Below are 56844 nucleotides of genomic sequence, written 5' to 3'. Positions count from 1 at the left end.
CCGCCCATCGTCAGCTGGGAGGCGCCCGCCCGGGACGCGAGCGACGCGGCGTCGAGCCCGTCGGCCTTCCAGCGGAAGGTCATCCGCAGGCGGTCGAGGCTGCCGAGGAGATGGGCCGGTTCGTCACCGGTCAGGGGCGGCTCCCACGGCGGGTCGTCGCTCGTGCGCCCGTCGTCAGGAGCTCGTCGGTCGTCGCTCATCGGTGCGTCGTCGCTCATCGTCCAGCCTCCGTTGGCGCCAGTGCTCGACCACGACCTCCCGTGGCACGGGCCTGGTCCAGTCTGCTCCGAGGACGAGCGGTTGGGAACCCCTCGCGGCGAGCCGGGTGGCCGAGACGGTGACGGGGCCCGCGCCGTCGCCCGGCACCGCGCCGTCGGCCGGCACCGTCCGGACCCCGGGAGCTCCTGCGGGGCCCGCCCCGCCCCCCGCCGTCCCGGCCACCACCGACGTCAGCTCGTCCGGCCAGGGGTCCCACGGCAGCCGCAGCACCTCGACCGGCTCGTGCACGACGACGGTCGCGCGCGCCCGCGACAGCACGTCGTGCCCCGGCAGACCCGCGTGCACCCGCGGGTCGGCCGGCCGGTGGTCTCTCCACCACGCACCCACACCCCCACGTCCCCGTGGTCGAGCAGCGTCTCGACCACGACCTCCACCTGGCCGGGGGTCCAGCCGGCGGCGTCGACGAGGGCGACCACGTCGGGACACGGGTGCGTCCAGCCGCGGCCGCGGACCAGGGGGTGCGGCAGGAGGGGCGCGAGCCGGGTGGTCTCGGCGTTCTTGGTGCGGGCCAGCTGCTCGGCCTCCTCGCCCTCCCGCCCCTTGAGGTCGGGTCCGTCGTGCCAGGCCACCGCGTCCGGCACGTGGGCGAGGTCGGCCCCGGCGAGCCAGGCGCGCCAGGCCAGCTCCCAGTCCTCGCCGCCGTAGCCCTTCAGCCGCTCGTCGAAGCCCCCCAGGACCCCCCAGGACGTCCCACAGCGCCCGGTCGACCGCCATCACCGCCGAGATGATCCACCGGAAGGCGCCGTCGTCGGCCTCGGCCAGGTCGGCGGTGGCGGCGAACCCCTGCGCGAGCCACTCCGGCTCGGGCAGCTCGTCCTGCGGCGGCCAGGTCACCGTGCCGTCCGGGCGGGTCAGGGTGGCGTGCCGCCGGTGCCCCACCGCGAGCGTCGACCCCGGTGTGCGACAGGCCTCCTGGAGCGCCGCCACGGTTCCGGCGCCCGGCACGGTGTCGCCGTCGACGAAGACGACCACCCTCCCCGCCCCGTGCCGGGCCCCCAGGTTGCGCGCCGCCCCCGCGCGGAACCCGTCGCGCCCCTGCCGGACCACCCGCACCGGCCAGCGACCAGCGGTCACGAGCGTGCCCTCCCCGCCGACCTCGGCCCCGGACCTCGCCCCGTGCACCGTCGGGGGCTCGGGCGACCCGTCGTCGGCGACGACCACCTCGAGCCCGCCCACGACCCCCTCCTGGGTGTCCACCTGGGCCAGGATGACGTCCAGCAAGGCCTGACCGCGGTAGTAGGGGACCACGACCGACACCGCCGGCCGGTCGGCGACCGCGTGCAGCATCGCGGCCGCCTCGTCCTCGTCCGGTCCGAGCTCGACGTCGTCGGCCAACCACGTCGACGCCGGGTCGTCGGCCGCCTCGCGCAGGGCCGCGACGAGCGCCTCGTGCGTCGGCTCCACCAGCCGCACGGCGCCGGGCAGCCGGTCGGCCAGCTCACGGGTGTACCGCGACGTCACGACGATCGGCCGCCGCCCCGCGGCCAGCCAGCTGTTGATCGACCCGGACGCGGACAGGTGCCGGTGGGCGGCGACCGGGATCCCGGCGCCGGCGAGCGCGACGGGCAGGTCGGCGTCCTCGACCCACCCGGTGGCCGACCACCGCGTGCCGGCCGCGGCCGCCCGGCCGGTCAGCTGCTCGACGAGGTCGTCGTGGCCGGCGGACACGCCGCCGACGTTGACCGCGTCCAGCCCGGCCTCGGCCGCCGCGTCGACGACCTCCTCGACCCCCTTGCCGGGGTAGAGGAACCCCAGCGTGGCCACGGTCGGACGGGGACGCCCCGCCCCGGAGGACCCCTCCCCGGGCACGGGTCCCCCGACGCCGGGCCCGCCGTGCGCGGCACCACCCGGCGCGGCGGGCGACCGCACCACCGGCAGGGGTATGACGTGGGTCCGGTCGAGCAGGGCCCGCGCCCTCGGCCCGGGGAAGGCGTGGCGCAGGACGGCCGCGAGCAGCAGCTTCTCGTGCCGGCTGGCCACGACGACGTCGTCGGCGTCGGTGCAGAGCGCGGCGTACAGCTCGCTCCGGGGCCCCTGGTGCCGCCCGTCGGAGGCCTGCGGCAGGTCGTGCAGGACGACGGTGGTCCGGACGACACCGGCGGTCGCCCGGCGCCAGGCCGCCAGGGCCTCGTCGCGGGTCGGTGCCAGCACCCGGTCGGTGACCTGGACGACGACCCGCCGGTCCCGCAGCAGCCCGGGGTCGACCTCGGACAGCAGGTCGGCGCGGACGAGCACGGGCGCCCCCGACCCCAGGACCGGGCCCGACCGGCCGGCGAGACTGCCGTCGCGCGGTCCGCCCGAGGTCGCCCCGTGGATCCGCACCCCGTGCAGCACCACGCCGTGGGCGTCCGGCCCCGGAACGACGTGGACGACGGGCGGGACGTCAGCGGGTCTCCCCGGCCCGGGCGCGGACCTCGCTCCCCGTGCCGACGTGGGCGAGGAGGACCCCGCGCTCACTCCCTCCAGCCCCACGCGGTGAGCAGCTCGGCGTACTTGCGCATCCCGACCTCCACGACCTTCGGGTTCTCCGCGTAGAACGCCGTGTGCGCCTCGTCCACCTCCTCGTCGGGCACGGTCCGCCCGTCCACGACCCACGCGGACCGCGCGCCGGAGGCGTCCAGGCCCAGCGCGTCGAGGACCACCGGGGAGACCGGCGTCTGCACCGACGCGAGCAGGGTCCTGCCCGGGTGGGACACCTGCGGCACCTCGCCGTCCCGCCGGTCCAGGACATCAGCGTCGACCAGGTGGTCCAGCACCCGCTGGGCCAGGGCCACCAGGACCGGGTTGCCCGGGTGGTCGACCGTCCAGCCCGCGTCGGCCCCGGCCGACTCCACGACGTCGCTGATCACCAGGGAGCCCTGCTCCCGCTCGCGCCGCCGCAGCTCCTCCTGCCCCGCCGCGGCACGCTCCACGACCAGCTCGTGCGGCGGCTCCCAGGGGCCGTCCCAGCCCGCGGCCCGCCCGATCCGCCGCACGTCCTGGTAGGGCACGAGCGGGGGGTCCCCGATCCCCTCGCCGCGGACGAGCACCTGCTGGGGAAAGAGCCGGCGCGAGAAGTAGTTCGGCAGCGCCACCAGCCGGGCCCCGCCCGAGCGGGACACGACCTGGGCGGTGCCCAGCGGCATACCCCGGTAGTCGTCCTGGACCGCCTGGGCGAGCACGACGTCGGCCCAGTCCAGCACCCCCTGGAGGGAGGGCAGGTCGTCCTGCTCCAGCTCGTGGACGGGGGGCACGCGGACCGTGTCGAGCGCGTCGGCCGTGGCGAGCGCCACCCGCAGCGCCTCGGCCTGGCAGTTCCCGTGGACGAGCACGCGCGGGCGGTCCGAACGGGGCAGGTCCTCCAGCCCGTAGAACCCGCCGTAGTGCTGCCGGCGTCCGTCGTCCATCAGCGTCTCCTCGGTTCGTCCTCCCGGGCGGTCCCGGCCTCCTGCGGCGCCACGTCCACGTCCGCCCCGCGCAGGCTGCCGGTGCGCTCCTGGAGAACCCGACGGTAGACCTCGGCGTGCCGGGCCGCCAGCAGCCGCCGCTGGTCGTACCGGTCCTGGGATGAGATCGCCTGCGGCCGACGGTCCTTGGCCACCTCGAGCAGGTCGTGCAACCGGTCCACGGAGGGCGGCTCGTCGGGCCGGCCCCACGCCAGCACCCCGCCCTGCTCGAGCAGGTGGCCGACCTCCGGGACCAGCACCCAGGTGCCGACGTCGCGGCAGGCCTCGACCCAGCCGGAGTGGGTGGCCCAGGCGTAGGCCAGCACCGAGACGTCCACGCAGCGCAGGTAGTCCCACAGCTGGGGGTCGCTCATCCGCGGCTGCACGTGGACCTCGGCGACCGGGTCGTCCTCGAGGGTCCGCAGCGCCCGGGCCACGCGCGGGTCGTAGCGGCCGAAGTCCTCGTCCAGCAGCTCGGGGTGGGCGTGCACGTGCAGCTTCCCGCCCTCGACCCGGCGCACCGCCTCCCGCAGCGGGTCGATCACCGGCACCGGGTCCAGGTTGGTGCGCAGGCTCTTCAGGTGCAGCCCGACCCGGAAGCCCTCGTGCCGGGGGCGCGGCGCACCGACCAGCGGCAGCGGCACGACGTGCGGGTGGCGGACCACCTCGGGCCGCACGCCCCACCGCTCCTCGACGACGTCCGCGGCCCCCTCGGTGAGCGTCAGCAGCGCGTCCGCGGCGGGCACGAGGACGGCGAGCTGCTCGTGGTAGCTCGACTGGTCGCGCAGGTGCGGGTGGGCGATGTCGTGCACGGTCAGCACCAGCGGCACGCGGGCCCGCCGCAGCGCGGCCAGCCACTCCACCAGCTCCTCGACGGTCTTGGACTCGGTGCCGAAGTGCACGTGGACGACGTCGAGGTCGCCGGCGTGCTCGAGCACCCAGTCGGCGTCCAGGCCGGGGTGCGGCCACCAGACGCCGGGCGCGGCCCCGGGCACGGGCGGGTCGGGCAGCAGGACGAAGCCCTGCTCGGCCTCCGGGTCGGGGTCCAGCAGGTGCTGGACGTAGCTGTGGTCCGACGGCACCGACAGCACGCGCACGGGGCGTCCGCCGTCGTGGCCGCCGTTCGCGGAGCCGCCGTTCGCGGGGCCACCGGCGCGGCCCACCGCAGCCACCGGCCCCAGCGTCGCCCGGGTCCGGCGGGGGGTCATCGGGCGACCTCCCAGCGACCGCCGGCGCCCACGCGCGCCATCCCGCGCTCCTCGAACGCCGCCAGCCACCCCTCCATCGGCCACCAGCCCCACCGCTCGTGGAAGACCCCGGCGTTGCGCACGATCGCCTCCAGGTGCTGCACGGGCGGGGAGGTGCTCTCGTGGTGCTGGTGGTATGCCGTCGCGCCCCCCACCCAGGTCAGGCTCCCCCCGGCGTGGGCGACGGCCTGGGCGAAGTCGGTGTCCTCCCCGCCGTAGCCGACGTAGTCCGCGCAGAACCCGCCCGCGAGCCGGAAGTCCTGGGGGGTCATCGCGAAGGACAGCGACCAGAACTTCCGCAGGTCGCACTCGCGGACCGTGTCGCCCGGCTCGAGGCGCACCCGGTCGTCCCGGTGCCGGCCGCGCTCCTCCAACCGGTCCAGGTCGAGCTGCTCGCCGGGGGCCAGCGGCGGCAGGTAGGCCACGTCCCCGCACCAGATCGCCGGGGCCGGGGGCCGCTGCTGCCCGAGCGCGGAGGTGGCGTAGGTGCCGACCAGGTCCGGCCCGGGCACGCAGTCCACGTCGAGGAAGACCAGCAGGTCGGCGCCCAGCTCCTCGGCCCGGGCGGCCGCGGCGTTGCGGGCCTGCGCGAGGGGCAGGCCGAGGTCGCCGACGGGCACCGGGACGACCTCGGTGGTCCAGGGGCCGGCCAGGCCCTCGACCCGGCCGGCGGTGAGGTCGTCGTCACCCATCGAGGCGACGACGTGCAGGTCGGGCATACGGTGCGAACGGGCCAGGCCGGCGACCTGCCCGCGCAGGTGGTCGTGCCGTCCGGCGGCGATGGTGAGCACGGCGGCGCGTGCCGGGGGAGATGGCGTCATGCAGGTCCTTCCGTCGACCCCTGCGGTGCTGCTGGGGTCTCGACCGAGAAGCGGTCGGCGAGATCGTCCAGGTGGGCGGCCGCGGCGACGGCCCCCTCGCCGCCCCACCTCTCCCAGCCGTCGCCGCCGGTCGTCAGCGCCTGCTCCAGGAGAGCGGGCCACTCCTCGGCCGACGGCCAGCCGACGGCGTCGCGGCCAGGCCCATCCGGCCGACGGCCCTGACGGTCGCCTCCTGCTCGCCGTGCGGACGCGGCTGGGCGAGCACGACCGCCGGCCGGCGCAGCAGGGCGACGTCGGCGACCGACCCCCCTGCCCGGCGTGACAGACGACGACGTCGGCGGCGCGCAGCTCGGCGGCAAGGACCGCGCCGTCGGCCGCGGGCAGCCGGCCGCCCCGGAAGGTCCAGCGCCAGCCGGGCGTGGCCCGCTGCGCCTGCGCGTACTCGCCCTGGTCGGGGTCGTCCCCCCCGGTGCCCCAGAGGACGAGGACGTCGCGGACCCCGGTGCGTGACGGCATACCCGCGGGGTCGTCGCCGGACCCCGGCACTTCGGTCCCCGGGTCGAGCGCGCTGATCCCCCCGACGTGCCACGTCTTGTCCGTCCACGCCTGCGGCCACCCGTTGTCCGGGTGCGCCTGCGCCGGCCACGGGGCGAGCAGCGCCTCGGCCAGGTCGTAGGCGAGCCGGTGCGGCCGGTCGGTGCGGTCACCGGGCATCGCGCCGCCGACGACCGGGACGCCGCAGAGGCGGACCAGCAGGCTGATCTCGACGGAGACGTCGACGACGACCAGCGCCGGACGCTCCTCCTCGATCCAGTCCGCGACCACCCGGTGCCGGGCCCGCAGCCCGGGATGGTGCCGCGGGACCCAGTGCAGGACGCCGCCAGCCGTCACGTCGGCCGCCTCCGGGTCGACCACCGGCGGGTCGTCGTCGCGGGGCAGGGAGACCCATGCCCCGGCCCACCCGTCGGGGCGCGGGGCGGAGCCCAGGCCCACGACGTCGTGCTGCATGCGGCGGGCCACCGCGGCCGCCCGGCGGACGTGGCCGGAGCCCTGGTGGTGGACGTAGTAGCCGATCACGCGATCTCCGCCACCCGGCGGGCCCGCTCGTAGACACCCAGGTAGCCGTCGACCATCGCCGCCATGCCCAGGTGGTCCTCGGCGTAGCGGCGGCAGCGCTCGCGCGGGATCTCCAGGACGCGCGGAAGGGCGGCGGCGGCCCGGTCGACGAGCCGGTCGTCGGGCACGACGAGCGCCCCGACCTCCTCGCGGACGATCTCCCGCAGCCCGCCGCGGGCCAGGGCCAGCACCGGGGTGCCGCAGGCGAGCGCCTCGGCGGCGACCAGGCCGTAGGGCTCGTCCCAGTCGGGGGTCACGAGCGCGGCCGCGCTGCCGCCGACGAGGGCGGTCAGCTCGGCGGTGCCGAGGTGGCCGGCGTATTCGACGCCGTCGCCGAGCAGGGGGAAGAGGCGCTCCCTGGCGTAGCGCCGGTCGGAGACCGGCCCCGCCAGGACCAGCGGCATGCCCGCCCTGCGGGCGATCGCGACGGCGGTGTGCGGTGCCTTCTCGGGGGTGATCCGGCCGCTCCACACGAGCCGGTCGCCGCCCGGCCCCGGGGTCCACTCGTCGGTGTCGACGCCGTTGCGCACGACCTCGGCGTCGACGGCGTGCCGCCACGCCCGGGCGGTGTGCGCGCTGACCGCGGTGACGTGCGGCATCCGGCCGACCCCGCGCGCGGCGGACCGCCCGGCGATGTCCAGGGCCGACTCCAGCCAGGGCGTCGGCGGGGTGTGCAGCGTGAGCACGGTCGGCACGCGCAGGGTCGGCGCCATCGCGGTCGGCAGGTAGTGCAGCGCGTGGACGTGCACGACGTCGACGTCGGTCCGCGCCGCCAGGTCCAGCATGAGCGCGAGGTAGGCGTGGTGCCGCTGCAGGTTGCCCTCGTCGGGCATGGACACGTCGGCCCGGGCCGCCTCGCTCAGCTCGAGGGTCGCCGGCTCGAGGTAGTCCACGCCGTCGATCGGCTCGCTGCCGGGTGCCGCGAAGACGCTGACCCGGTGCCCGCGCGCCGTCAGCGCCCGCACGAGGTGCCAGGTCACCGACTCCAGCCCGCCGGCGAACGGCCGGGCGAGCGCGAACCGCGTGTGCGCCACGACGACGACGTGCACGGCACCTCCTGTCCGTGCCCCTGGGCGTTTCCTCCCGTGACCGCCCCCGGCACGTCGATGAGGTGGTCGTCCTCGCACCCTAGGCGGGGGAGGGGGGGTCCGCCACCCCTGAAGGGGTGAGGGGGGTATGACGTGCGCCACCGCTCCCGGTCGCGTGACCGCGGGCGGCCTCCTACCGTCGAGACATGGAACCCACGTCAGCACGTCCTGTCGCCCTGGTCGTCGGCGCCTCGCGCGGGCTGGGGCTGCTCATCGCCGAGAACCTCGCCGAGCAGGGGCACGACGTCGCCGTCTGCGCGCGCAACCTGCAGGAGACGGAGCGGGGCGCCCGGCAGGCGGAGTCCGAGGCCCGGTCGGCCGAGGGAGAGGCGGCCGGGCGGGTCGTCCCCTACGCCTGCGACGTCTCCGACCGTGACGGGGTCCAGGCGCTGGTCCGGCAGGTCGAGGAGGACCTCGGACCGGTCGAGGTGCTGGTCCACGTCGCCGGGATCATCCAGGTCGGGCCGGCCGAGACGATGACCCTCGAGCACTTCGACGACGCCATCGGCGTCATGCTCATGGGCCCGGTCAACACGGTCTGGTCGGTGCTGCCCGGGATGCGCGAGCGCGGGCACGGCCGGATCGGCGTCGTGACGAGCATCGGCGGGAAGGTCTCGCCGCCGCACCTGCTGCCCTACGCCACGGCCAAGTTCGGTGCGGTGGGGTTCACCGAGGGGTTGTCCTCCGAGCTCATGGGCACCGGGGTCACCGCCACCACGATCGTGCCGGGGCTGATGCGGACGGGGTCGCACGAGAACGCGCTCTTCACCGGCGACCGGGCGGCGGAGTTCGCGTGGTTCGGGCCAGCGGCGTCGCTGCCGCTGCTGTCGATGGACGCCCGCCGGGCCGCCCGCACGATGGTCGACGGCGTCCTGGCCGGAAAGCCGCTCGTCGTGCTCACCCCGATGGCCAAGGTCGGCATCCGGGTCCACGGCCTCATGCCCTCGACGACCGTCCGGGTGATGGGACTGGCCAACCGGCTCCTGCCGTCGGCCCCGCCCGGGAAGGACGCGTCGCGGCCGGTCAAGGGGCGGGTGGCCGCCCGCCAGCTGAGCACCGGCGTCGTCGACAAGCTCACCGTCCTCGGACAGCGCGCCGCCGAACGGCTCAACCAGCGCGGCCCCGGCGCCTCGACCACCTGATTCCGCACCGGGTCTCGACCGTGCCGGCTGCCCCGGCCGGGGCACCGCCCCGGTCCGCTCAGGCCGCACCCCGCCTGGTCCGCGCCCCACCGCTTCGGGTCCGGTTCAGCTGATCCGGAACCCCTCGAGCAGGGTGAGGACGGCGAGCACGAGGGCCGCCGCCGCCCCGACCCAGAACGCCGGCCTGCCTCCCCGTGCCCAGAACCACGCGAACGGCAGGAGGACCAGGGCGACGGGGACGAGCGCAAGACCGCCCAGCGCCAGCCCCAGGCCGTCGAACTTCTCGCCGGTCGACCCCAGGTCGTCGGCGATGAGCGTCAGCGCGAAGACCAGCACGGGAAGGGTCGCCAGCGCCCCCACGACCGAGACCACCACGGCCCACCGCGGCGACCAGCCCCGCGCCCGCGGGCTGCCGCCTCCTCGCCCGGGGCGGTCCACGGGTCAGACCGTTCGCCGGGACGGGTCGGGGCCGGTGACCTTCTTGACGATCAGCACGACGGCCAGGGCGGCGACGCCCACGGCGGCCACCGCCGCGGCGAGACCGACGGTCGTCGAGTCCGGCTCCGCGGTGAGCCGCCCCGCCGAGACCCAGGCCAGGCCCCAGACGACCGCGGCCGCGATGCCGCCGGCGAAGATGCTCTGGCCCGTCCGGTGGAGCAGCCAGGCGGCGATGACGACCACCACCGCGAGGACCGCCGCGGTGACGAGCTCGGCGGTGGTGCCGGTCTCCGGAGCGCCCAGGTCCACGAGGAAGAGCGCGACGTTGGCGCAGGTGGCCACGCAGATCCAGCCCAGGTAGAGCCCGTGGGTGGCCGACACCGTCAGGTCCGCGCCCCACCCCTCGCGCGGCAGGTCGGCCGTGTTCCGCAGGACCAGGCCGAGGCTGACGGCGATGCCGGCGATGACGACCACCGACAGCCAGACGAGGTCGGCCTGGACGACGAGCAGCCACACGCCGTTGAGCGCGATCGCCACGCCGGCGGGGATGCGGGTGCGGGCGGCCCACCGGGAGCGGGCGGTCGAGGGCAGCCACTGCCAGACGACGTAGGCCGCCAGCCCCAGGTAGATCACCGACCAGATCGAGAAGGCCGGTCCCATCGGGGCGATGAGCGTGGCGGTGTCGGAGAACAGCCCGTCCCCCTGCTGCTCGACCCCGCCGCCGATCAGGCCGGTCCCGAACAGCGAGCCGCCCAGCCAGACGACCGCGGCGACGCTCACCCACCAGCGGTCGCGGGCGAGGGTGGCCGGGGGCTCGACGAGGTGCGGGTCCTGGGCTCGGTCGGTGTCCATGGCACCACGCTAGTGCGGGCGCGCGGACCCTCCCAGGCGAGCACGCCCGGCCGAAGGAAGAGGTGCCCGTCCGTCGACCGGAGCACGACCTCACCCACCCGAAAGGTATGCGGCGCGCGCCCGCCGCGGGCGCGCGCGTCGCCCCGGGTCAGCCGACGAGGGTGCCGGCGAAGATCTGCCAGGCCAGCGCCGACTTCGCCGTCAGGCTGAGCACGGTGTAGGCCGTCTCACCGGTCAGGTAGTTCCGGAACCGGCCGACCGGGCGGTACTGCAACCACTGGACCAGGGCGAACACGTTGAAGAAGAGGAACAGCGAGACGATGATCCCGTAGACGAAGCCGGGCGGCTCGGCGCCGGTCGTCGACCCGGGCGCGACCGTGTAGAGCACGACCCCGATCCACGGGACGGCCCCGGCGAAGCAGCCGAAGACGAACGGCAGCCACCCGCCGTCCCCGGGCTGGTGGTACTTCTCCTGCAGCCAGCCGAAGAGGATCATCGAGGCGTTCACGCCGAACAGCGCGAGCAGCGCGACCACGTCGGAGATCCCGACCAGCTGGGCGATGATGACGATCATCAGCGAGCTGGACAGGGAGTACTCCACCCACCGGAAGTAGTTGTGCCCCTGCTCCAGCCCCGCGCGGTAGCGCTGGAACAGCCCCGGCGAGGCGACGAGGACGTGGAAGAGCGCCGACAGCGCCAGGAACGCCGCGATCGCCAGCGCGGTCGGCACGTCCCACAGCGTGACCTGGTCGCCGGGCGGGGTGCCGGGCGGGCCGGAGAGGTAGGTCGCGGTGACCGGCAGGGTGAAGTCGGTCGCCAGGAGCACGACGGCCACCGCCTGGGCGGCGTGCACCACTGCGGCGATCCAGTTGAAGGTGCGCAGCCGCGCGTAGCGGGACTGGTCGGTCTGGGTGGTGCTCGTCTGGGTGGTGCTCGTCTCGGTGGTGCTCACGGGCTCTCCGTCTCGTCGACCCGGTCTGGGATCCCAGCCTAGTCGTGCCACGACCCGCCTCTTCGCCCACCTCCTTCCCCCTCGCTGCCGACACCCGCCGCCGATGCCGATGCCCATGCCCATGCCCATGCCGCCGACGGTCGACCCACGGGCAGGCTCGCCGCCACCCACCTAGACTCGCGCCATGTCCAGCCTGCTCTGGCTCCGGCGCGACCTGCGTCTGGGCGACCACCCCGCCCTGCTGAAGGCGCGCGAGGACGCAGGCGGCGACCTGACCGTCCTGTTCGTCCTCGACCCGGCGCTGTGGGCCAGGGTCGGGCCGGTCCGCACCGCCTGGCTGGCCGCCACCCTCCGGGCGCTCGAGGAGGACCTCGACGGTCGGCTCACCCTGCGCGTCGGCGACCCGGCCGACGTCGTCCCCGCCGTCGCCCGGGAGATAGGTGCCACCGGCGTGCACGTCACGCGGGAGACGACGCCCTACGGTGTCCGCCGCGACCAGCAGGTCCAGGACGCCCTGCCCGGCGAGGTGGACTGGGTCGAGACGGGCACCCCCTACGCCGTCGGCCCCGGCCTGGTCCGCAACGGCTCGGGCGACCCCTACAAGGTGTTCACCCCTTTCGGAAAGGCCTGGCGCGCACACGGGTGGCCCGGCCCCGCGGCATACCCCGAGGGGTTGGCGCCGACCGACCTCGGACGGGACGCGGACGCGGACCGGCTGGTCGAGGAGGCGCTCGCGACCGACGACCTTCCCGAGCTGCCGCCCGCCGGCGAGCGGGCGGCGCTGGCGCGGTGGCGGGAGTTCCTCGAGCAGGACCTGGCGGACTACGACCGGGGGCGCGACCGGCCGGCGGAGGACTCGACGAGCGGCATGTCGGCCCACCTCAAGGTGGGGGCGGTCCACCCGCGGACGCTGCTGGCGGACCTTGCCGGCAAGGGCGGGGCGAGCGTCGAGCGGTTCGTCAGCGAGCTGGCGTGGCGGGAGTTCTACGCCGACGTGCTGCACCACCACCCCCGCACCGGCTGGTCGGACCTGCGGCAGGAGCTGGCGGGGCTGCGCTACGACGAGCCGCAGGACGCGATCGAGGCGTGGCACAGGGGCAGACCGGTTATCCGATCGTCGACGCGGGGATGCGACAGCTGCTGGCGACCGGGCTGATGCACAACCGGGTGCGGATGATCACCGCCAGCTTCCTCACCGAGGACCTGCACGTGTGGTGGCCGGTCGGGGCGCGGTGGTTCCTGGACCGGCTCATCGACGGCGACCTGGCGTCGAACAACCACAACTGGCAGTGGGTCGCCGGGACCGGGACGGACGCCGCGCCCTACTTCCGCGTGTTCAACCCGGTGCTGCAGGGCGAGAGGTTCGACCCGCGCGGGGAGTACGTCCGCCGCTGGGTGCCCGAGCTGGCGCACCTGCCGGGCAAGGCGGTGCACCAGCCGTGGGACCACGAGGAGGGCTACGCGCACGGGTACGTCCGCCGGATCGTCGACCACGCCGAGGAGCGCAAGGAGGCCCTGGCGAGGTACAAGGCGGTGAGAGGCTGAGCCGGGCGGCGGCGCGGGCGGGTGCCGCCGCCGGGGCGGGGCGGCCGAGGGTATGCAGGCGCCCGCCCTGTTCGTAGGTTGGCCACCATGACCTTCGCGAACGTGGGGACGCTCGGCGCGCAGTCGGGGAAGGCCGAGGAGCTCGTGGCGATCCTGACCCGGCGCAACCCGGAGATGGAGCAGGCGGGCTGTCTGGCCTACGAGGTGGGTGTGAGCCAGGACCAGCCGGACACCGTCTGCGTCGTGGAGCTGTGGGAGTCGGCCGACGCGCACCAGGCCTCGCTGCAGCTGCCGTCGGTGCAGGCCGCGATCGGCGAGGCGCGGCCGCTGCTCACCGGTGCGATGGGTGGCTACCGGTTCGACGTGGCGGGGTCTCCACTGCGGGACTGACCTCAGGACTCGGGGCCTCAGGACTCCGGGCCGGCGTCCGCGTCCGGCTCCGCCCGCAGCTCTGCCGGCGTCTCCAGCCAGGCCGCGTCCGGTGCGTAGTCGACGGCGACGACCTCACCGTCCTCGAGCGTCGCGGCCCAGGTGTAGAAGTACATGCCCTGCGACGCGCTGTAGCACTCCGGTACGGGGTTGCCGAACTGGAAGTACATCTGCGGTTCCAACCCCTCGAGCGGGTGGAAGAACTCGAACGGACCCATGGACGGGGGAGCCACGTGCTCGTCGATCCGGCCGTCCGCCAGGCGGACCGCCCAGACCCGGAACTGGCCCTGGCCCTCGGTGACCGTGCTGATCCCGAACTCGCAGTCGGCGACGAGGTCCCCGTCACGGTCGACGACGACCCCGTACTCCACCTCCCGCTCCGGCACCGACCCGACGTCGGTCGGGAGGCCGGCGAGGTCGAGCACCACCTCATGTCCCGGATAGCGACGCCCGTCCAGGACCCCCGTCCCGGCGTAGATGGCGCGCACACGCCGGATGTCTGACCCGTCGACCGGAGAGTCGGCCTCGTCCTCCCAGCGGTAGGTCCTCGCGGTGTCGGGTGTCCCGAAGGGGCCGAGGAGCTGCTCGACCCCGAGCCGGGTGGTGTCCCGGGGGGGGTCGGGTGAGCCGGTCGTCGTCGACCTCTGTCAGCTGCTCGTCGGAGGTGGCCGGCGCCGCGGGAGTCTCCGACAGCTGCTCGTCGGGGGCGGCCGGCACCGCCGGCGCATCCGGCAGCTGCTCGTCCGGGCCGCCGTCCGGGTCCAGCAGGACGCTTCCGACCAGGACCGAGGCGATCAGGGTGGCCGAGGCCGCGGCGCCGGTGAGCACGGCCCATCGACGGCGGGCCGAGCCTGCGCGCTCGAGCACCGCTCCCAGGGCTGTCTCCGTGCCCGGCTCGGGCAGGTCGGCGTTGGCCCGCATCAGGTGCTCGCGGATCTGCTCGTCAACGGACATCGTCGTCCACCTCCAGGGTGAGTGCAGCGGCCAACCGCTTGCGGGCGTGGTGAAGGTGGACGAAGCCGGTCGACGTCGAGCAGCCGACGAGGTCGGCGACCTCGGCCATCGGGAGGTCCTCGAGGTAGTACAGGACCACGACCGCCCGCTGCCGGGCGGGCAGGTCACGGATCGCCGCGACCAGGTCGGGGTCGAGCAGCCGGATTCCGTCATCGACGGGTGCGGGATCGGCGGCCGCCTGCTCGACGGCCTCCCGCTTCATCCGGCGCGCGGCCTCGCGCTGCGCCCGCCGGATCGCCACCCTGCGCACCCACAGGTCGGGGCGGTCGAACTCGCGCAGCCGCGACCAGTCCCGGTAGAGCTCCAGGAACGCGTCCTGGGCCACCTCCTCGGCCACGGCCCAGTCGTGCACGACGAACCAGACGGTCCGCACCACCTGCGGATACCGCCCGACGAAGAAGTCCCGGTAGTCGTCGTGCCGGCGACGCCGGGAGGACATCGGCACGACATCCATCATGGTGGACCGGGTCGAGGGGGACATGGGAATCACCTCCACCCGGTAACAGTCCTCAAAAGGCGAGAATCTTTAGCGGCTGCTGCGGCAGGCACCGCTGAGCGGTCACGGAGAAGACCCCGCCCTCAGTCCGCGAACGCCTTCGCCAGGGCGATCATCCGTGACCGGAACTCCTCCGCCCGCTGCGAGCCGTCGGTCGTCTGCACGGCGTTGAGCACCAGCCGCACGAACGTCCACGCGCGCACCCGGTCGGGGTCCAGCCCGGCGGCCTCGCCGACCACGGCAGCCCGCAGCTGCACGTGGGCCCGCAGGTTGTGCGCCCCCGCCAGCTCGTCGGGACGGTTCCACACGACTGGCGCGACGGCATACGCCCACTCCCCCGCGACGGGCTTGGGGTCGATCGCGAGCCAGTCGCCGCGGGCGGGGTCGAGCGGGGCGAGGACGTTGAGGTCGTGCAGGTCCTCGTGGACCAGGCGCGGCGCGGGGGCGTCGTCGAGCAGGTCGGGCAGGGCCGCGAGCGCCTGCTCGGTGAACCGGCGCGGGACGAGCGGGGTCGATTCCGCCAGCTGCTCGCGCCACCGGACCGCCCGCCCTTCCAGCGTGTCGAGCTGGGGCGTGGCCGGCCGGTCGAACCGGCCGAACAGGCCGCCGATCACCTCGCAGGCGTCGAGGAACGGCACGGTGGTCAGGTCCCGGTCCCCGTCGAGCCGTTCCAGGAGCAGGGCGTATGCCACGGGGTCGGCGGCCAGGAGCCGCACCGCACCGTCCCCGTCCCACAGGCGCAGGGCCAGGTGCTCGTGCCGGGCCTCGGGGTGGGGCCAGGTGAGCTTGAGGGCGGCGCGCTCCCGGCCGCGGCGGACCGGGACGACCAGCGCGTTGTGACCGTGCCACGGGTCGCCGTCGACGGTGAGGTCCCACCGGTCGAGGTGGTCGTCGACGAGGCGCGGCAGCCGGTCCAGCCAGGCGTCGCCGTCCGGGTCGCCGGGGGCGTCGGGGGCACGGCCGCCCACCGTGCGGCGGAGGCTGTCGGGGATCGGTGCTGCCATGGGGTCGTCACGCTACGGCGCGCGGGGGTCGCCGGGCAGTCCTACAGTGACGGGAGGGTCTGCTGTGGACTCTCCCCAACGACGAGGAGGCTGTCATGGAAGCCATCGAACCGGCCTACGGAGCCGGTGTCCTGCTGCTCATCGCGGCCGTGGCCGTCGCGCTGCTGCTGTTCCTCATCATGAAGGTCAAGATCCACGCCTTCGTGGCCCTGGTCGCGGTCAGCCTGCTGACCGCGGTGGCCGCGGGCATCCCGCTGGCGGACGTGCCGACCGCTCTCATGAGCGGTTTCAGCAGCACCCTGGGGTCGGTCGCCCTGCTCGTGGCGTTCGGCGTGATGCTGGGCCGGCTGCTGGAGCACACCGGCGGCGCCCAGGTGCTGGCCGACACCCTGATCAACCGGTTCGGGGAGAAGCGGGCGCCGCTGGCGCTGGGCATCGCCGCCCTCATCTTCGGCTTCCCGATCTTCTTCGACGCCGGACTGGTCGTCTTCCTGCCGATCATCTTCACCGTGGCCCGTCGCTTCGGCGGCTCCATCCTCAAGTACGGACTGCCGACCGCCGGTGCCTTCGCCGCGATGCACGCGATCGTGCCGCCGCACCCCGGGCCCGTTGCCGCCGCCGACCTCATGGGCGGCGACATCGGCATCACCCTGCTGCTCGGCATCCCGGTGGCCATCATCGGCTGGTACGTCGGCGCCTACCTCGTCGGTACCTGGCTGGGCAACCGGTTCGACGTCGACATCCCCGACCTGCTCTTCGGCAAGGAGAACGCCGGCGTCGACGACACCCTCGACGACGACGCCGCAGGCGCCTCGGGCAGCACCGCGGTGCGGACCAAGGCCCCCGCCTTCGGCCTCGTGCTGATGCTGCTGCTCCTGCCCTTCCTGCTCATCGCGCTCAACACCGTCGTCGGCACCCTGCGCACGGACGGTCGGATCGCGGAGGACGCCGCCTGGGCCAGCGGTCTGCAGCTCATCGGACAGACCCCCGTCGCGCTGCTCATCACGGTCATCGTGGCCGTGTTCGTGCTGGCCCCCGGACGGTTCAGCATCCCCACCGCCTCCAAGCTCATGGACGAGGCGCTGGGCCCGATCGCGGCGATCATCCTCATCACCGGTGCCGGCGGCATGTTCGGTGGCGTGCTGCGCGCCAGCGGCATCGGCCAGGCGCTCACCGAGTCGCTGTCCGACGTCGGCCTCCCGCTCATCCTGCAGGCCTTCCTCATCTCGACCGCCCTCCGGGTGGCCCAGGGCTCGGCCACCGTGGCCCTGACGACCACCGCCGGACTCATCTCGGCGCAGGTCGCCGCCGAGAACCTCAGCGACGTCAAGATCGCGCTGCTGGTCTTCGCCGTGGCCGCCGGAGCCACCGTGCTCTCGCACGTCAACGACTCCGGCTTCTGGCTGGTCAGCCGGTTCTTCGGGATGGACGAGAAGACCACCCTGAAGACGTGGACGGTCATGGAGACCACGCTCGGCCTGGCCGTGTTCGTGATCGCCGCGCTGCTGTGGCTGGTGCTGTAGTGGCTCCCCCGCGGCACGTCGTCGTCATGGGCGTCACCAGCACGGGCAAGACAACCATCGGTCAGGCGGTCGCCGAGCAGCTGGGCGGTGTCTTCGTGGAGGGGGACAGCTACCACCCCCGGGCCAACGTCGAGAAGATGTCGGCGGGGACCCCCCTCGACGACGACGACCGCCGCCCGTGGCTGCAGGCGCTGGCCGAGCGGATCAGAGAGCTCGACGAGCAGGGCCAGACCTCGGTCACCGGCTGCTCGGCCCTGAAGCGGACCTACCGGGACTGGCTGCGCGAGAGCGGCGCGGACATCTTCTTCCTGCACCTGCACGGCGACTTCGACGTCCTGCTGGAGCGGATGGAGAAGCGCGAGCACTTCATGCCGCCCTCGCTGCTGCAGTCGCAGTTCGACACCCTGGAGATGCTCGAGGAGGACGAGCGCGGAGCGCTCGTCGACGTCGGCGGGACGGTCGAGGAGGTCGTCGAGGAGTCGATGCGCGCGATCCGGGAGTGACGTCCCCCACGGTCCCGACCCCTGTGCTGCGCGCTCGACCCGAGTAGCCTGAGAAGCAGGAGTCAGGCCCGGTCAGGGGTCCGCCCCGGACGGTCCGACTCCGGGAGGAGACGGTCATGGCCACCCACGCGCACCCCGCGACACCACCGCAGATCTCCGACCGGGCCGGCACGGCGGCCCTGATCCTCGGGGCCCTGTTCCTCGCCTCGACGGTCCTGACCTTCGTCCTCAGCCTGACCGGCCTCCTGGACTGGCCGAACTGGGCACGGGCCCTGGGGCTGGCCGGACTGCCGGTCGGGTTCCTGGGCACACCGGTCGCCTACGCCCTGGCCCGGCAGGGACCGGGTCGTCGGCGGGGGCTGGCCGGGCTGGCCATCCTGGCCGTCGCCCTGGCGGCCTTCGTCGCCCTGCAGTTCGCCATGGGCTGACGGCCACCCGGGGCCGGACCCCGGCTGTCGACCCGTTGCGGACCGGCTGCGTCTGCGTCTGCGTACGCTCCGGGTCATGACGACGCCATCACCCGACGACACCCGCACGATGCACGAGCGCATGCTCGCCGGCGACCTCTACATCGCCGACGATCCCGAGATCGCCGAGGCGGCCGACGTCTCCCACGACCTCATGGGCGCCTACAACGCGACGACGCCACGGCAGGAACCGCTGCGCCGGGAGCTGCTCGAACGGCTGCTGGGCTCGATCGGTGAGGAGACGGTGATCCGCCCGCCGTTCTACGTCGACTACGGCACGAACATCCGGATCGGGGCGCGGTGCTTCGCCAACTTCGGGCTGACGGCCCTGGATGTCGCCGACATCACCATCGGCGACGACGTGCAGATCGGCCCGCACGTGCAGCTGCTCACCCCGACCCACCCGGTCGAGCCGGGGCTGCGGCGGGACAAGTGGGAGTCCGCCCAGCCCATCACCATCGGCGACAACGTCTGGCTCGGCGGTGGGGCCGTCGTCTGCCCGGGCGTGACCATCGGCGAGAACACCGTCGTCGGCGCCGGCGCCGTCGTCACCCGCGACCTGCCGCCGAACGTGGTCGCGGTCGGCAGCCCGGCCCGGGTGGTGCGCGAGCTCACCGACTGAGGGACGTCACCCGAGGCACGGGAAGGTCTCGTCCGGTTTGCCCGGACAGAGCTACCGCCGACCTGCGGAAACGCGCGCGGACCGCGGGCAAACCGGACGAGACCCCGCCAGACCGCGAGAGGTTCAACCCTGCGAGACCTCGGCAGGCCGGCCCACCCGAGCCCCGGCCGTCAGGGCAGCTCCACCACCGTGGCGCCCTCGTCGTCGTCCTTCTTGCCGGTCACGGCCTTGACCGTCCCGACGACGGTGCCGACGAGCGACTCGCCGCCCCAGTACTCCGCCGTGTCGCCGTCCACCCGCAGCACGACGTTGTCCGGGTTCTCCGGCCCGCCGTCCATGAACGCCGAGGCGCCCTTGCTCCACAGCCTCTCGACCAGGGCCCGGTCGCGCACGACCGTCGCGGTCCCGGCCAGCGAGACCCACGCCTTCATCGACGAGTACGCCACGTTGACCTGCGGGTTGGCCTCCACGTCCCGCACGACGGCGCTGCTGTCGCGCACGAGGAAGAGCACGTCGCCGTCCTCCTCGGCCACCTGCGTCGACAGCGGCCGGCTCGTCAGCCGCCCGTGCGAGGAGCTGGAGTCGACCGTCGTGAGCATCGCGATGTCCATGCTCTCGATGAGCTCGTGGACCTTGCGCACCTCCTCGGGGTCGCTGCTGACGTTCACCGGGTCGGCGGGGCTGCTGTCGTGGTGCTCGGTCATGACTGCTCCTTCGGTTCGATGGTCTCGGCCGCCACCTGCTGGCTCGCGGCGTACGCAGGGTCACGCAGACGCGCCCACAGCGGGTGCGTCCAGGTCCCGGCGGGCGGGTGCCCGACGGGGTCGTGCCGCCGGGTGCAGTCCCGGTCGGTCCACCTGATCTCCAGCCTGCCGCGCTCGTGCCACGGCTGCCCGGGGGCGGCCACGAACAGCCGGTATGCCGTCGGCGGGTCGTCCACGTCGGCGCCCTTCCCCGGGGTCGGCTGGGGCGTCGCAGAAGGGCCCTCTCCGCCCGCCCACGACGGGGCCGGCGCGGGATCCAGCCGCAGGAGCAGCGGCCCCCGCCGGGTGCTCAGCGGCAGCAGCGTCGTCACCGGGCCGTGGTCGTGCCGGTCCCGGACGGCCAGCACGTGCCGCCCGACGGTCCCCGTCCCGGTGGAGGCGAGGAGCACGTCGCCCGCGGCCGGCCCGTCGATCCGCACGGCGAGCCCCTCGAGGTCCCGGCCCTGCCGCCTCCCCGTCGCCCGCGACCAGCGGACGAGACAGGGGTGCGGCCCCGGGTCGTCGAGCAGCGCGACGCCGCTCCGCGGACCCGGCGTGACCGAGAGGGTCCCCGCACCGCATACCCCCACGGGGTGCAGCGCCCGGGTCCCCCGCAGCCGCGCGGTCAGCCCGAAGGCGGCGGCGAACAGCGCCCCGCCGGCCCGCCCGAGCGTCTCGGCGGCCAGGTTCGCGGAGGTGGAGACGCTCTCGCGGTGCTCCCCCGTCACGGCGTGAGGACGACCTTGATGCAGCCGTCCTCCTTGTCGTTGAAGGTCTTGTACATCTCCGGCGCCTGCTCCAGCGGCACCCGGTGCGTGGCCAGGTTCTCCAGGTCGAGCACGTCCTCGGAGCCGCTGACCAGGTCGTAGAGCTCGTCGGTCCAGCGCTTGACGTGGCACTGGCCCATCCGCACCTGCACGCCCTTGTCGAAGAGCTGCATCATCGGCATCGGGTCGGCCATGCCGCCGTACACGCCGCTGATCGAGACCGTGCCGCCCCGGCGCACCGCGTCGATCGCTGCGTGCAGCGCCGCCAGCCGGTCGACGCCGGCGGTCTCGATCGCCTTGCGGGCCAGGGGCTTGGGGAGCCGCTTGGCCGCGCCGACCGCCGCACCCAGGAACGGGCTGCCGTGCGCCTCCATGCCGACGGCGTCGATGACGCTGTCCGGCCCGCGGCCGTCGGTCAGGTCGCGCAGCGCGTCGCCGACGTCCTTGACCGAGCTGAAGTCGACGATCTCCGCGCCGAACTGGCGGGCCAGCTCGTTGCGCTCGGGGATCCGGTCGACGCCGACCACCCGGATGCCCTTGTGCCGGGCCGACCGCACGGCCAGCTGCCCGACCGGGCCCAGCCCGAGCACGGCGAGGGTCCCGCCCTCGGGCACGTCGGCATACTCCAGGGCCTGCCAGGCGGTGGGCAGGATGTCGGAGAGGTAGAGGACCCGCTCGTCGGGCAGGTCGGAGGCCACCTTGACCGGCAGGAAGTCGGCGAACGGCACGCGCACCATCTCGGCCTGCCCGCCGGGGACGGCCCCGTAGAGGGCGGTGTAGCCGAACAGGCTCGCCCCCTTGCCCTGGTCGTAGTTCTGGGTGGTCTCGCACTGGGCGAACAGCCCGCGCTCGCACATCCAGCAGCGCCCGCAGCTGATGTTGAACGGGATGACGACCCGGTCGCCGACCTGCAGGTTCTCGACCGCGCTGCCGACCTGCTCGACGATCCCCATGAACTCGTGGCCGAGGATGTCGCCGGGCTGGAGGTAGGCGGCCAGCACGTTGTAGAGGTGCAGGTCCGACCCGCAGATCGCGGTCGAGGTGACGCGGATGACGGCGTCCGTCGGTTGCTCGACGACGGGGTCCGGCACCTCCTTGATCTCGACGTCCTGAAGTCCCTGCCAGGTGAGTGCTCGCATGCGTCCACGCTAGGGCGGGTATGCCGTTCCGGCACCTCGGAGCATCGCCCGCCCTCGACGGGACGGGCCGGGATGACGGGACGGGCCGGGATGACGGGTGCCGACCCGGCCGGCCCGGTCGACGGCGGTGCGAGGATGCGCCCATGCCCAGGTCCGCCGTGCGACGCCGCGACGCGCGGGCCAGGAGCGGCGGCGCCCCGCTCGCGGCGGGCCAGGTGGCCGCTCTCGTCCTCGCGGCGGTCGGCGTGCTCACGGGGTACGGCCTCGTGCTGTGGGGCCTGGACCGCGGGTTCGACGGGACCGACGAGGGTTTCGTCTACACGATGATCGCCAGCGACCGCGCCGCCGTGGGCGAGGCCTGGGGCTTCCAGCACCTCCTGCACCCGCTCTACGAGGCCACCGGGGGCAGGGTGCTGGCCTTCCGAGCCCTCCGGGTGCTGGGGTATGCCGTCACCTCGGTCCTCCTCGTCCTGACGGCCCGGTGCGTGGCGGGGGCCGCCGGGGTGGCGGTTCCACGCCATACCTGGTGGTTCGTCCTGCTCGTGGCCCAGGCCGGCACGCTGCTGGCGTGGAGCTACCCGCCGCGCTACCTGAGCTACAACGAGGTCTCGGCCTGGATGAGCCAGCTGATCTGCGCCGCTGTCGTGCTCGGGCTGGCCGCCCGGGGGCAGGGCCTGCGGACCCCGTCGGGATGGCTGCCGTGGGCGGTCGCCGGGCTGCTGGTGCCGCCGCTGCTGTTCGCGAAGTTCACGGCGGCCCTGGTCTGGCTGCCCCTGGTCCTGCTGGCGACGCTGCTCTCGCCGTCGGTCCGGTCGGCGGCGGGCAGGGCGGTGGTCTTCCTGGGCGCCGGGGGGCTGTCCGCCCTGGGTCTGGTCGGGGCGGGCAGGCCGTTCGTCGGCAGCGTCACGCGGTCCTGGGGGATGCTCACCGACCCGACGGTCCAGGCGGTCAGCGACCACTCGGTCTCGGAGATCCTGGAGACGTACGTGGACTCGGCGCTCGAGACGGCCCTGGCGGGGCTGGGACCGGTCCTGATGCTGGTCGTCCTGGCGGTGCTGGTGCGGAGGGGGTTGGGGCGGCATGTCGTGCTCGTGATGCCCGTCGCCCTGGCCGTCTGGCTGCTCGTGCTGCCGCTGGGCTCGTGGGCGAAGCTCGGCACCGTCGGCACGGTGATGGGGGTCGGCGGTGCGGCCGTCCTCCTGGTCGCCGTGGTGCCGGCACGCACCGGCCGCGGCACCGTGCTCGCCGGGGTCTACGCCCTCGGGCTGGTGCTGGTCACCCCCGTCGTGGCCGGCGTGGGCACGAACAACCCGATCATGGGGCAGACGATGTGGGCCGCCACCGTCTGGGCGGTCCTGCTCGGGACGGCGCTGGCGGTGCTGGCGGCCGGTGGTCCGTCGACCGGCGGGGGCCTTCGTGCCGGGTCGGCGGGTGGTCGGTGGCCGTCGGCATCGGTGCACCGCAGCGCGCCGCTCCTCACCGGGGCGCTGCTGGTCTGGGTGACGGTGGCGCTCGTCGCGACGGACAGCTTCGTCCACCCGTACCGGTTGCAACCCCTCCAGGAGCAGACGACCACGACGTCGGTGCCCGAGCTCGCCGGCATCCGGCTGACCCCGGAGCAGGCGGCCACGGCCGACCGGCTCCGCTCCGTGGCCGAGCAGGAGGACGTCGCCGGGGTGCCCGCGGTCGCCATCAACGCGCCGGGGCACCTGTTCGTCTTCAACCGCAGCGGGTGGGCCAGCCCGTGGCGGGACGGCATCTGGCGCGCCACGATCGAGGAGTCGTGCCGCACCGACCGCCCCGAGGACCTGTTCGTCCTCGACCCCGGTGACGACGCCCTCTGACCGTCCGGGGACGCACGGACCTGGTCGAGGCTCTCGTCGCGTGCGGCTACGCGTTCCCGGACGACTTCCGCGTGGTCGACGAGTTCGCCGGCACGGTGGTCTGGCGGCTGCGGTAGGTCCGCGGGCGCAGCACCTCAGCGGGCACGACCCCCGGTCCGGGCGCCACCGCCCGTAGTCATCTCCGTCGGCGCCAGCCGCACCCGCACCGGCCCCGGCGTCGTCCGCCCGTCGACCGGCATGCCCTTCTGCGTGATGACGACGACCCCCTCGTCGGCGAGCGTGCACGCCACCGCCCGGGCCACCTGCGTCAGGGCCTGCCGGCGCGCGGGGTCGACCGTACCCGCCGCCTCCGAGGGGCACAGCGTCCTGTCCGGTCCGCGTGCCTCCGCCAGCCGCAGGATCTCCGTCCGCAGCCGCTCCTCGAGCTCGGCCGTCGCGCCGAAGGTCGCCACCGCGTCGTCCAGCCGCCGCAGGAACCGGGCGAACCCTCTGCCCGCCCGCCCCTGCCGCCGCGAGGACGTCACCACGCGCGTGCCGTCGGTACTCGTCCACGGCATACCCCCGTCGCGCAGCGCGTGCACGAGCTGCACGTCCTCGCCGTCGTCGAGCGCGGGGAACCCGCCCGCCCGGTCGTACGCCGACAGCCGCACCCCCAGGTTGGCCCCGTTGATCCCCAGGTGACCCTCGGCCAGGTGGTGCTGCGCGTGCCAGAGGCGGGCGGACTCAGAGCCGTCCTCGCGCGGCTCCACCGTGCCGAGCACCAGGTCCAGTCCGCGGTCGGCCAGGTCGCGCTGCGCGCGGAGCCAGGTATGCGGCACGCGCGAGTCCGCGTCCGTGCTGGCCACCCAGACGGTCGCCGGGTCGAGGGCGGCCAGGGCGTCGTGGGCACGCCCGGCCTCCACGCCGTCGGCGCGAGCCGCGCCCAGGGTGCCGGCGTCGCTGTCCTCGACGACCCAGCGGACGTCGGGATGCGCGGCCGCCACCTCGCCCCCCGGTCGGCCGTGCCGTCCGTGCAGCGGTGCAGGACGACGGACACGACCACCGGGAGGTCGACCTCGACGGCCGCCGAGGCGATGTCGGCCAGGCATCCCGCGATCTCGTCCTGCTCGTCGCGGGCGGGCACGACGACGAGGACCGCGGCCAGCGCGGGTCGGTCGTCGGTCTCGTTCCTGGCTCGCACGGGGGCATCTTCACACGGCCCTTGAGCGATGGCCGGTAGACGCCTCAGGTCGGCCGGCGTCCGCGTGGGAGTCACCGGTTTCGAGATGCACGCCGATGCCCCCGTGGGTAATCTCCGTCCGCATGTCACGTGTGAGACGGATCACCCCAGCCCTGACCTCGTTCGCCATCGCCGGTGCGCTGGTCGCTCCCGCCGGAGCGACGACGACCCAGAACGACAGCGACCTTGCACCCCTCTCGGACGCCGTCGAGGAGTTCCTCGCCGGCGCCGGATCGTCCCTGGAGGTCGTGGTCACCGTCGAGGACCGCTCCGCGCTCGAGCGGCTCGCGGGCCTGGACGCCGACCTGCAGACGACCCGGACGCTGCCGATGGCCCTGGCCACGCTGTCCCCGGCCCAGATCCGCGAGGTCGCCTCCTGGGAGAGCACCCGCAGCGTCTGGGAGAACGCCCGGGACGAGTACTACCTGGACGACAGCATCGAGATGATCAACGCCGACGACGTCTGGTCCGGTCAGAAGCTGCGGCGGGGCTACGACGGCTCCGGCGTCACCGTCGCGGTCACGGACACGGGTGTCGACCCCACGCACCCCGACCTCCCCCACGGGGACAAGGTCGTCCACAACTTCGCCGTCGTCGGCGACCCGCTCAGCGACACCAACGTCACCTTCGTGGACAGCCCGGTGAGCATCGACGACCACGGCCACGGCACGCACGTGTCCGGCACGATCGCCGGCACCGGTGCTGCCAGCGACGGCCACTTCACCGGCGTCGCTCCCGGTGCCGACATCCTCAGCTTCAAGCTCGGCTCTCGGCCAACGTCCTCAGCTGGTGGGCCATCCAGGCCTACGACTGGATCCTCACCGAGGGCGACGACCTCAACGTCCGGGTCGTCTCCAACAGCTGGGGCGGCGGCGGCGGCAACGACTACGACCCCGAGGACCCGGTCAACATCGCCACCAGGGCCGCCTACGACGAAGGCGTCGTCACGGTCTTCGCCGCCGGCAACTCGGGCAGCCCGAACACCATGGGCCGCAACGCGGTGTCGCCGTACGTCGTCGCGGTCGCGGCCGCCAACAAGGACTTCAGCCTGGCCAGCTTCTCCTCGACCGGACGGCCCGACGACAACCAGGACCGCGACGCCGGCGGCGGTCTGTACCGACCGACCGTCACCGCCCCGGGTGTGGACATCGGCGCCGCCAGGTCCAGCACCGCGACCCTGATGTCCACCGGCGTCATCACCGAGAACCCCTTCTACACGCGGGCCAGCGGTACGAGCATGGCCACACCGCACGTCTCCGGGACCGTGGCGCTGATGCTGGAGGCCAACCCGGCTCTGTCCGCCCGCGACGTCATCGACATCCTGGAGTGCTCCGCCGTCGAGATGCCCGGCTACGCCTCCTTCGAGGTGGGCGCCGGCATGCTGGACGCCCAGGCCGCGGTGAAGTGGGCCGAGCAGGGGCGCACCAACTGCAAGCCGGCCGACGACAGCGGGCTGGTGCCCAGCGGCGACCCGACGCCGATCGCCGGGACCGTGCTTCCCGGCGGCTACCTCGTGGACACCGGCCTCGGGGACGTGGACGAGCAGTTCTGGAGCTACCACGAGGTCGAGGTGGGCGACGGGACGGCGGCGCTGTCCGCGGCCATCGCCTGGGACAACCCGGTCGACAACGTCTACCTGTTCCTCTACGACCCCGAGGGCAACGAGGTGGCCTCCTCCGCCGGACTCCTGGACACGCCCATCACGGAGCGTGAGGTGATGACCACCAGTCCCTCAGCGGGGACGTGGACCGTGGGGGTCGTCGGCCGGGTGAACACCGTCCGTCACGCCGTACACCGGTCAGGTGCAGACCTACGTCGAGGACTCCACCCAGGGTGGTGGCGGCGGCAAGGGCTGACGCACCGCAGGACCCGTTCGGGCAGGGTGGTCCCTCACCCTGCCCGAACCCCGTCCGCCGACCAGACGGTCAGGACGAAGTGCTCCTCCACGAGGTGGCTGCGACGCTCCAGACCGGCGGCGGCCAGCGCCTCGTCGAGGATCGCGTGCACCTCCTCACCGGTCAGCGGCCAGCCGACGATCTCGTGCCGCCAGTGGCAGGCGACCACGGTCGCCCGGTCCGACCCCGGCCCCGTGACCAGCTCCCCCACCCGCCGGGCCAGCTCCCGCAGCCGCCCGGGCGAGAGGAAGTAGCCCACCTCCGACAGCACCACGAGCTCCACCGACTCCCCGGCGAGCGCCTCCTCCAGCCGCCCCCACTCCTCCGGCAGCGACGCGTGCACCGTCCGCAGCCGGTCGGTCCCCTCGACCCGGCCCAGCGCGGCGGCGACGACTCGTCCACGGCCACGACCGCGTCGCACCGCCCGAGCAGGTCGTCCGCGAGAGCGCCAACGGAGCACCCGACCTCCACGCCCACGGCGTACCTCTCGTGCGGCAGCGCCGCCAGGGTGAGGGCGCGCTTGCGGCGTTCGTACCAGCTCGTCCGCACCTCCCACGGGTCCTCCTCGCGGGCGTGCAGGTCCTCGAACGGGCTGCTCTCCCCCGGCTCGGCGAGCAGCAGCGTCTCCCACGGGCGGGCGAAGTGGGCCAGCATGTCCGGCCGCAGCAGCACCTCGTCACCGGGCCGGTCGGACAACGGCTCGACCTGGGACCGGTGGCCCGCGACCGCCCGCGCCTTGCGCTCGCGCACCTCGTCGGACAGGTCCACCCGGCGGGCCTGGTCCCACGGCAGCGCGTCGGGGCCTTCCCAGTGCCAGAGCCAGACCGGGTACTCCAGCAGCCGCCCGTCGCTGCGCCACGCCGCGGCGGCGGCCGACCGGGCGGCGGCCTCGTGGTCGGGGTGCCCGTCGCAGCGGTACGGCGCGAGCAGCACGCTCTCCCCCGGCCGCACCAGCCGCACGAGCGCGGCGGTGAGCTCGTCCTGCTCGTCGGTCAGCCCGCCGTCGGCGAGCCCGAGCAGGTGCAGGCGGGCCCGCGGGGCGAGCAGCGCGATGACCTCGCAGGCCTCGGCACGGCGGATCCGGGCCAGGTCGGCGGGCGTGTGCGTGGGTGAGCGCGGGTGGGAGGCCTGCCCGTCGGTGGCGACGACGACGTCGAGGTCCACGTCCGCGGGCAGCCCGGCGAGGAGCCCGCCGAGCCCGAGGGTCTCGTCGTCGGGGTGGGCGGCGACCACGAGCAGGTGGGTGGTCCCGGTCAGGTCGAGGGGTATGACGTCGCGCCACCGGGGATCCTCGGCCCACCGGGCCTCGTCGGTCGGTAGGTCGCCGGAGGGGGTCAGGCCGGAGGCGCCGGGAGCCTCCTTGACCCTGTCGCGACCGGTGGGCGCGTCGCTCCGGCCGCTGGCGCCCGCGCTCACGCCCACGTCACCGCCATCCCGTCGGCGACCGCCCGGCCGACGAGCGCGGCGTCGCGCCCGGCCTTGTGCTGGCGCAGGTAGAGCTGCAGATCGGCCACCCGCGCGGCGTGCTCCTCCTCGCCGGCCAGCGGGCCGGGACCGAGCGCGTGGGCGGCGGCGGTGAGAACGGTCTCGCACGCGTCGTGGACGACGTGGCGCACGCGGACGCAGCGGGGCCAGGCGTGCTCGCCCTGGACCAGCCCGGCGTCGACGGCGGCGGCCGCGTCGGTGATGACGGCCGCGGCGGCCGTCAGAGCCGTGTCGGCCTGTCCGAGCAAGGACAGGGCGATCTGGTCGGGCTCGCGCTCGATGGCGGCCCGACGCATCCGGCGGGCCAGGCCCATCGCGCCACCGAGCCAGCAGGCGGCCACGCCCAGGCCGCCCCAGGCGAAGCCGGGGCGGGTGAGGTACCATCCCGGGTCGCCCACCGGCACCCCCGGCACGTCGGTAAGCCGCAGGCCGGTGGAGCGGACCCGAGGCAGACCGCGGGCGACCCACGGCTCGTCGACGAGCTCGACACCCGGGGAGGACAGGTCGACGGCGACGAGGACACGGCGCTCGGCGTCTACCCAGGCGGTCACGAGGGCGGAGTCGACGTGCTCGGCCAGGGAGCACCAGGGCTTGCGGCCGGACAGGACGAGGCTGGTGGTTCGGGTGGTTCCGGCAGCCCCGGGGGTCCTGGGACCTGCGGCTGAGGTGAGGGAGTCGGGTGAGGCCTGGCCCGGCCCGGCCCCGAGCTGAGCAGGCCGGACCTCGAGCCGCGCCCCCGGCCCCTCGGCCGCGTAGACGGCCCACGTGCCCGAGGCGGGCGGGACGGCATACCCCGCCTCGGCGGCCTGGGCGAGGATGGCGACGGCGTCGAGGTGCGGCTCGAGGGCGCGGGCGACCGTGAGGTCGGCCGCGGCCAGCTCTGCGAGGCCGCGCCACAGCTCGGCGGTGCGGCCGGTGCCGGGCAGCGGGAGCAGCGAGGCCGCGCGGTCGGCGAGCGCCAGGGCGGCGACCGGGTCGCCGGCGGCGGCGCGCGCATCGTCGAGCAGGGCGGTCAGGCCGGGGTCGTCGGGTGCCTGCGGGGACCAGGGGTCGAGACCGATCACGGACCCATGGTGCCGTCCGCGCGGGCCCGGCGCTCGGCCTCTCCGGCCATCCGGGCGAGCATCGCCCGGAACACGATCTTGTGGGCCGGCAGCTCGGCCCACCAGAAGGCCTGTCCCGCGCGTCCCACCGGGTGGAACTCAAGCCGCTGGACGAGCCGCGACCGACCGGCGCCTGCCGCCTCGGGGGTGTCCACCTCGTAGGTCATCCGGGCGGTCCCGGGCATCCGCTGCTCGGAGACGAGCGTCAGGCGGCGACCGGGGTCCACCGCCTCGACCCGCCAGCCGTCGACCGGGTCGCCGACGCCCAGCTCGCGGTCGGGGCGGCCGCGGTTGCCCGGGCCGCCCACCGCCCGGTCGAGGACGCCCCGGACCCACCAGAGGCGGCTCGCGGCATACCAGCCGGGGTCCCCGCCGAGGTCGGCGACGCACGTCCACGTGGTCGTGGCCGGCGCGTCGACGGGGCGCTCCCTGCGCTCGCGGAAGGCGCCGTCCGCGTCAGGGGTCAGACCGGCCCTCACCGGGCACCGCCGGGAGACCGGCGTCCGACGCCGCAAGGCTGGGGCCGCGGGCCGGAGGGCGGGGTGGAGTCCACGCTGCGAGGCTACTGCGGTGGCGGACTGGACGACCGCTGAATCATCATGAAGCCATGGCCGATCCCACCGCCCCGTCACGGACATCGCCCGGCGCGCCAGGGCACACGGGTTTACCCCGTTCGGAGAACCTCCGGTCGGCCTCCCTGACTGCACTCTGGCATGCCCACCGCCGACCGCACGCTGCCGCCCCTCCTCGCCGGAAGTCTGGGCCCGACGCACGTGACGGTGGGACCGGGCGTCCCGACCTGCGGCCGTCGGGGCCCCCACCGGCAGGGACGGGCAGGTGTAGAGGGGCCACCCGGCGTGGGCATGATGGCGGAAGCCAGGAGGTGCCTGCACCGGGGACGCGGTCAGCAGGAACTGCCGCCGTCCGACCGGCCCGATGTGTGGCACGTCAGCTAATGGTTGCCGTCGCCGCGACGAAGTACCACCCTTACGGATGTCCGCGCATCGCCTTCGGCGGCCGCCTGGGAGGGGGTCGACGTCCGCTGCCCGCGCTCGGCGAACGCGTCTAGTGCTCCCGCGCACAGCCAGCCTCGGTCGACCACCGGCTCGGTACCCGGCAGTCCGTTGTCCTCCTCGCCGACCCAGTCGTGGGCCAGGTCGACGTCACCGGGAGACACTTCCTGCCTGAGCAGGGCGATGCGCTGGTGGTCGTCGTCCAGCTCCGGCTGCCAGTCGGATGGCGGAGCCGGACGCGACGAACCGCAGGCCCGTCCCTCCGAAGCGCCAGCCCACCGTCGAGCGAGCCGGAGGGCGACGTAGGGCGGGCGGAACCAGGTCACCGGCTGGTCGGCCGCGTCCTGGACGATAGCCCCCGCGTCGAGAAGGGTCCGACGGACTGAAGGGGCCCGCCGGCCGACTGGTCGCGGTGGTCGGGGCCGTGCAGCGCCAACTCGTGGCCGGCTGCGGGCACGTCCCGCAGCACCTCGGTGTGACGGCGCACCCGGTTGGCCATGACGAGAACGTGGCGCTGGCCCCCCGGTACGCGAGGGTCCAGGACGGCCACCGTTCTGCCGGGGTCGGGGCCGTCGTCGTACCGGCACACCGCGTCGTCGAGGGTGAACCCCTCCACGGCCTGCCCCGTCCCGATGCCGCCCAGCCCGGCGCGTGCGATATCGCCCAGACGACCCATGTCACCCCACCTCTCCGGCGTCGGGTTGGCCGCCCGACCGAGTCGATCCTAGGTGTACTAGGCCACCGTGGCGGGGCCGGTTGGAGCCGCCGTAGGTCCCCGGCCCGCCAGGGCCGCGGAGGCGTCCCGCGTGCCGAACGACCTTGAAAACCCGTCTCCAGGCCTCCTCACGCTCGCCCCGGGCGGCCTCGCGTGCGGCGGTGGGCAGGTATGCCGCGGCGGCACCCAGGAGCACGGCGGCTCGGCGGGCGCGTCCTGGCGGTTCCCCGAGGGCCCTGTCCACCGCGACGGACGAGCGGCCGTTGCGATAGCTGCGACGGAGCAGGGCCCCGGTGGTCACCCGCTCCGGGACCGGACGTTCCACCACCAGCGCGTCGGGGGCCCAGACCGACCGCGCACCGGCGAGGGCGAGCTGACGGAAGAACAGCGTGTCCTCGCCCCCGCTCCGGCCGAGGCGGGGGTCGAAGCGCACCCCCGCCCGAACCACCAGGTCGAGGTCGACGAGAACGTTCCCGCCACCGACGTCACCGGTGAAGGGACCGGCCGGGCGTTCGGCGCGGGAGAGCATCGCGCGCACGTCCGGGCGGTGCAGGATTGCTGGATCCTGACGCACGGGGCCGGTGACCACGTGGGCGTCCCACCGTTGCTGCGCCACCAGGAGAGCGTCCAGCCACCCGCCCTGCGGAAACTCGTCGTCGTCGAGAAGGACGAGGAAACGGGCACCGTCCAACAGCGCCTGGTCCACTGCGGCGTTGCGGACGCTCACCACGTCCCCCTGGCCGACGTGGTGCAGTCGCACACCACCCGAGCGCACGGCCGGGTGGTCTCTTAGCACGTCCGCCGAGGCGTCGGGGTCGTTGTCGAGGAGAACGACGGCGCAGCCCTGACGCTCCCCGACCTCCTGGACCAGTGCGGTGGCCAGGTCACCCGCCCAGACCACCCGACGGAACGTCGGGACGGCCACGACCACTTTGCCGTTCACCGGACACCCCCCGTCCGCCTCACCAATCGCGGGTGCCGCCACGTCAGCAGGGCAAGCAGCAGGACGATCATCCCGTTGCAGACGACCGTGGCGATGACCGGACCGACGGCTCCTAGCGACAGCGCGAGCACCACGGACAGCCCGACGTTGAGCAGTCCCAGGGACACCCCGAGCCGGGCACGGGTGGCGGCGGCCAGAGGCGCTGCCCACGCGGCGACGAGCGGGGAGGAGGCACACGTCAGCCCCCCGTAGATCCCCAGCCAGGTGTACAGGTCCTGTGGCGTGCCCACCGCACCGCGGCCCAGCACCTGACCGATCCAGGGACCGACCCAGATGGTCACGGCGGCGAGCACCACCCCGACGAGGGTGAACACCACGGAGGAGGAGACCAACCGACGGATGACCTCGACTCCCTCTTCCTTGACCCTGGCGCGGGAAAACCACACAGTCAGCAGACCCCCCAGCGCGACCGGCACTGCGGTGACCAGCCCCGTGATCCGGCTGGCCAGGCCGTACTGACCCGCGGCCGCCGATCCCGTGGTCGCCATGATGATGACCGGGTCGAAGAGGTAGACAAGCACGTTGGACAGAGCCCACCCCGTCATCGCGCCGCTAAGCCCGGTCAGCACCACACCGTCCAGCCCGCTGTCCGCAGCATCCCCCGGTCCGTGGAGACCCACGAGCCGCCGGGTGAGGAAGCGGTAGGTGAGATAGGGCGCGACGAAACCGACCATGCTCGCAGCCACGATCGTGGACAGGTCCTGCCTCAGCCCCAGGGCCAGGATCAGGACGGGCAGGCCGACGAGCGTGGTCGTGGCCAGGGCGAGGTGGCTGACGGCCGTCCGACCGACACCCTCGAGCACCCCATGGTGACCGGAGATCGGCAGGACGACCACCGCCGCCACGGCCACCCACAGGACCGACCAGGCGAAGCCCCATCCCACCCCGGGACCGAGCACCGGCAGCAGCACCACGGCCGCACCCAGCACGACCGCAGCCTCCTTCGTCCCGGTCGAGCGCAGGGCGCGCACGGTGGGACCCGCCCTCGCCGGGTCCTCGGCGACCACCACCCGTGCGGTGCTGGCCAGACCGTGGGACAGGATCTGGATGGCGGGCCACACCGAGGTGATGACAATGAACCGGCCGTAACCCACCTCGCCGAGCGCCTGGGTGATCAGCGGGATGCGCACCAGCGATCCTGCCAGCACCACCGCCTGGGACAACCCGTAGGACAGAAGGGTCAGCGTCCAGGGCGTGGCCAGACCCCGGGCCCGCCCCTCAGGCACCGCGAGGTCCGCCGCGGCGAGGAGCGGCCCTCGCCGACTCACGGAGGAGGTTCACCGATCCCAGGGCGTAACGACGGACGGTCCGACGAGGGTCGTTGGTCAACCGGTGCAGCCACTCCAGGTGGAGTCGCTGCAGCACGACCGAGGCACGCTTCTCCTCCCCGGCCAGGATGCGCAGCCACCCGCCACAGGTCATGACGATCGCGGGGGGAAGCAGGAGGCGGTGGGCCCGCGTCCAGAACGCCTCCATCGGCATTCCCAGGCCGACCAGCACCACGTCGGGGTGGACGTCTCGCAGGTCGGCGAGCACCGGCGACCAGTCCTCGTGGTAGCCGCGTCGCGTGAACGAGCTGCACGGGCAGGTCCACCTCGAGCGTGCGGCCCGCCCGCTCTGCCAGGGATGACCGGTCGCCCCCTCCCGGGGCCCCGCCCAGCACCGCCACCCGCACCGGCCGACCGAGCGAACCGGCCATCCAAGACAGGACTGCTGGCGCCAGGTCCGAGGTCGCCACCTTGACGACCCGCTCCCCCGCGGCGGCGGCGACGATGGGCCAGGATATCCCGTCGGCGTATCCCGCGTCGGCGGTGTTGAAGGCCGCGACGAAGTCGGGCCGGTCGACCAGGTTGAGCGACGTCACGTGGGCCGCGGCGAGGACGAGGGGGCGAGGGTCGTCCAGCAGGTCGGTGATTGCGGCCGCCCCCACGGTCCACGGGTCCTCAACCAGTCGCAGGCCGGAGACGTCGACCGTGCGGAACTGGGAGAGCCGACTCGGCACCGGACCCGTCGGCCGACGAAACTCGGCCCGCACCTGCCGCGGGGGTGCGGCCGGGACGAGCTCGGCGGTGCGCCGCGACCGGAGCCGGAGCTTGCGCAGCACGCCGACGGGGTCGGTGGCGACGGCGTAGAACCCGTGGCGGAGGAGCTGTGCGCGCGCTCCCGCACCCTTGGCCACGGCGGCCATCCGGTAGTGCTGCCCGCTGCGCAGGGCGCGTGCCGCTGCACGAGACAGCACCGGATCCCGCATCCACTCCTCATACCCGGCGGTCGTCGTCCCCCGCAGCCGGGCACGGACCAGCTCCGCCGCCAGGAACTGCTCACGGTATGTCGTCGCGCTCACCCCCCCGCCGTGCAGGACGTATCCGCCCAGGACGCGGCCGGGAGGCCAGACCACCCGCCGTCCGGTGGCGACCAGACGCTGGGCCAGCTCGAGGTCCTGGGTCCGCATGAACGTCTCGTCGAAGCCGCCCGCGTCCAGAAGGTCCTGCCGCCGGAGCAGCCCGCTGGCCAGGGACACCGGCATGGTCTCGGCGCGCCGCAGGGACTCGGTGGCCTCGTCCCAGTCGTCGAACGGCACGTAGGTGCCCAGGACCGTGCCGTCCTGACCGAGGTAGTGCAGGAGGCCGCCGACGACCACGACGTCGTCGGTGAGGTAGGGCAGCTGCGTCTCGATCTTGTCGGGGTACCAGACGTCGTCCGCGTCCAGGAACGCGACGAGCTCGCAGGTGGCGTGCCGGACCCCGCGGTTGCGGGCATGGCCCGAACCACGGGCCTGCGCCTCGACCAGGCGGATGCGCGCGTCCCGCGAGGCGACCTCCGCCACGACCGCGTGCGTTCGGTCGGTCGAGTGGTCGTCCACGACGACGATCTCGTCCACCTTTCGCGTCTGTGCCTGGACGGATGAGATCGCCCGTCCGATCGTGCTCTCGGCGTCGCGTGCCGGGATAACGGCCGCGACCCTCGGGACCGGAGCGGCCACCGCATACCTCGTATTCTCCCCGAAACTGCCCGGCACGAACTGTCCAGCAGCCTAGTTGGGGGCCCAGGAGCGGGCAAACGGGGTCGGCGCCAACTCCTCCGGATAGGCTTCGAGCGGCGCCCCGGTCCGCGCTGCGACCGGCTGAGAGAGGAGGCCCGGATGACCGAAGATCGGCCAGCCGCCCAGGCGGACACCCCCTCGACCCGTGCTTCCACGGTCGACCTCGGGTTCACGTCGTCGGTCCTCGTCGTCGTCCTGGCAGCGACCTTCCCGGTCGTCCAGCTGGTCAAGACCGTCGTGGACCGGGCCACGACCGTGCGCGACCTCAGCGGCGCCGTCCACTTCGTCTCCGAGGGCAGGACGGCCCCGCTGCTGGAGTTCGGGGCCGCCGGGCTCGCGGCCACGGCGGCGGTCCACCTCGTGGTGCGCAGCCTGCGTGGGGACACGTTCACGGTGACGAACTGGGCCCTGCTCGCCTTCTTCGTCCTCCTCGCCGAGGTGTTGCGGGGTCGCAGCGAGCCCAGCACCCTCCTGTACGCCGTCCTGACCCTCCTCGTGGTCCTCGCCGCCGGCGTCGCCAGGTTGGAGGCGCCGGCCATGGGACGGGTCGGGGCCGTCGCCGGCCTGACCGCACTGTCCGTCGCTGTCTTCACCCTCGTCGACCCGACCCGGGGCTGGGCCACGTGCAGGCCCGACAAATGCACCGCCGCGGGCGGGCTGCTGCGGGGCTACTTCCCCCAGGAGAACGTCCTGGGGATGTACCTGGCAACCCTCCTGCCGACGGTCGCCTTCATCGACCGACCCGTGCTGCGGCGGGCCACCCTGGTCCTGGTCACGACGACCATCCTCCTCACGGGCAGCCGCACCGGGGCCGTGGTGACCCTGGCCGCGCTGTGGAGCTATGCGATCGTCCGGAGACGCGCCACCCGCGCGCACCACGGGGACGCCGGCAAGGTCGTCGGCGCGGTGCCGCTGATCACCTTCCTCGTCTCGGGAGCGCTTGTCTTCACGCTGCCGGACATGTCGCTCACCGGTCGGGGTCTCATCTACCGCCTCATTCGCGAGGCGTGGTCGGACCAGAAGCTCCTCGGCCCGGGCCGCGAGACCCTTTACGACGCGTACTACTCCAGCATGGCCAACTGGTACCTGGCTCACGAGCACGGCCAGGGAGCCTATGTCCTGGGCCAGGTCGGTCTCGTCGGTGCGGTGCTCTTCCTCCTCGCCCTCGGGGGCATCCTGCGGGCCTGCTGGGCCAGCAGGGGTCCGCTGCCGGCCATCTTCGCCCTCGCCCCCGCACTGGGGTTTCTCACCGAACCGATCTGGGAGATCAGCCTCCGGTCTCCCTACTTCGTCTCACTCTTTCTGACCGTCGTCCTCGTCTCCCGCAGCCTGCACCGGGACGCGAGGGGGGAGCACAGCCTCGGAGGAGCCCCTGCTCTTCGCCCAGCGTCACCACGTCCGTCCAGCACAGCGTCGGCTGCACGAGCTCGTGTCACACTGCCCCTGCCTCGAGGCCCCTAGTTGCAGCACTAGTGGAACTGACCGACTACCTCCGCGTCCTGCGCAGACACGTGTGGTTGACCGTTCTGTGCACGCTGGCCGGTTCGGTCGCGGCCGCGCGGCCGACGTCGCCAACGCGGTCAGCGAGCAGTTTCAAAAGGTGGTGCCCAGGCTGTAGAACAGCTCGGAGTCCAGCTCCCCCGTCCAGGTGACGATCCTGCGCGCCCTCACCCCACCCGACCGACCCGACAGCCCCAACGAGTTCCTGAACACCGCCGTGGGGCGGATCGCGGGGCTGGTGTTGGGACTGGGGCTCGCCCTCCTGCGGCACCTGACCGACACCGTGGTCCGCAAGGACGCGGACGTCAAGGACGTCACCGACAAGGTCGTGATCGGCGGACTGCAGTTCTTCAAGGAGACGAGGGCCAGTCCGCTGATAGTGCACGGAGACCCGCACTCTCCCCGGGCCCAGGCGTTCCGGACCCTGCGGATCAACCCTGCAGTTCATCGACGCAGCCCGCCACCGGTCCTCGATCGTGCTGACCTCATCCGTCCCGGAGGAGAGGCCAGCCCACCACCACCGTCAACCTCGCGCTGGCTATCGCCGAGGGGGGTTCGAGAGTCTGCGTCGTCGAGACGGACCTTTGTCGACCCAGGGATGGCCCAGTACCTGGGGCTCGCGAGCCACGCCGGGCTGACCAACCTGCTGATCGGTGACGCCGAGTACGAGGACGTCCTCCAGTCCTTCGCCGACGCGAAGCTCACGGTCCTGGGCTCCGGGCCCATCCCGCCCAACCCCAGCGAGCTGCTCGGTTCTCCCGCCCTGCGCAGCTACTACAGGGACAGCTATTGGCCGGATCCCGTGGCGGACCCCGACGCTCCTCGCAGCTCCCGCCGCAAGAAGGAGCGCATGGCCAGCAGGCAGGGACTCCTTCCGTCACGACGGTCCCAGCTCTGAGGGTCTGACCCCTCAAGACCGGCCAGCTGAGAGCCCCGCACAACCCTTGCCGTCGGACGGTTGCGACGGAACACTGGATCGACCGTCCGGCACCGACGAGCCGACGGGCGCGACGAAGGGACCTGCCATGTCCGACGGAGCCGTCCACCTCCTGGTCGGGACGACCAAGGGCGCGTTCGTCCTCGACGGGGACGCCGCACGCACCAGCTGGGCGGTCCGGGGGCCCTACTGCGGCGGCTGGGCCATCAATCACGTCGTCGGCGACCCGGCCACCGGGTCGGTCTGGGCCGGGGGTGGTGACGACTGGTTCGGCGCCGGCGTCTGGCGCTCGCGTGATGTCGGCCGGACCTGGGAGCTGACCAAGCTGACCACCGGTGAGCTGGACGCGTGGGCGGCCGAGGACCCCGCGTTCGCCGAGTCCATCGGCTGGGCCGACCAGGTGGCCCCGTTCGGCGAGGACTTCTCCCAGGTCTGGTCCCTGGGCCGCGCGGGCGACCGGCTCTACGCGGGCACGAAGCCGGCGGAGCTCCTCACGAGCGACGACGACGGCGCGACGTGGTCCAGGGTCAAGGGCCTGACCGACCACCCGTCCGCCCCCGAGTGGGCCGGGCGCGGCCGGTCTCGTCCTGCACACCATCGTCGCGGACCCCCAGGACCCGGAGCGGATGTGGGTGGGGATCTCCGCCGCCGGGGTCTTCGCCACCGAGGACGGCGGGGTGACCTGGGAGCGGCGCAACGACCTGGCCGATCCCGCCGACGGCGAGGGGAACACCCACCCCGCGGCGGCCTCGGACGGGCACACGGGCTTCTGCGTGCACCACCTCGAGCACGCCGCCGGCGGGACCGGCCTGCTCTACCAGCAGAACCACCACGGCGTCTGGCGTTCGGACGACGGGGGTCTCAGCTGGCACGACATCACCGCAGGTCTGCCGTCGACGTTCGGCTTCCCGCTCCAGGTCCACCCCCGCGAGGCTCGGACCCTGTGGACCGTGCCGCTCAACGGCGACACCGAGGGCCGCTACCCGCCCGACGCCGCTGCCGCGGTCTGGCGCTCGCGGGACGCCGGCGGGACCTGGGAGGCCCTGCAGGAGGGTCTGCCCCAGGAGGCGTGCTTCTTCACCGTGCTCCGCCAGGGCATGGGCGGCGACCGCCGGGATCCGGCCGGGGTCTACTTCGGGACGAACACGGGGTCGGTGTTCGCCAGCCGGGACGAGGGGGACACCTGGACGGAGATCGCCCGGCACCTGCCGACCGTCCTGGCGGTCGAGGTGCTCGAGCCGGACCCCCGGTAGGGCCGGTCGCTGCCGGCAGACCCTCCTAGCCCGACCGTCTCCTCACCAGCTCCATCGCCCGCACCTGGTCCAGCACGGCCAGGTGCGGCAGCGGATCCACCCGGGTCCGCTCGACGACGTCCGTCAGCTGCTCCCGGACCACCCGCCGCAGCTCCTCGGCGTCCCACGGCTTGGCCACGTAGTGGTCCAGCCCCGCCTCGTTGACCGCCCGGATCGTGTCCGCCTGGTCGGCCTGCCCGGTGACCAGCACGGTCGCCACGTGCGCCGTCTCCTCCGCACGGGCCAGCTCGACGAGGAAGTCCACCCCGCTCGTCCCCGGCAGCCGGTGGTCGGCGAGCACCACGGCCAGCAGGTCCCCGTCGGCGGCCACCTCGGCGATCACGGCCCGGGCGTCGGCCACGTCCTGCGCGGGCTCGACCCGCACGTGCGCGGTCAGCGGCTCCAGGTCGCGCTCCAGCGCCTCGCGCACGTCCGGTTCGTCCTCCAGGACGAGCACCACGAGCTTCATCGCCGCTCCTTCTCCTCGGTGGGGCCAGGGGGTATGCCGTCGCGCCCCGCGGGCGGGTCGGCTCCGGACGTGGGGGCGCCGGCTGACGTCGTGAGGGCCGGCAGGTCGACGGTGAAGAGGGTCCGCCCGGGCCCGGACTCCAGGCCGATGGTGCCGCCGTGCTGGACGACGATGCTCCGCGAGATGCCCAGGCCCAGGCCCAGCCCCGAGCGGACGACCCCGTGCTTGGTGGTGAACCGCGGCTCGAAGATCCGCCCCTGCAGGGAGGGGGGAACGCCGGGGCCGTCGTCCTCGACCTCGACGCGCACCCGGTCGTCGGTGCGCTGCGCCCGGACGGTGATCCGGCCGGATCCGTCGAGCGCGTCCGCGGCGTTGGCCAGCAGGTTGGCCCAGACCTGGGTCAGGCGTCCCGGACGGGCCCCGACCGGTGGCAGGTCGTCGTCGCACCGGACGTCGACCGTCAGCCCGGCCAGCCGGTGCTCGACCAGCCCGAGAGCGTCCTGGATCGTGGCCGCCACGTCGGTCGGCCCGAGGGGGGCGTCGGGGTCGTCGGGCCGGGCGTGCACCCGCAGGTCCTCGACCAGCCTGCCGACGTGGGCGGCCGCGGTCCGCAGCGAGCGCAGGGTCGCGCCGATCCCGGCGGCGGCCTCGACCCGGGCCAGCTCCTCGGGCGGTCCGGCGAGCAGGGCCCTGGCCCGGGCGGCGTCGGTGACCCCGGCGGCCACGAGCCGGCGTACCTGCGACGGGGTCGCCCCGGTGGCTGCGGCCAGCTCCCGGCGGAGCGACCGCTCCGCGCTGGCCGGGACGGCCTCCCGGGTCTCGGCGGCCTCGAAGGCCGCCCGGACGGACTGCTGGTCGCCTCCCCCGAGCAGCACGCGCAGGTCCGCCGAGAGGTGCTCCACCCCTCGGGTCACCGCGGCGATCGGGTTGCTCAGCTCGTGGGCCACGCCGGCGGTCGTCTCGCCCAGGGTGGCCATCCGCGCCTGCTCGACCAGACCCGCGCGGGCGGCCTCCAGCTCGCGCAGCGTGCGCTGCAGCTCGGTGGCCAGCTCGGCCTTCTCCACGTGCAGCCGCTCCGCCCGCCGGAGCCGGGCCGACAGGGCCCGCACGGTCAGAGCGGTCAGCGCCGCACCGACCCGCGGATCCCCCGCGAGCGCCCGGTCCAGCTGCTCAACGGTCAGCGGCACCACCTCGCAGTCGGTCGTGGTCCGGGCCGTCACCGTCGCCGCCTGCGGCCCGGTGAGGGCCACCAGCCCGATGAGCGGCCCCGTCGAGGCGTGGTGCAGGGTCAGCGCCCCGGCCCCGGTGTTGACCGACAGCGCGACCCGGCCGCTGAGGACGAGGAAGAGCTGTCCGACGTCGTCGTCCTCGATCGTCAGTCGCACGTGCGGCGGCAGCTGCAGGCGCGGTCGGGGGCCGAGCACCGACTCGACCGCCTCCAGCAGCTCGGCGGCCGCGGTCTCCGGGTCCTGGTGCAGGTGGCGCAGCAGCCCGCTCGCACGCGGCTCGGGCTCAGCCGCACGCTCCTCGGCGACCTCCGCCGCCCGCCCCCCTCGCCGGCGCACCCACCGGGCGAGCTGCGCGTCGGCATACCGGCGCAGGTTGCCCGGGGTCCACGGGGCCATGACGACCCCGCCGAGGTGGCCGGCGTCGAGGCTGCGGGCCAGGTCGGGCAGCTCGAGGCGCTCGGTGACGACGAGCACGCGGGGGCGGGGGTGGCCCAGGGCGCCCAGGACCCGGGTGACGATGCCGTCGGCGTCCGCGCTGCCGACGACGACCACGGCCAGGCCGACCGACCCGGCGGAGCGTACGCCCGGCTCGGCGAGCGCACCGGGCGCCGGCACCCGCAGCGCGTCCAGCTCGGCGACGGCCGCCTCCGCGACCGGGCCGGTCCCGACGACGACGGTGCGCGGCGCGCGGGCGTCCACGGGCTCAGCCGATCCCGAGGAGGCGCCACCACAGCGGCATGACGAGGACCGCGAGCAGCACGCCGAGCACCCCGACGACCAGGCCGGTGACCACCATCTGCGGGGTCTGGACGGTGCCGGTGGCGTAGGCGATCGCGTTGGGCGGGGTGGAGATCGGCAGCATCATCGCCAGGCTGCAGGAGAGCGCGACGACGAGGGCGACGGTGACCAGGTCCTGGTCGACGGTCAGGGCCAGCGGCAGCGCGATCGGGATGAGCAGGTTGGCGGTGGCCGAGTTGGAGATGACGTTGGACAGCCCCCAGGCCAGGCCGGCGAGGGTGAGCAGCAGGACCGCGCCCGGCAGCACCCCCCAGTCGACGAGGCCGACGAGCCACTCGTCCAGGCCGCTGGCGCCGACGCCGTTGCCCAGGGCGATGCCACCCGCGACCAGCCACAGCACCGGCCACTGCAGGGCGCGTAGGTCGTCGCCGGTCATCACCTGGGTGGCCAGGAGCACGACGACGGGCAGGAACCCGACCGTGGTGGAGGGGATGCCGTGCAGCGGCTCGCTCAGCCACAGCAGCACCGTGAGGGCGGCGGTGGCGTAGAACACGAGGGCCGGCGGGGTCTTCTTGAACTTGACCTGCAGGTCCAGGTCGAGGGCGGTGCGGCCGGGCACGTAGCGCCAGGACAGGAAGAGCCACCCGACCACGAGCAGCAGCAGCGCCAGGGGCACGGCGGCGACCATCCACTCGAGGAAGGAGACCCGCTCGTCGCGCTGGATGAGGGCGGCGAGCGCCAGCGCGTTGGGCGGGGACCCGACGGGGGTGCCGATGCCGCCGACGTTGGCGGCCAGCGGCACGGCGAGGGCGAAGCCGGTGCGGGCCCCCAGGGTCGGCAGGCTGGAGAGCACCGGCAGCAGGACGGCGAACATCGTCGCGGTCGTGGCGGTGTTGGACATGAACATCGACAGCACCGCGGTCATGAGCATCAGCGCCAGCAGCGCCGACCGCGCGCTGCCCTTGAACGGGGTGAGGATGAGGGCGGCCAGGTTGCGGTCGAGGGCGTACTTCGCCGCGCCGTCGGCGATGAGGAACCCGCCGAGGAAGAGGATGATGACCGGGTCGGCCAGGCTGGCCCACACGTCCCGCGCGGAGGTGGCCGGCTCGCCCAGCGGCACGAGCGCCTGCTCGCTGAGCATGAGCACCTCGAGCAGGATGATGACCACGGCCGTGGCCACCAGGGGGATCGCCTCGGTGACGAACAGGACGATCGCCATGAGGAAGATGCCGAGCATCCGTTCGCCCGGCTCGTCCAGCCCCGGCACGTCGACCAGCAGGGGGACGACCAGCGCGAGCCCCGCGAGGGGCAGCCCGAGACGTCGCGCGAGCGAGGCGGTGGCATGCCGCCAGCCTAGTCCGGCGCCTCCGTCCGACTGCTGCCTTGAGTTGAGGGTCCTCACCGAGACCGACTGTGATCTACCGAGACACTCCACGGAGGAGGCGCCCACCACTGCACGAAAAACCTCGGGGTCACTGACCCAGCCGAAGGAGGCACACGGTAGGACCGTCCGCCAGCGCGATCCGATGCACGACCGCAAGATTGACGGCGGTGACAGTCACCCGCCCTCTTCTGGCCGTACGAATGGACCGCCTTGGTCGGGGTGGCTTATCCCAGCGTCATGGTAAAGGTCAGGCCCGGGCGCAGAGTGCAACTACGGGGCACGGGTTCGCCCCGAATTTGATCAACGCCTGGACCGCACGGCCCGCCGGATGCGCCGAGGGACTTTCCTCGCGCGCTGCAACCAGTGACGAGCGCTGTACTTGTCGTCTCGATATCGAGTCATCTCTGCAGCTAACCGGTCTCGCTCCCGCCATGCCGCCACCAGCAGGGCGCGCAACGTGTCCTCGTCCGCCCAGGCGAGGTACCGGGCACGAGTATTGTTGATCGTGTCTCGGTAGGACCAGGTCCTAGACCGCGATCCATACCGAACCCGGTAATGGTGAACTGCGGACGGCATCGCTATAGCCCGCCCACCAGTGCGTGCAATTAGCCTGACCCAGAACTCCCAGTCCTCGTGGCCCACACGCAGGGAAGCGTCAATGCGTCCGACGCGCTCCCAGTCAACTTTTCGGAAGCCCGAAGCTACTGAGATCGAGCGTGCAGCGATCTCGGACAGGTCGGCACCAGCCCCTCCCCAAACGTTGTCACTATCGCCAAACTCAAGCACCAAAGGGACCGCTGCCACGGCATCGGTGTCGTTCAGCACCTGCAGCGCCTCAGCCGCATAGTTGGCTGATAGCCGATCGTCGGCATCCAGGCAGATCACTACTTCGCCGGACGACATAGCAATCCCGCTATTCCGTGCAGATCCTGGCCCGCCGTTCTGCTGTCGGACCACCTTGATGGCGTCACCTAGATGCCTAAGCCACTCCAGCGTCTCTCGACGGGATGACCCGTCATCGACAATTACGATTTCGATGTCCGGATGGGTCTGCGCCCGTGCTGACGCAACCGCTTCAGCCAGAAACTTTGGGTCGTCGTCGTAGGTCGGGATCACGATGCTGACACGACCTTGCTGCATGGAACCTACTCTACGTGCCTTAGATCCGGCCCCACTGTAGTGTCCCGCAGGTGAGCTCCCCCGTGACCGTCGCCATCGTCAACGACTACGACGTCGTGGTGCGCGGGGTGGACGCCATGCTCCGGCCGCACGCGGACCGGGTCAAGGTGGTCGAGCTCGACATCGGCACCGAGCCCAGCACCCCGGTCGACGTGGCGCTCTACGACACCTTCGCCCAGGCGCAGGCGGACGCGGACGACATCGACGCCCTGGTCGCCAACCCGATGACCGGCAAGGTCGTCGTCTACAGCTGGAACACCCAGCCCGCCCTGGTGCGCCAGGCGCTGGCGCGGGGCTGTGCCGGCTACGTGGCCAAGTCCGCCAGCGCGGAGGAGCTCGTCCGGGCGATCGAGCGGGTCGCCGACGGGGAGACCGTCACCCCCGGTTCTGCGGACATGGACGCCACCCTCAGGGCGGTGGCCTCCGGCGAGGCGCCCGACGACGACCACGGCCGCTGGCCGGGGCAGGAGCACGGCCTGTCGGCGCGCGAGGCCGAGATCCTCGGGCTGATCACCCAGGGCCTGACCAACGACGACATCGCCAGCCGCGCCTACCTGTCGATCAACACGGTGAAGTCCTACATCCGCAGCGCCTACGCCAAGGTTGGCGTGACCCGCCGCCCTCAGGCGGTCCGCTGGGGGATGGAGCACGGGATGCTGCCGACGAAGGGCCGCGAGCTGCGGTGAGCGTGCGGCCCGCCCACCTGGGTGCCGTGGAGATGTCGCAGGGGTATGCCGCGGGGCGGCTGAGCCCGGTCGAGGTCGCCACCGACGTGCTGCAGGTGATCGACGAGCGCGAGCCGGAGCTCCACGCCTTCTGGGTGCGGGACGAGCTCGAGCAGGTGCTCGCCCGGGCGCGGGCGTCGCAGGGGAGGTGGGCCTCCGGGACCCCGCTGAGCCGGTGGGACGGCGTCACTGTCACGCTGAAGGAGAACATCGCCCGGGCGGGCGTGCCGATGCCCGCCGGGTGCGCCGCGGTCGACCCGGTCGCGCCGGAGATGGACTCGCCGGTCGCCCGTCGGTGCAAAGAGGCAGGGCTGGTCGTGCTGGGGTCCACGACGATGCCCGACTGGGGGATGCTCTCCTCCGGCCACTCCAGCCTGCACGGGCGGACGGTGTCGCCCCTGAACCCGGACTGGACGACGGGTGGTTCGAGCTCGGGGGCCGGGGTGGCGGCGGCGGCCGGATACGGCCCGCTGCACGTGGGCACAGACATCGGCGGGTCGATCCGGCTGCCGGCCACCTGGCTCGGCCTGGCCTCGCTCAAGCCGAGCGCCGGACGGATCCCGCTGCACGCGCCGTACCTGGGCAGGGTCGCCGGGCCGATGGCCCGCCGGGTGGAGGACCTGGCGGTGCTGATGGACGTCCTCTCCGGCCCGGACCCGCTGGACTGGACCAGCCTGCCGGCGCAGGACGTGTCGTGGACCGACCTGGCAGCGGGGAACGACGGGGGTCCGTGGTCGCCGCACGGACTGCGGATAGGAGTGTGGACCCGCGCCGGGTATGGCGTGGAGCCCGAGCCCGAGGTGGTCGCCGCCACCCGGGCGGTCGCGGACCGGTTCGCGGACGAGGGCGCGGAGGTCGTCGAGCTGGAGCCGTGGCTCGACCAGGGGGTGCTGGACGGGATCAACCGGTTCTGGCAGGCGCGGTCGTGGGCCGACCTGTCCCGGCTCAGGCCCGAGCGGCAGGCGCTGGTGCACCCGTTCGTCGCGGAGTGGGCGCGACAGGGAGCGGGTCTGGGCGGGGTGGAGGTCATGGACGCCTACCACGCCTTCGCCGACCTGCAGGCAAGGACGGTGGCCGCGTGGTCCCGGGCAGGGGACCTCGACCTGCTCGTCAGCCCGGTGGCCCCGTGCCCGGCCTACCCGGCCGAACTGCCGATGCCCTACCCGGACGAGGGGCGGGGCATGTGGCACATCAACTTCACGCTGCCGTGGAACATGACCGGTCAGCCGGCCGGGACCGTGGACGTCGGTCGGACGGGGGATGGGCGGCCCATCGGCGTACAAATCGTCGGACGGAAGTTCGACGACCTGGGGTTGCTACGCTCCGCCGAGCTGGTCGTGCCGCGCACAGTCCCGTCAGCGGTAGATTGCGGTCAGGGGGCCACCTGACAGAGCGACGACCCGGTGCTTTCACGCCATACACGCGCATTGACCCCACCTGCAGCGCACGTGCTAGGCGTCGTCGGAGTAACAATGAAGGTCGCGTCCTCTCCCGCCGTTCCCGCACGCGTCGTGAAAAGCACCCCGGTCGTTGACGCCCCCGTGCTGGGACACGGTGAGGGTGAAGCCATTTGCGGTAGGAGTGGAGGTGACCCCAGCGCCAAGGGTGAGTGCCGGGGCCGTGCTGCCTGTCCGCACGACGCTGAAGGACAGAGTTGTCGGGGTTTGCGCGTCCACGTTGTCTGTGAAGGTGTAGGAGACGGTGAGCGTGCCGTTCCCCGGTCCAGTGCTCGCGCAGGAAGCCGAAACCCTCAGAATGCAACTGGCGGTGGACGCGCGTGCCGGCTGGCTGGCTGCAATGACAGGGACGGACCAGGCCGCACCCTTAACGAGCGTGCGGCGGCTGGGCTGGGTGGAGGAAGGCAATGGAACCCCGTTCATGTGGTGACTAAAGTGTTTAGGCTGCTCAGAGAGATGCGTGGTCATGGGTAGCACGGTCTGATCTGGGACTCAACTGGAGACACCACCACGTCACGTCCTGGCTCCCGCCCTCCGACGAGAGCGAGCCTGCTGACGAGACCTCGGGGGATGCTCGGACTCAGCCTGAACTGACTGACGGCGGGAGCCGTAGTACTGGTAGTAGGACCCGCTCTTGTCGTGCGCGGTCTTGGTCAGGACGAAGCCGTCGAGCCGGACGTCACTCGTTCGCAGCGTCTTGAGCGCCTCTTGCAGGTGCCGTCGCCGCGTCGCCGTCGAGACGACCACGAGCACACCGCCGGTGAGCCGGCTCATGACGAGCGCGTCAGTGACGGGCAGCACGGGCGGCGAGTCGACAAGGACGAAGTCGAAGTCGCGGAGCAGCCGGTAGAAGAGGTTCTCCATCGCCTTGGACCCCAGCAGTTCGCTCGGGTTGGGTGGGACCTCACCTCCGGAGAGGACGTACATCTGCGAATCGCCCCACCGCTGCAGCACGTCGTCCAACTGCGCCTCACCCGAGAGCACCGACGTCAGACCGGCAGCCCCCTCGAGGCCCAGCTTCTCCGCCACGGTCGGGCGTCGCAGGTCGGCGTCGATGACCAGCACCCGCCGGCCACCCTCGGCCATCGCGAGGGCGAGAGGTTCACGACCGTGGTCGTCTTCCCCTCCCCTGGAAGTGCGGAGGTGACGACGAATGAGTGCCCTCGTTGCGGGCGACGTCGACGAAGGTCAGGTTGGTGCGCAGCTTGCGCACCGCCTCGGCGTGAGACCCGAACGGGTCGTCGTAGACATAGAGGGCCCGCCCGTCCCCCTTGCCCTCGAGCATGGGTATGGCGCTCAGCACCGGTCGGTCCGAAATTCGCTCGACGTCCTCGGCAGTTCGCAGGCGGGTGTCGAGCGCATGCCCTGCGAGTGCATACGCCAGGCCGAGCATGACCCCGGCCAGGCCGGCGAGCAGCAGGTTGCGGATCGGGTCCGGCTCGACGGGCACCGACGAGCGGGTGGGTGCGTCGACGACCTGGGCCCGCACCTGCGTCCCGCTCTGCGCGAGGGTGGGGGCGTAGCTTCGTGCGTCTTCGGCGAGCTGGCGCGGCACCACCGCGGCCACCTGGGCGGCCCGGTCGGGGCTGTCGCTGCGGACGACGAAGTCGAAGAGCGCGGTGTCGCTACCGGCGGATATCGCCTCCACATGCAAGGGGACAGACTGGTCCAAGCCGAGCTCCTCGCGGACCGGGTCTAGAGTGAGCGGCGATCGGGCGATCCGGGACAGCGTGGCTCGCTCCCCCGAGGGCATCTCGAACAGGTTGCCCGTGCTCTCGCCGTCCTCGCCCGCGGCCGCGAAGTAGATCGTCGTCCGCGACTCGTAGACCCGCGGAGCCTGAGCAGTGACGACAGCGGTTGTCCCGACGACGATCAGCAGGAGCAACACAGCGCCGCGCCACCGGCGCAGCACGGCGATCCACAGATCTTTGACTGTCACGTGCGGGACCGACCCCTGGCCTTGAGTAAATATGGGACACGACACCCTATCGCGCATGGTGACACGCGTCGTCCGATCTGGCTCACCCCCACGGGTGAGATGAGCTCAGCGAGGAGCCGCCCCGACCATCTCGTCGACGATCTCGCGCGGATCCGTCGACGGAACGACTCCTCGCCGAAGCTGTGCACATGCGCCAGCAGCGCCTCCCTCGACCACTGCTCCCGCGAGGCGGCGTCCACGGCCCCGCTGATCTCCACCGGCGTGCTCCGCTCGAAGAAGACGCCGTTGAGGCCGTCCACCACCGTGTCGAGGTAGCCCCCCGCCCGGAGCGCTACGACGGGCAACCCCCAGGAGTTTGCCTCCAGCGGGGTCAGCCCGAAGTCCTCCCGGCTCGGGGCGACGAGGCCGATGGCGTGGCGATAGGTCCACCGCAACTCCGCATCCGTCAGACCGGAGACCAGCCGCACGTTGTCGGGCAGGTTCGCGAGCAGGGTCTCGCGCTGCGGACCGGCACCCACGACGACGAGGTGCTCCGGTCTCCCGCGGAACGCCTCGACGGCCTGGTGGACGTTCTTGTAGGGCAGCAGCCGGGACACCACGAGCCAGTAGCCCTCGTCGGCCAGGTCTGCGAGCTCTGGGTGGGGCACCTGCTCCCCGTCGGTCTGCAGACCCGGCGGTGGCGGCAGCACCTCGGCATCGATGGAGTAGGCCTCGGCGATCCGTTCCTTGACCACCCGGGAGTTGGCCAGGTAGCGGTCAGCCCGGGAGGCGGCCGCCCTGTCCCAGCGGGTCAGGGCGGGCGTCAGGGCGGACAGACCGGTCCTGACCAACCGGCTCGCGTCGTCACCGAGGTACTCGTCGCGCTGGTAGAGCCACCGTGCCGGGTTGTGGCAGTAGACGAGGAGCTTTCCCGTAGCCCGGAACCCGTGCGCCCACCCGCTGCTGGAGGCGATGGTCACGTCGGCGTCGATGCGGGTGGCGCTGACCGCCGGCGCCAGTGCCGGGAGCGCCCGCCGGTGGTCGGCGGCCAGACCGGGTATGCGGTTCAGCGGGCTGGCCAGGACGTTCCGCTGGGCGAACTCGGGATAGGTGCCCTCAGGGTAGGAGAGGGTGGTGTAGACCGGCGCCTCCGGAAACTCCCGGCTCAGGGCCAGCACGACCCGTTCCGCCCCGCCCTGCTGGGTGAGGTAGTCGTGGGCGATCGCCACGGGAACCCGCCGCCTCTTCACCATCCCGCTCTCGCCCCTGCCTGCAGACCCCGACCCACCCCACCGTAGCCGATGCCCCACCAGGTATGCCGTGCCGCTGCCCGTCGTCGACCCGCGCCGGTCAGGGGCGGGGGCCCCTCCGTCAGGCCTGCTCCTGGCCGACGAGCCCCTCGAGATAGATGCCGTAGCCGGACTTCCGGAGGGGTTCGGCGCGTTGCAGGAGTTCGGTGTCGGTGAGCCATCCTTGGCGCCAGCCGACCTCTTCGGGGCAGCCGATCTTCATGCCCTGGCGGGCTTCGAGGGTGCGGACGTAGTTGGCGGCGTCGTTGAGGGAGTCGAAGGTGCCGGTGTCCAACCAGGCGGTGCCCCGGGGCAGGACCTCCACGTGCAGCTGCCCGGCGTCCAGGTAGGTACGGTTGAGGTCGGTGATCTCCAGCTCCCCCCGTGCCGAGGGGGTCAGCTGCCGTGCGTGGTCGACGACGGTCTCGTCGTAGAAGTACAGGCCCGGCACGGCATACCTCGATCTTGGTTCGGCGGGTTTCTCCTCAAGGGAGACCGCCACCCCGTCCTTGTCGAACTCGACGACGCCGTAGGCGGTGGGGTCGGCGACCTGGTAGGCGAACACCCCCGCCCCGGACAGGTCCGCGAACCTGCGCAACCGGGTGCCCAGGCCGGGCCCGTAGAAGATGTTGTCACCCAGCACCAGGGCGCTGGGGCCACCGGTGACGTGGTCGGCGCCGATGAGGAACGCCTGCGCCAGCCCGTCCGGGGAGGCCTGCACCGCGTAGGTGAGGTTGATCCCGAACCGGGACCCGTCACCCAGGAGCCGGGTGAACTGGTCGGCCTCGTGCGGGGTGGTGATGACCAGCACGTCCCGGATCCCCGCGAGCATGAGCGTGGACAGCGGGTAGTAGATCATCGGCTTGTCATAGACCGGCACCACTGCTTGGACACCCCCAGGGTGATCGGGTGCAACCGCGACCCCGTCCCCCCGGCCAGGATGATCCCCTTCATGGCTTCGTCCTTCCGTGCAGGTATGCCGCCAGACCGGCCAGCTGGTCCGTGGGCTGAAACCCTGTCTGCTGGATCCTGGTCAGGTCCATCACCGACCGGGCCGGGCGGGGCGCGACCGGACCGGTCGCACCGGCGGTGTACTGGTCGGTGGTGACCGGGGTGACCCGGTCCGGGTCGTGCCCGGTCAGCTCGAACACGCCCTTCGCGAGGTCCGCCCACGAGGCCGGGTCACCGGTACTGGTCACGTCATACGTCCCGTACGGGGCCCCGGTGTCGAGCAGGTGGGTGGTCGCGGCGGCCAGGTCGGTGGTGAACGTGAGCCGCCCGACCTGATCGTCCACCACGCGCGGGTCGATCCCCCGCTCGGCGAGGTCGGCCATCGTGGACACGAAATTCTTACCCTCGCCGACCACCCAGGAGGTGCGGACCAGGTAGTGCCGTGGGGCCACGGACACGGCCAGGTCGCCGGCGGCCTTGGACGCGCCGTACACGCTGGTGGGGCACAGCGGGTCGTCCTCGGCGTAGACGTCTTTGGTGCCGTCGAAGACGTAGTCGGACGAGTAGTGCACCAACCTGAACCCGTGGACGATCGCGGCGCGGGCCAGGGCCGCGACCCCGGTGGCGTTGGCCGCCCACGCCGACCTGCGGCCGTCTGGTGTCTCGGCCTGGTCGACGGCCGTGTACGCGGCGGCGTTGACGACCACGTCGACGCCGGTGAAGTCGAACGCCTCCACCGCCCCCGGTTCGGCCAGGTCCAGGTCCTCCCGGCCCAGTCCGTCGGCGTCGGGCAGGGCGGCGAGCAGGGCACGGCCCAGCTGACCGCCGGCGCCCAGCACCACCACCCGCCCTGACGTCCTGCCCCGTGGCTGCTGCTGGGGGATGGGGGTGACCTGCTCCAGCGGAGGGTGGGCCCGGTCCTTGTCCGAGACGACGGCGTTCGCCAAGGGGATGGGCCAGTCGATGGCCACGGTGGGGTCGGCCAGGTTGAGCATCGTGTAGGTCGCCTCGGGGGACCAGTGGTCGTTGACCAGGTAGGAGTACACCGCCCCCTCGGTCAGGGTCTGGTAGGAGTTGCCCACCCCCTCCGGCACGAACACCGCCACACCCTCGTCCAGCTCGCACGTGAACGAGGTCCCGAACGTCGGCCCTTCGCGCAGGTCCACCCACGCGCCGAACACCCGCCCCGCGACCACGGAGACCAGCTTGTCCCAGGGTTCGGCGTGCACCCCCCGGGTCACCCCCGCCGGCCCGTTGGCGGCGACCGAGTGCTGCACGGGCGCGAAGTCGGGCAGGCCGGCGGCGACCATCTTGGCCCGCTGCCAGTTCTCCTTGAACCACCCCCGAGCATCGGCGTGCACGACCAGGTCCACCACCAACAAGCCGGGGATGGGCGTGACCCGCACCCCCGGACCAGACGGCGCGGTCCGGCTGTTCGGCACCTGGGTCATTGGCCCTGGGTGGCGTAGGCGGCCTCGACCGCGGCCTTCTTCGGACCCCACCAGTCCTCGTGGGCGGCGTACCAGTCGATCGTGCGCGCCAACCCCTCCTCGAAGGACGTGAACCGCGGGACCCACCCCAGCTGCGTGCGCAGCTTGGTCGGGTCGATCGCATACCGCAGGTCGTGCCCCGGCCGGTCGGCCACGTGGTCGAAGTCCTCCGGGTCCCGCCCCATCAGCTCCAGCACCAGCCGCACCACCTCCAGGTTGGACTTCTCCCCGTCCGCACCGACCAGGTACGTCTCCCCCACCGTGCCCTTCTCCAGGATCGTCAGGACCGCGCTGGAGTGGTCGTCGGCGTGGATCCAGTCCCGCACGTTGGCCCCCGACCCGTACAGCTTCACCCGACCCCCGGCCAGCAGGTTCGTCACCTGCCGGGGGATGAACTTCTCCACATGCTGCCACGGCCCGTAGTTGTTCGAACAGTTGGACAACGTGGCCGCCACCCCGAACGAGCGCACCCACGCTCGCACCAGGTGGTCCGCCGACGCCTTCGACGCCGAGTACGGCGAGGAGGGCCGGTACGCGGTGGTCTCCGTGAACCGGGCCGGGTCGTCCAGCGCAAGGTCCCCGTACACCTCGTCCGTACTCACGTGGTGGAACCGCACCCCGTGCCGGCGGACCGCCTCCAACAAGGTGAACGTGCCGGTGATGTTCGTGCGGATGAACGGGGAGGGGTCGTTCAACGAGTTGTCGTTGTGCGACTCCGCCGCGAAATGCACCACCGCGTCGTCCTCGCCGGTCAGGCCCCCCACCAGTCGGTCGACCAGGGCCGCGTCGGTGATGTCCCCCACCACCAACTCCACCCGGTCCTGCGGCAGGCCCGCCAGCGCCTCCCGGGACGCCGCATACGTCAAGGCATCGAGCACCACCACTCGGGCGTCCGTGTGCTCCACCACATGGTGCACGAAGTTCGACCCGATGAACCCAGCTCCACCAGTGACGAGAAGATCACCCATACTCCCCACACTAGCTACCGCCAGACTGCTAGGCGACGGCCACCCTGCGACTGCGTCCGCGGGAGGCGGCCCGTTTGGAGGGCCATTTTACGAGGCGCCGCAGTCCCGCTGAAGCACATCTCCCCGCCCAGGGGAGCGCTCCCCGAGGCTCGCGTCTGGCTAGTAGAGGCCAGTAGCAAGGCCTCTGTGAACTTGACCGCCGAGCGCCCGATCATCAATCCTGTTCTTATGGACGAAATCGGGCGGGTCCCCCGCGCATCCATGCGCGGCCGGCCCCGAGTTGCCGTAGCCCTAACAACGTACAGTGGCCGCCCGCATCTGGCCGAGCAGTTACAGTCGATCGCTAGTCAAATTCTCCCGCCCGACGTGGTCCATGTTTCTGATGATCGTTCCAAGGATGGAACTTGGGATTTGCTACAGCGCTCGGCAGGTAGACAATCTTTTCCAGTTCACCTACATCGCAACTCCCGGACATGGGCGTGGTTGCAAACATGGAGAAACTCCTGCCTAGAGCGGCGGCCTCTGGAGAAATCGTAGTACTGTGCGACCAGGACGACAGGTGGGACCCGCAGAAATTGGCCGCGGTGGTTCGGGCATTCCAGAAAGGGTCCACGACGTTGTGGGTCGGTAACGCGCACCTCATTGACGAGAAGGGCAAGCGCTACCCATCAGTGAGTCTGTGGTCGGGAGTCCACCTCGTCAGCAGCGACCTCCTGGGCGAGGATGGCCTACTCCACGAACTGGGTCTACGCAGGCTGGTCCTCGGCCAGACTGTCACGGGGGCAGCCATGGCCATCCGCTCCGATGTCGTCTCTGCAGCCCTACCGTTTCCCCCAAACCTGCATGAGGCCTTCCTTCACGACGGTTGGCTAGCCGTGTTTGCCGCGCTCACTGGTGATATCGTTATGGAACCTCGCCACCTGACCGAGTACCGCCAGCATGAGCGACAGTTCACCGCGATGTCCCTCGTCGTAGGGAGTCGTGAGGGGCACCGTCCAAGGGAACGCGCCGACCGCGACACCACGATCAGGGCCGAGACGGCCCGCCTCGACCTCGTCCTGAATGCGGTGGCTGCAACTGACTCGCAAAGCTTCCGGGCCGACAGAGTTGAGCACCTCCAGAGTCTAAGAAATTTTCTCGTCATGCGGCGGCGCCCCACGTTTGCATCAGTGTTCCATCACTTCGCCAAGGGCGACTACCGGCGCTTCGCAAATAGTGCACGCACCTTTATACTGGATTTGCTTCGGGCGTTCCGACGGCCGACAAGTCTGCGGCTGCACACTGGCAGGGTAGCGTAGGCGCCTTTCCAAGTTGCGGTGGAGGTGGACGTGTGAAACTACGAACGGGGTGGTTGTTGGGGGAGCCAGTCAACACCCCTCCCGCCCAGCGCAAGGGACTAGGCAGATCAGGTATCACCTATGCGTGCAGCACCCTTGTACCGCGACTAGCCCGTCCGTGACCCCTTCTCGTGCCCCATGCCTTACCCAAGCTAGTCTTGCCGCTGTCGCCACGCGCCACCGTCGTTCCCAATTCTACGCCGCACAGTTCCCCAAATCGCCCTAGGGACCGACGTTGGATCCATTCGCCCAGCGTTCGCGAGGTGCCTGACACTACCCGCAAAGTCACGACGGTGCAGCGCTTCGCGGGAGGCGTCGACGCCCTTAGACGCATACAATCTATCCGCCTTTCGGCGTCCCCGTCTGACTAGGGAGGCGGTGGCCTGAGAGGTGTTTCGACGGAAGACCCTGTCCGACTCCGCCTCGGCCCGCACATAGTCGCCGGACGCGTTCCCCCCGTGAACGTGGTAGCGCACCAGGGGACCGTTGACAGCAACCGCGGGTCCATATAGTCGCAGAAGTTTGAGCACTAGGTCCCAGTCCTGCTGTTGTGCCATCGTGAGGTCGTGGCCACCGACGGTCACGTAGCGATCGCGGCGCACCAAGATGGAAGACAAACAGACGTAGCATCGTCCGCCAGCCAGATTGTCCTCGTAGCTGACCGGAGCTGGGGTGGACGCGTCTTGCTCACGGTCCGCCAAGACCCACGTGAAGCCCGTGTGCACGAACCCGGCGTCGGGATGCTCAGTCTGAGCGACTATCTGGCGGGCGAGCTTGTCCGGGGCGGCCCACTCGTCGTCCTGATCGAGAAAGGCGATGTACTCAGCATCAGTCATAGCCACGCCAAGGTTTCGGGCGGCCGAGACACCTCTGTTGGGCGTCCTAACCAACGTCACTCTTGGGTCATCGAGGCCCGGCGTATCGGTGATGTCCTGAGCCGACCCATCGTCGACTACGACCACGTCGAGATCTACATCCCTCTGCGCGAGGACGCTGCCGAGCGACCGCGTCAGATGGGCACCCGGATTGAACGCCGGGATGATTGCGGTGACCTTCCCCATGCGCGGCACCCTAGCGCCAGATCACTTGGCTGCCTCACGCGTGCAGCGCCCACACCAGCGGGCCTTCAACATCGATGCTCTTGCCAGGCCTCAGGTCATCGCGCCACTGAGTCCCATACTTGAGCATGGCGGCGCGCACTGCGCTCCCAAGTGAACTCCGCCGCACGTCTCCGTCCCTTGGCGACCAGAGCCGAGATCACAGCTCCTCCAACCGCTACGTGCTCCATCCCCTCGGCCAAAGCCGGGCCGGTTGGGTCGACGAGCGTGCCAGCGTCGCCAACGACGTCTGGAAGCGAGCTGCGGTTGCTGGAGAGCAAAGGCACCCGGGCCGCCATCGCCTCCAAAGCTGGCAGTCCAAAGCCTTCGTAGAGGGAGGGGACCACGACGGCGGCAGCGCCGGCAACGAGCCCCGGCATGAGCGGGTCCGGCAGCCGACCGAGGTGGACGACCCTGGGCAGGCCCGCGAAGAGAGCGGCGCGTACCGGGTTTCGGGGACCGGCGAGGGCCAGTGAGTGTTCCGGTAGACGATCGTGGACCAACCGCCAAGCCTCTGCCAGACCCGGGAGGTTCTTCCGGCGGCCGACCCGCCGGCGTACAGCAGGTAGGGCTGCTGCAATCCGACCTTGGTGAGCTGTTTTGCACTGAGCGGAACGGCTGCGAAGTACTCTTCGCCGACGCCGTTGGGGATGACCACAGCGTCCTTGAGCCCGAACAGCCGCTCGGCCTCCCCGGCGGTGAAGTCCGAGACACAGATGACTGCGTCGGCGGCTCGCAACTCGGCCGCTGCCGCCGCTACGGGGTCGGACTCGTCCTCGAACTCCCACGCCACCACGTCATGCAGCGTGATGACGTCTGGACCCGCCGGCGGCGGCAGGATCAGATCCATCCGGTGCACGACGGCGGACCGGGGCCACACCATCTGGCCCAGCAGCCGACGCTCCCGCTCGGAAGCGGTGAATAGGCGCCCCATTGGCAGGCGCCGGTTGCCAGGGAGATCAGACCGCAGTGACCGGGCTACGAGCGAGCGGACCGTCCACGGCTGGGGGCTCTCCGCTGCAAGAGCCTGCTGGGCGCGGTCAATGATGGCCGCCTGGTATGCCTGGGCACCCATGGGGGTCGAGGTCGCGGTGGTCGCGATGGCCAGCTCGGGCAAGACTCTCCTCCTCGGCAACTTCCTGAGAGGCTAGCGTGCGGGGTGGGCTTGACCCACACCGACCAGAGGAGGGCCGATGGACCCGAGCAGGATGAGGATCGCGCTCGTCTCGAGTTCCTATCACCCGCATTTCGGCGGCGTCGAGGAGCACGTGCGCCACGTCTCCAAGGAACTGCTGGCGCGTGGGCACGCTGTCGAGGTGTGGACAGTCGACCGGGGAGATGGGCTGCGGGACGAGGTGGTGGACGGATGCCGGGTGCGCTACCTCCCCACACCGTTGCCGGCGCGATCGGTGCGGGCCTTGGGCTCGTTGGCCCTGCGGGCTCCCAGAGCTCTGGCGAGGTGGATCAGCGCCTACGTAACTTTCCGTCCCGACGTGATCAACGTGCAGTGCTTCGGCCCGAACGGCCCCTATGGTCTGGCGCTGGCCACGATGACTCGCAGTCCCTTGGTGGTGTCATCGCATGGGGAAACCATCATGGACGAACACTCGATCTACGATCGATCAGCACTCCTTCGCGTCTCACTGCGCCGCGCTATCCGTTCGGGAGTCGTCACGGCCTGTTCGGATTTCGTTGCGGACGACCTGCGAAACCGATTTGGCGCTCGCGATGTGGGAGTCGTCCCGAACGGTGTCACTCCTCGTCGCGCAATCCCAGACACATGCTCCCCAAGCGGTGAGAGCGGACAGCAACCCGTGCTGATGGGGGCGGGTAGGCTCGTCGCGCAGAAAGGCTTTGATGTCCTCCTTCGTGCGGCCGCGCAGTCGCGGTTCGAACCCACAGTCTGGATCGTCGGGGAGGGAAGCGCGCGGAGCGGTCTTGAGCAACTGGCC

General features: G+C 72.5%; 50 protein-coding genes and 6 pseudogenes (2 of these 56 only partly in view). 17 read left to right on the top strand and 39 right to left on the bottom strand.

Annotated elements, in window-relative coordinates; genetic code table 11:
- From ACQ95T_RS01175 to ACQ95T_RS01145, 7 genes and pseudogenes are all read right to left on the bottom strand, one after another.
- Window positions 1–218 carry the start of a DUF664 domain-containing protein gene (locus ACQ95T_RS01175; protein WP_425942987.1) on the bottom strand. 406 nt of this gene lie to the left of the window's left edge, so 218 of the gene's 624 nt are visible here — the first part of the coding sequence; it begins with the start codon at window positions 216–218; its stop codon lies beyond the left edge, outside the window.
- Between the two features lie 231 nt (window positions 219–449).
- On the bottom strand, window positions 450–932 hold the full coding sequence (locus tag ACQ95T_RS01170) for a glycosyltransferase family 2 protein (protein WP_431473879.1): 483 nt from the start codon (window positions 930–932) through the stop codon (window positions 450–452).
- A gap of 262 nt (window positions 933–1194) precedes the next feature.
- Window positions 1195–1566 (bottom strand): annotated as a pseudogene (locus ACQ95T_RS01165) (glycosyltransferase family 2 protein); the annotation flags it as partial.
- A gap of 1166 nt (window positions 1567–2732) precedes the next feature.
- Window positions 2733–3665, bottom strand: coding sequence for a WcbI family polysaccharide biosynthesis putative acetyltransferase (locus ACQ95T_RS01160; RefSeq protein ID WP_431473410.1), 933 nt, complete (start codon window positions 3663–3665; stop codon window positions 2733–2735).
- Complete coding sequence (locus tag ACQ95T_RS01155; protein ID WP_425942984.1) at window positions 3665–4912, bottom strand: glycosyltransferase; 1248 nt, start codon at window positions 4910–4912, stop codon at window positions 3665–3667. The genes ACQ95T_RS01160 and ACQ95T_RS01155 overlap by 1 nt, the downstream gene beginning before the upstream one ends.
- Complete coding sequence (locus ACQ95T_RS01150; protein ID WP_431473409.1) at window positions 4909–6849, bottom strand: glycosyltransferase family 2 protein; 1941 nt, start codon at window positions 6847–6849, stop codon at window positions 4909–4911. Before ACQ95T_RS01150 ends, ACQ95T_RS01155 begins: the two co-directional genes overlap by 4 nt.
- On the bottom strand, window positions 6846–7937 hold the full coding sequence (locus tag ACQ95T_RS01145; RefSeq protein ID WP_425942981.1) for a glycosyltransferase: 1092 nt from the start codon (window positions 7935–7937) through the stop codon (window positions 6846–6848). The genes ACQ95T_RS01150 and ACQ95T_RS01145 overlap by 4 nt, the downstream gene beginning before the upstream one ends.
- A gap of 185 nt (window positions 7938–8122) precedes the next feature.
- On the opposite strand from ACQ95T_RS01145, the gene ACQ95T_RS01140 reads away from it, so the two are divergent.
- Entirely contained in the window at window positions 8123–9118 is a 996-nt protein-coding gene (locus ACQ95T_RS01140; protein ID WP_425942980.1) for an SDR family NAD(P)-dependent oxidoreductase, read from the top strand.
- A 105-nt stretch (window positions 9119–9223) separates the two neighbouring features.
- Here ACQ95T_RS01140 and ACQ95T_RS01135 read toward each other — a convergent pair whose 3' ends face one another.
- The 3 genes from ACQ95T_RS01135 to heR all read right to left on the bottom strand — a co-directional run bounded on the left by ACQ95T_RS01135 (window position 9224) and on the right by heR (window position 11360).
- Entirely contained in the window at window positions 9224–9556 is a 333-nt protein-coding gene (locus tag ACQ95T_RS01135; protein WP_425942979.1) for a hypothetical protein, read from the bottom strand.
- Between the two features lie 3 nt (window positions 9557–9559).
- Window positions 9560–10408 carry a tryptophan-rich sensory protein gene (locus ACQ95T_RS01130; protein WP_425942978.1) on the bottom strand — a complete coding sequence of 283 codons (849 nt, stop codon included), beginning with the start codon at window positions 10406–10408 and terminating at the stop codon, window positions 9560–9562.
- Between the two features lie 148 nt (window positions 10409–10556).
- Window positions 10557–11360: a heliorhodopsin HeR gene (heR, locus tag ACQ95T_RS01125; protein WP_425942977.1), complete on the bottom strand. Its 804-nt coding sequence runs from the start codon at window positions 11358–11360 to the stop codon at window positions 10557–10559.
- Window positions 11361–11544: 184 nt separating this feature from the next.
- Here heR and ACQ95T_RS01120 point away from each other — a divergent pair.
- Window positions 11545–12905 (top strand): annotated as a pseudogene (locus ACQ95T_RS01120) (cryptochrome/photolyase family protein).
- A gap of 87 nt (window positions 12906–12992) precedes the next feature.
- A complete protein-coding gene (locus ACQ95T_RS01115) occupies window positions 12993–13295 on the top strand; it encodes a putative quinol monooxygenase (RefSeq protein ID WP_425942975.1) in 303 nt (100 codons plus the stop codon).
- Window positions 13296–13312: 17 nt separating this feature from the next.
- On the opposite strand, the gene ACQ95T_RS01110 is transcribed toward ACQ95T_RS01115, so the two are convergent.
- The 4 genes from ACQ95T_RS01110 to ACQ95T_RS01095 form a co-directional block, all read right to left on the bottom strand.
- On the bottom strand, window positions 13313–13759 hold the full coding sequence (locus ACQ95T_RS01110) for a hypothetical protein (RefSeq protein ID WP_431473408.1): 447 nt from the start codon (window positions 13757–13759) through the stop codon (window positions 13313–13315).
- Window positions 13760–13763: 4 nt separating this feature from the next.
- Complete coding sequence (locus tag ACQ95T_RS01105; protein WP_431473407.1) at window positions 13764–14288, bottom strand: hypothetical protein; 525 nt, start codon at window positions 14286–14288, stop codon at window positions 13764–13766.
- Window positions 14278–14829 carry a sigma-70 family RNA polymerase sigma factor gene (locus tag ACQ95T_RS01100; protein WP_425942973.1) on the bottom strand — a complete coding sequence of 184 codons (552 nt, stop codon included), beginning with the start codon at window positions 14827–14829 and terminating at the stop codon, window positions 14278–14280. The genes ACQ95T_RS01105 and ACQ95T_RS01100 overlap by 11 nt, the downstream gene beginning before the upstream one ends.
- A 98-nt stretch (window positions 14830–14927) precedes the next feature.
- Window positions 14928–15848, bottom strand: coding sequence for an aminoglycoside phosphotransferase family protein (locus ACQ95T_RS01095; protein WP_425942972.1), 921 nt, complete (start codon window positions 15846–15848; stop codon window positions 14928–14930).
- Between the two features lie 95 nt (window positions 15849–15943).
- Here ACQ95T_RS01095 and ACQ95T_RS01090 point away from each other — a divergent pair, with 95 nt between their 5' ends.
- The 4 genes from ACQ95T_RS01090 (at window position 15944) to ACQ95T_RS01075 (ending at window position 18963) form a co-directional block, all read left to right on the top strand.
- Window positions 15944–17371, top strand: a complete 1428-nt coding sequence (locus tag ACQ95T_RS01090) for a GntP family permease (RefSeq protein ID WP_425942971.1) — start codon at window positions 15944–15946, stop codon at window positions 17369–17371.
- Window positions 17371–17874 (top strand): gluconokinase, encoded by a 504-nt coding sequence (locus ACQ95T_RS01085; RefSeq protein ID WP_431473406.1) that lies wholly within the window; start codon window positions 17371–17373, stop codon window positions 17872–17874. The genes ACQ95T_RS01090 and ACQ95T_RS01085 overlap by 1 nt, the downstream gene beginning before the upstream one ends.
- Window positions 17875–17990: 116 nt before the next feature.
- Window positions 17991–18302, top strand: a complete 312-nt coding sequence (locus ACQ95T_RS01080) for a hypothetical protein (protein ID WP_425942969.1) — start codon at window positions 17991–17993, stop codon at window positions 18300–18302.
- A gap of 76 nt (window positions 18303–18378) precedes the next feature.
- Window positions 18379–18963, top strand: a complete 585-nt coding sequence (locus ACQ95T_RS01075) for a sugar O-acetyltransferase (protein WP_425942968.1) — start codon at window positions 18379–18381, stop codon at window positions 18961–18963.
- 170 nt (window positions 18964–19133) lie between these two features.
- Here ACQ95T_RS01075 and ACQ95T_RS01070 read toward each other — a convergent pair whose 3' ends face one another.
- Genes ACQ95T_RS01070 through ACQ95T_RS01060 form a run of 3 tightly spaced genes read right to left on the bottom strand, consistent with a single transcriptional unit; the run spans window position 19134 to window position 21612 of the window.
- Window positions 19134–19667, bottom strand: coding sequence for a pyridoxamine 5'-phosphate oxidase family protein (locus tag ACQ95T_RS01070; RefSeq protein WP_425942967.1), 534 nt, complete (start codon window positions 19665–19667; stop codon window positions 19134–19136).
- On the bottom strand, window positions 19664–20434 hold the full coding sequence (locus ACQ95T_RS01065) for a hypothetical protein (protein WP_425942966.1): 771 nt from the start codon (window positions 20432–20434) through the stop codon (window positions 19664–19666). The genes ACQ95T_RS01070 and ACQ95T_RS01065 overlap by 4 nt, the downstream gene beginning before the upstream one ends.
- On the bottom strand, window positions 20431–21612 hold the full coding sequence (locus ACQ95T_RS01060; RefSeq protein WP_425942965.1) for a zinc-dependent alcohol dehydrogenase: 1182 nt from the start codon (window positions 21610–21612) through the stop codon (window positions 20431–20433). The genes ACQ95T_RS01065 and ACQ95T_RS01060 overlap by 4 nt, the downstream gene beginning before the upstream one ends.
- 143 nt (window positions 21613–21755) lie before the next feature.
- Here ACQ95T_RS01060 and ACQ95T_RS01055 point away from each other — a divergent pair, with 143 nt between their 5' ends.
- Complete coding sequence (locus tag ACQ95T_RS01055; protein WP_431473405.1) at window positions 21756–23456, top strand: hypothetical protein; 1701 nt, start codon at window positions 21756–21758, stop codon at window positions 23454–23456.
- A 134-nt stretch (window positions 23457–23590) separates the two neighbouring features.
- Here the strand turns inward: ACQ95T_RS01055 and ACQ95T_RS01050 are convergent, their stop codons facing one another.
- Complete coding sequence (locus ACQ95T_RS01050) at window positions 23591–24439, bottom strand: DUF3253 domain-containing protein (protein ID WP_431473404.1); 849 nt, start codon at window positions 24437–24439, stop codon at window positions 23591–23593.
- A 292-nt stretch (window positions 24440–24731) separates the two neighbouring features.
- Here ACQ95T_RS01050 and ACQ95T_RS01045 point away from each other — a divergent pair.
- A pseudogene (locus ACQ95T_RS01045) lies at window positions 24732–25993 on the top strand (S8 family serine peptidase); the annotation flags it as partial.
- Window positions 25994–26693: 700 nt separating this feature from the next.
- Here ACQ95T_RS01045 and ACQ95T_RS01040 read toward each other — a convergent pair.
- The 8 genes and pseudogenes from ACQ95T_RS01040 to ACQ95T_RS01005 form a co-directional block, all read right to left on the bottom strand.
- Window positions 26694–27986 (bottom strand): PIG-L deacetylase family protein, encoded by a 1293-nt coding sequence (locus ACQ95T_RS01040; RefSeq protein WP_431473403.1) that lies wholly within the window; start codon window positions 27984–27986, stop codon window positions 26694–26696.
- On the bottom strand, window positions 27983–29119 hold the full coding sequence (locus ACQ95T_RS01035) for an acyl-CoA dehydrogenase (protein WP_425942960.1): 1137 nt from the start codon (window positions 29117–29119) through the stop codon (window positions 27983–27985). The genes ACQ95T_RS01040 and ACQ95T_RS01035 overlap by 4 nt, the downstream gene beginning before the upstream one ends.
- Window positions 29116–29637 carry a DUF2867 domain-containing protein gene (locus ACQ95T_RS01030; protein WP_425942959.1) on the bottom strand — a complete coding sequence of 174 codons (522 nt, stop codon included), beginning with the start codon at window positions 29635–29637 and terminating at the stop codon, window positions 29116–29118. The genes ACQ95T_RS01035 and ACQ95T_RS01030 overlap by 4 nt, the downstream gene beginning before the upstream one ends.
- A gap of 856 nt (window positions 29638–30493) precedes the next feature.
- On the bottom strand, window positions 30494–30847 hold the full coding sequence (locus tag ACQ95T_RS01025; RefSeq protein WP_425942957.1) for a hypothetical protein: 354 nt from the start codon (window positions 30845–30847) through the stop codon (window positions 30494–30496).
- Window position 30848: 1 nt separating this feature from the next.
- Window positions 30849–31829 carry a glycosyltransferase family 2 protein gene (locus ACQ95T_RS01020; RefSeq protein WP_425942956.1) on the bottom strand — a complete coding sequence of 327 codons (981 nt, stop codon included), beginning with the start codon at window positions 31827–31829 and terminating at the stop codon, window positions 30849–30851.
- On the bottom strand, window positions 31826–33115 hold the full coding sequence (locus ACQ95T_RS01015; RefSeq protein ID WP_425942955.1) for a lipopolysaccharide biosynthesis protein: 1290 nt from the start codon (window positions 33113–33115) through the stop codon (window positions 31826–31828). Before ACQ95T_RS01015 ends, ACQ95T_RS01020 begins: the two co-directional genes overlap by 4 nt.
- Complete coding sequence (locus ACQ95T_RS01010) at window positions 33108–33425, bottom strand: WecB/TagA/CpsF family glycosyltransferase (RefSeq protein ID WP_431473402.1); 318 nt, start codon at window positions 33423–33425, stop codon at window positions 33108–33110. The genes ACQ95T_RS01015 and ACQ95T_RS01010 overlap by 8 nt, the downstream gene beginning before the upstream one ends.
- Before the next feature lie 859 nt (window positions 33426–34284).
- Window positions 34285–34872: pseudogene (locus tag ACQ95T_RS01005) on the bottom strand (glycosyltransferase family 2 protein); the annotation flags it as partial.
- A 159-nt stretch (window positions 34873–35031) separates the two neighbouring features.
- Between ACQ95T_RS01005 and ACQ95T_RS01000 the strand changes: the two are divergent.
- The 3 genes from ACQ95T_RS01000 to ACQ95T_RS00990 all read left to right on the top strand — a co-directional run bounded on the left by ACQ95T_RS01000 (window position 35032) and on the right by ACQ95T_RS00990 (window position 38622).
- Complete coding sequence (locus tag ACQ95T_RS01000) at window positions 35032–36393, top strand: O-antigen ligase family protein (protein WP_425942953.1); 1362 nt, start codon at window positions 35032–35034, stop codon at window positions 36391–36393.
- Window positions 36394–36580: 187 nt separating this feature from the next.
- Entirely contained in the window at window positions 36581–37330 is a 750-nt protein-coding gene (locus ACQ95T_RS00995) for a hypothetical protein (RefSeq protein ID WP_431473401.1), read from the top strand.
- 671 nt (window positions 37331–38001) lie between these two features.
- Entirely contained in the window at window positions 38002–38622 is a 621-nt protein-coding gene (locus ACQ95T_RS00990) for a WD40/YVTN/BNR-like repeat-containing protein (protein WP_431473400.1), read from the top strand.
- A 25-nt stretch (window positions 38623–38647) separates the two neighbouring features.
- Here ACQ95T_RS00990 and ACQ95T_RS00985 read toward each other — a convergent pair whose 3' ends face one another.
- The 4 genes from ACQ95T_RS00985 to ACQ95T_RS00970 all read right to left on the bottom strand — a co-directional run bounded on the left by ACQ95T_RS00985 (window position 38648) and on the right by ACQ95T_RS00970 (window position 43621).
- Window positions 38648–39130: a response regulator gene (locus ACQ95T_RS00985; protein ID WP_425942950.1), complete on the bottom strand. Its 483-nt coding sequence runs from the start codon at window positions 39128–39130 to the stop codon at window positions 38648–38650.
- Window positions 39127–41058, bottom strand: a complete 1932-nt coding sequence (locus ACQ95T_RS00980; protein WP_425942949.1) for a sensor histidine kinase — start codon at window positions 41056–41058, stop codon at window positions 39127–39129. The genes ACQ95T_RS00985 and ACQ95T_RS00980 overlap by 4 nt, the downstream gene beginning before the upstream one ends.
- 4 nt (window positions 41059–41062) lie before the next feature.
- Complete coding sequence (locus ACQ95T_RS00975) at window positions 41063–42499, bottom strand: SLC13 family permease (protein WP_431473399.1); 1437 nt, start codon at window positions 42497–42499, stop codon at window positions 41063–41065.
- Between the two features lie 282 nt (window positions 42500–42781).
- Window positions 42782–43621, bottom strand: coding sequence for a glycosyltransferase family 2 protein (locus tag ACQ95T_RS00970; protein ID WP_425942947.1), 840 nt, complete (start codon window positions 43619–43621; stop codon window positions 42782–42784).
- A gap of 50 nt (window positions 43622–43671) precedes the next feature.
- On the opposite strand from ACQ95T_RS00970, the gene ACQ95T_RS00965 reads away from it, so the two are divergent.
- From ACQ95T_RS00965 to ACQ95T_RS00955, 3 genes are all read left to right on the top strand, one after another.
- A complete protein-coding gene (locus ACQ95T_RS00965) occupies window positions 43672–44346 on the top strand; it encodes a DNA-binding response regulator (protein ID WP_425942946.1) in 675 nt (224 codons plus the stop codon).
- Window positions 44343–45773, top strand: a complete 1431-nt coding sequence (locus tag ACQ95T_RS00960) for an amidase (RefSeq protein ID WP_425942945.1) — start codon at window positions 44343–44345, stop codon at window positions 45771–45773. Before ACQ95T_RS00965 ends, ACQ95T_RS00960 begins: the two co-directional genes overlap by 4 nt.
- A gap of 313 nt (window positions 45774–46086) precedes the next feature.
- On the top strand, window positions 46087–46272 hold the full coding sequence (locus ACQ95T_RS00955; protein WP_425942944.1) for a hypothetical protein: 186 nt from the start codon (window positions 46087–46089) through the stop codon (window positions 46270–46272).
- Between the two features lie 83 nt (window positions 46273–46355).
- Here ACQ95T_RS00955 and ACQ95T_RS00950 read toward each other — a convergent pair whose 3' ends face one another.
- From ACQ95T_RS00950 to rfbB, 6 genes and pseudogenes are all read right to left on the bottom strand, one after another.
- Complete coding sequence (locus tag ACQ95T_RS00950) at window positions 46356–46907, bottom strand: CpsD/CapB family tyrosine-protein kinase (protein ID WP_431473398.1); 552 nt, start codon at window positions 46905–46907, stop codon at window positions 46356–46358.
- Window positions 46908–46944: 37 nt separating this feature from the next.
- The gene (locus ACQ95T_RS00945; protein ID WP_425942942.1) at window positions 46945–47781 is read right to left on the bottom strand and encodes a YveK family protein; all 837 of its coding nucleotides are present in this window, start codon (window positions 47779–47781) and stop codon (window positions 46945–46947) included.
- Window positions 47778–48989, bottom strand: a complete 1212-nt coding sequence (locus ACQ95T_RS00940) for a glycosyltransferase (protein WP_431473397.1) — start codon at window positions 48987–48989, stop codon at window positions 47778–47780. Before ACQ95T_RS00940 ends, ACQ95T_RS00945 begins: the two co-directional genes overlap by 4 nt.
- Before the next feature lie 142 nt (window positions 48990–49131).
- Window positions 49132–50003 (bottom strand): annotated as a pseudogene (gene rfbA / locus ACQ95T_RS00935) (glucose-1-phosphate thymidylyltransferase RfbA).
- Window positions 50000–51451 (bottom strand): sugar nucleotide-binding protein, encoded by a 1452-nt coding sequence (locus tag ACQ95T_RS00930; protein WP_425942939.1) that lies wholly within the window; start codon window positions 51449–51451, stop codon window positions 50000–50002. The pseudogene rfbA and the gene ACQ95T_RS00930 overlap by 4 nt, the downstream one beginning before the upstream one ends.
- Entirely contained in the window at window positions 51448–52458 is a 1011-nt protein-coding gene (gene rfbB / locus ACQ95T_RS00925) for a dTDP-glucose 4,6-dehydratase (protein ID WP_425942938.1), read from the bottom strand. Before rfbB ends, ACQ95T_RS00930 begins: the two co-directional genes overlap by 4 nt.
- 491 nt (window positions 52459–52949) lie before the next feature.
- Between rfbB and ACQ95T_RS00920 the strand changes: the two genes are divergently transcribed.
- Window positions 52950–53756, top strand: a complete 807-nt coding sequence (locus tag ACQ95T_RS00920; RefSeq protein WP_431473396.1) for a glycosyltransferase — start codon at window positions 52950–52952, stop codon at window positions 53754–53756.
- 191 nt (window positions 53757–53947) lie between these two features.
- Here the strand turns inward: ACQ95T_RS00920 and ACQ95T_RS00915 are convergent, their stop codons facing one another.
- From ACQ95T_RS00915 to ACQ95T_RS00905, 3 genes and pseudogenes are all read right to left on the bottom strand, one after another.
- Window positions 53948–54856, bottom strand: a complete 909-nt coding sequence (locus ACQ95T_RS00915; RefSeq protein WP_431473395.1) for a glycosyltransferase family A protein — start codon at window positions 54854–54856, stop codon at window positions 53948–53950.
- A gap of 95 nt (window positions 54857–54951) precedes the next feature.
- On the bottom strand, window positions 54952–55680 hold the full coding sequence (locus ACQ95T_RS00910; RefSeq protein ID WP_431473878.1) for a glycosyltransferase: 729 nt from the start codon (window positions 55678–55680) through the stop codon (window positions 54952–54954).
- A pseudogene (locus ACQ95T_RS00905) lies at window positions 55590–55775 on the bottom strand (glycosyltransferase family 4 protein); the annotation flags it as partial. The pseudogene ACQ95T_RS00905 and the gene ACQ95T_RS00910, both read right to left, overlap by 91 nt.
- A 310-nt stretch (window positions 55776–56085) precedes the next feature.
- On the opposite strand from ACQ95T_RS00905, the gene ACQ95T_RS00900 reads away from it, so the two are divergent.
- A protein-coding gene (locus ACQ95T_RS00900; RefSeq protein WP_425942934.1) for a glycosyltransferase family 4 protein crosses the window boundary here: on the top strand, window positions 56086–56844 show its 5' portion. The gene runs 471 nt beyond the window's last position; 759 of the gene's 1230 nt are visible here — the first part of the coding sequence; the start codon lies at window positions 56086–56088; the stop codon falls past the right edge of the window.

This window comes from Ornithinimicrobium carbonis (assembly GCF_050703245.1).
In the GTDB taxonomy this organism is placed as follows: Bacteria; Actinomycetota; Actinomycetes; order Actinomycetales; family Dermatophilaceae; genus Ornithinicoccus.
Note: the sequence above shows the minus strand (reverse complement) of the source record. Positions and strands in the feature narration are given on the sequence as shown.

Bases quoted from the DNA above. Each gene is read 5' to 3' on its own strand.
- ACQ95T_RS01160 (WP_431473410.1), bottom strand. From the start codon at position 3,665: ATGGACGACGGACGCCGGCAGCACTACGGCGGGTTCTACGGGCTGGAG.
- ACQ95T_RS01155 (WP_425942984.1), bottom strand. From the start codon at position 4,912: ATGACCCCCCGCCGGACCCGGGCGACGCTGGGGCCGGTGGCTGCGGTG.
- ACQ95T_RS01140 (WP_425942980.1), top strand. From the start codon at position 8,123: ATGGAACCCACGTCAGCACGTCCTGTCGCCCTGGTCGTCGGCGCCTCG.
- ACQ95T_RS01130 (WP_425942978.1), bottom strand. From the start codon at position 10,408: ATGGACACCGACCGAGCCCAGGACCCGCACCTCGTCGAGCCCCCGGCC.
- ACQ95T_RS01115 (WP_425942975.1), top strand. From the start codon at position 12,993: ATGACCTTCGCGAACGTGGGGACGCTCGGCGCGCAGTCGGGGAAGGCC.
- ACQ95T_RS01105 (WP_431473407.1), bottom strand. From the start codon at position 14,288: ATGTCCGTTGACGAGCAGATCCGCGAGCACCTGATGCGGGCCAACGCC.
- ACQ95T_RS01100 (WP_425942973.1), bottom strand. From the start codon at position 14,829: ATGTCCCCCTCGACCCGGTCCACCATGATGGATGTCGTGCCGATGTCC.
- ACQ95T_RS01095 (WP_425942972.1), bottom strand. From the start codon at position 15,848: ATGGCAGCACCGATCCCCGACAGCCTCCGCCGCACGGTGGGCGGCCGT.
- ACQ95T_RS01090 (WP_425942971.1), top strand. From the start codon at position 15,944: ATGGAAGCCATCGAACCGGCCTACGGAGCCGGTGTCCTGCTGCTCATC.
- ACQ95T_RS01080 (WP_425942969.1), top strand. From the start codon at position 17,991: ATGGCCACCCACGCGCACCCCGCGACACCACCGCAGATCTCCGACCGG.
- ACQ95T_RS01075 (WP_425942968.1), top strand. From the start codon at position 18,379: ATGACGACGCCATCACCCGACGACACCCGCACGATGCACGAGCGCATG.
- ACQ95T_RS01070 (WP_425942967.1), bottom strand. From the start codon at position 19,667: ATGACCGAGCACCACGACAGCAGCCCCGCCGACCCGGTGAACGTCAGC.
- ACQ95T_RS01060 (WP_425942965.1), bottom strand. From the start codon at position 21,612: ATGCGAGCACTCACCTGGCAGGGACTTCAGGACGTCGAGATCAAGGAG.
- ACQ95T_RS01055 (WP_431473405.1), top strand. From the start codon at position 21,756: ATGCCCAGGTCCGCCGTGCGACGCCGCGACGCGCGGGCCAGGAGCGGC.
- ACQ95T_RS01025 (WP_425942957.1), bottom strand. From the start codon at position 30,847: ATGGGTCGTCTGGGCGATATCGCACGCGCCGGGCTGGGCGGCATCGGG.
- ACQ95T_RS01000 (WP_425942953.1), top strand. From the start codon at position 35,032: ATGACCGAAGATCGGCCAGCCGCCCAGGCGGACACCCCCTCGACCCGT.
- ACQ95T_RS00985 (WP_425942950.1), bottom strand. From the start codon at position 39,130: ATGAAGCTCGTGGTGCTCGTCCTGGAGGACGAACCGGACGTGCGCGAG.
- ACQ95T_RS00970 (WP_425942947.1), bottom strand. From the start codon at position 43,621: ATGCAGCAAGGTCGTGTCAGCATCGTGATCCCGACCTACGACGACGAC.
- ACQ95T_RS00930 (WP_425942939.1), bottom strand. From the start codon at position 51,451: ATGACCCAGGTGCCGAACAGCCGGACCGCGCCGTCTGGTCCGGGGGTG.
- rfbB (WP_425942938.1), bottom strand. From the start codon at position 52,458: ATGGGTGATCTTCTCGTCACTGGTGGAGCTGGGTTCATCGGGTCGAAC.
- ACQ95T_RS00920 (WP_431473396.1), top strand. From the start codon at position 52,950: ATGGAGAAACTCCTGCCTAGAGCGGCGGCCTCTGGAGAAATCGTAGTA.
- ACQ95T_RS00915 (WP_431473395.1), bottom strand. From the start codon at position 54,856: ATGGGGAAGGTCACCGCAATCATCCCGGCGTTCAATCCGGGTGCCCAT.